We start from the raw sequence: 55,287 nt of genomic DNA on the forward strand, positions 1-55,287 counted from the left end.
GCCGCCTTTGATCCCGTCACCAATTTGCACGTCGGCGCGTTGGTCTTGCGCGAAGCCATCGACCGCAATGGCTCCCTAGAAGCTGGACTTCGCCAATATGTGGGCGCAGCCTTGAGCGGTGAAGATGGTGGTTATGTCACCAAAGTGTTGGTAGAGCAACAAAAGTTGCTGGACGTTGCCAGTGGTCAAAAGGTGCTGACTTTCGAACCTCCACCTCAACCCTGATTTTTTTAATTTTTGGAGCCATGCATGTATTCACGTCAACATCTGATCGCGCAGACCGACCCCGAACTCTGGGCAGCGATTCAGGCAGAAAACCTTCGCCAAGAGCACCATATTGAGCTGATCGCCAGTGAAAACTACGCCTCCCCTGCTGTGATGCAAGCACAAGGCACACAACTCACCAACAAATACGCCGAAGGCTATCCCGGCAAACGCTATTACGGCGGATGTGAAAACGTCGATGTGGCCGAGCAACTCGCCATCGACCGCGCCAAACAAATTTTTGGCGCGGATGCCGCCAATGTGCAACCGCATTGCGGTGCCTCTGCCAACCAAGCCGTTTTCTTGGCTTTTTTGAAACCCGGCGACACCATCATGGGCATGAGCTTGGCCGAGGGCGGCCACCTGACCCACGGCATGCCCCTCAACCTGAGCGGCAAGTGGTTCAAGGTGGAAAGCTATGGCCTGAATGCCAAAGAAGAAATCGATTACGACGCCATGGAAGCCAAGGCCCGTGCCACCAAACCCAAACTCATCATTGCCGGTGCATCAGCCTACAGCCTGCACATCGACTTCGCCCGCTTCGCCAAAGTGGCCAAAGAGATTGGTGCCATCTTCTTGGTGGACATGGCGCATTACGCTGGTTTGATTGCCGCTGGCGTTTATCCCAACCCAGTGCCTCACGCGGATGTGGTCACCTCCACCACCCACAAAAGCTTGCGCGGCCCACGCGGCGGCATCATCCTGATGAAGGCCGAACACGAAAAAGCCATCAACAGCGCGGTGTTTCCGGGCTTGCAAGGTGGCCCCCTCATGCATGTGATCGCTGCCAAGGCCGTGGCCTTCAAAGAAGCCCTGGACCCCAGCTTCAAGGCTTACCAAACGCAGGTGCTGAAAAACGCGGACATCGTGGCGAAAACACTCACCGAGCGTGGTTTGCGCATTGTCAGTGGCGGCACCCAAAGCCACGTCATGCTGGTCGATTTGCGTTCCAAAAACATCACCGGCAAAGCCGCTGAAGCCGCTTTGGGCGCGGCCCACATGACGATCAACAAAAACGCCATCCCCAACGACCCCGAAAAACCCATGGTCACCAGCGGTGTTCGCATTGGCACCCCCGCCATGACCACTCGCGGTTTCAAGGATGAAGAAGCCCGCGCCACCGCCCACCTGATTGCCGATGTGTTGGACAACCCGCATGACGAAGCGCACATCACAGCGGTTCGTGCCAAAGTGCATGCCCTGACCAGTCGTTTCCCGGTTTACAGCTGAGCCCTCTATGAAATGTCCTTTTTGCAACCATGCGGACACCCAGGTGATGGAGACCCGCATGTCCGAAGAAGGCGACTCGGTGCGCCGCCGTCGCCAGTGCGGCCATTGCGAAAAGCGTTTCACCACCTACGAGCGCCCCGATGTCAGCTACCCCACGGTGGTGAAGAAAGACGGACGCCGCATCGAGTACGAGCGCAGCAAATTGCAAGCATCGCTGAGCTTGGCGCTGCGCAAACGCCCGGTCAGCACCGAACAAGTCGACTCTGCGATTGAGCGCATCGAAGACAAATTGCTCACCCTGGGTCAGCGCGAGGTGTCGTCCACCCGCATTGGTGAGCTGGTCATGCGCGAGTTGAAAAAACTCGACAAAGTGGCTTATGTGCGCTTCGCCAGTGTTTACCGCAGCTTTGAGGATGTGGATGAATTCAAAACCTTGGTGGATGAATTCAGGCGCTAAGCCCGGACGGTGAACAGATCACCCGCAAAACGGAATCAGCGCACACCCACTGTGCCTCTTTTGATTTGAAGATGGCGACCATGCACAGGTCGCTTTTTTCATTCCCCCAACCTCGCCATCTGCCCAAGGGTTTCAGCCTGACAGAGCTGTCGGTGGTCTTGGCTTTGTTGGCCATCGCCGCCAGCATGGCTGCGCCACAGTTATCGCATTGGTTGTGGCGTTGGCGGGTCGAAACCGTGGTGCAGGCCTGGGCAGGTGACCTGCAATCCGCCCAATTGCAAGCTTTGCGGCGTGGGCAAAAAATGCAACTGCAACGCTTGGGGGGCTGCGAATCCACCCCGCTGGCCGATGGGGATTGGCGCTGCGGTTGGCAGTTGGGCTTGAGTTCTGACAGCACCATCGCCATGCAAACCCAAGGACTGGATGGGTCGTTGCGCATCCAGCTTTACCCCAGCGCCAACCTGTTAACCATCAATGGCCAAGGCGAGTTGGTGGCAGGGGGCTTGCGACTCACAGTGCAAGCCAAAAGCCTGTCCGCTGTGGTGCGCAGCATCTGCATCAACACCACTGGGCGCGTGCGGGTCGTTTCTGCCGAGACTTGCACATGACCAGCCCCACAAGAAGCGCTGCCAAAAAATGCAGAGAAACCGGCTTTTCGTCGTTGGAAGCCTTGGCCGCACTGATGGTGTTGAACCTGTTGTTGATCGGTTTGTTCAGCCGACAACTGCAGGCTTGGCAAGCACAACGTGAAGCCTTGGCGCTGCAAAACACGGTCGAGATGGCGCAAGACTTGTGGCACCGCATGCAAGTCAACACCGAGGGCTTGGCGGCTTACCAACTCGTTTTGGGTGACAAACCCAGCGCCACAGATTGCCAAAGCAAATCTTGCAGTCCATCCGATTGGGCACAAGCAGATCTGGCCGATTGGTACAAGGCACTGCAGTTGCGCATGCCTGGTGCGCAGGCCCGGGTGCAAACCCAAACCAGCGCCCCACCCTTGGTGCGCTTGCTGTTGGCCTGGCCGCAAAGCAACGTGGATGCCCTGCCTGACAGTTCTGCTGTGGCCGACTGCCCCAAGTTGCACCGTTGTTGGCAAACCAGTTGGCCACCATGAAACCAAGCAAGCGCAATCAACGCGGTCACAGCCTGGTCCAAAGCCTGCTGGGTCTGATGCTGTCCATGCTGGTGCTGATGGCCGCCTTCGCAGCCTTTGCTTGGGTGCAAAGCAGTCACCGCCAACTGCAAACCCAAGTCGAGGTGCAACAGCGGCTGCGCACTGCCATGCAACTGCTCCGACTGCGGGTGCAACGGGCAGGCGCCCCTGGTTTGGCTTTGGATGGCACGGGCAAATTCAAATACGACAGCTTGTCCAAACCCCTCTTGGGCACCGCCAACAGCGTGTCGCTGGTGCATTGGACCAAGCTGACGCCAGCCGACTGCCAAGGACACGAATCGTCGTACCTGTCCACCATCGAGGACTCATTTTCATTCAGCAAGCAAGCGTTGGTTTGCAAAGACACCGCACCAGAAGACAGCGTGACGCAAGAGTTGGTCGAAGGCCTCGATGGCCTGAGCTTGTTGTACGCCCAAGCGCTGCCTGGTCCATCCCTGCAATGGCGAACCGCCGACAAGGTGACGCTTTGGAGTGCCGTGCGCGGCGTGCAAATTTGCTTGCAAGCCAAAGCTGTTGGGATTCAAGTGCCCAGCTCAACATCCTGCATCAGCAGCCTGAACGCGCCCGGACTGTCTTGGCGCGGTGTCGCTGCTTTCAAACACGCTGTCCCATGAAAAAGGGCCAGCGCCAACAAGTCGGCATGGTGCTGCCCACCGTGTTGGCCTTGGCCATGTTGAGCAGTGTGTTGGTGATGGCCGAGTGGCGCAACCTGAATTTGGCTGAAGGATGGGGTCAAATCACGCAGCAGCGTTGGACCTTGCAACAGGCCAGCCATGCGGCTTTGTTGGCCGCTGTGAAAGACATTCAGGGGCCACTCACGGATGAACGGCACCAACCGGGCAAGCCAGGGTCTACCCATGCCTTTTTTCCACGCAACACCTCGGCCTGGAAAACATTGCAAGCCCGCTTGGGCGCCCAAGACTGCCTGAGCGGCATTTGCCAGCCCTTGGGCGAGGACGACAACAGCTACAACGCTTGGAAAGACCGCATCGCGAATGGCCAACGATTTGGCGAAGACGCTGGCCTGACCGTGCTCTATTGGGTGGAAGTGTTGCCCTTGATCAGCCGCTTGGGCACCCTGAGTTCACCCTTTGTTTACCGCATCACCGTTTGGGCGCAAAACAGCAGCAACGCCATCGTGGTCAGCCAAGCACTGTGGCATCCCACGCCCAGGCACCCCGCGTCAACCGCCATTCCCATGACCCTGTCGGGCTTCAAACGCCTGCTGCAGCTTTCACCATGAAGTGCGTTCCATGTTGGCGACAACTTTGTCATTGACTATGGAGAGGCTTTGATCATGTCATTGAAACTGATGCCAAAGAATGGCTTCACCCTGATGGAATTGCTGGTGGTGTTGGCCATCGTCGGTGTGCTCGCCAGCATGGCCATGCCTCTTTACCAGCAAGCGCAACAACGTGGTCAGCGCAGCCTGGCCAAACTGGCTTTGCTTCAAGCCGCCCATTGGATGGAACGTGCAGCCAGTGCCCAAGGCCAATACCCAGCACCCACCGAGGTGCCGGTCAATTTGCTGTCACCCGCAGACCTGAAGTACCAACTCACTGTGAGCAGCAGCGCCCAAAGTTTTCTCATCACCGCCCAGCCCAGCGCCGCGCAAGCCACAGACGCCTGCGGCAGTCTGACGCTTGCAAACACGGGTGTGCGCGACGTGAAAGACGCCAGCATGACGGCGGCGCAATGTTGGAGTCGCTGAACGGATAATCCCCGACATGCCCTTCACGTCCTCCGACACCGCGCACATGACCCAAGCCTTGGCCCTGGCCGAGCAGGCGCTGTTCATCACCTCGCCCAACCCGCGTGTCGGCTGCGTCATTGTGGGCAAAGATGGCACGGTGCTGGGGCAAGGCCACACCCAAGCCGCGGGCCAGGCCCATGCCGAAGTGATGGCGCTGCGCGACGCACAAAGCCGTGGCCACAGCACCCAAGGTGCCACGGCCTATGTGACGCTGGAACCCTGTAGCCACCAAGGCCGCACCGGGCCTTGTTGTGATGCGCTGATTGCTGCGGGTCTGGCACGTGTGGTGGCCAGTGTGGAGGACCCCAACCCGCTGGTGGCCGGACAAGGCCTGGCGCGATTGCAAGCTGCTGGTGTGCAAGTTGATGTGGGTTTGCTATCCACCCAAAGCATCGAGCTCAACATCGGTTTTTTCAAACGCATGCAACACGGTACGCCTTGGATGCGCATGAAGTCAGCGCAATCTTTGGACGGTCAAACCGCTTTGCACAATGGCCAAAGCCAGTGGATCACCGGTGAGGCAGCCCGCTTGGATGGCCATCGGTTTCGGGCTCAAGCCTGCGCGGTGCTCACCGGCATTGGCACGGTGTTGGAAGACAACCCGCTGCTCAATGTGCGCCAGATGGCCACGCCACGCCAACCCGATTTGCTGCTGGTCGACTCCAAGCTGCAAACCCCTTTGAACGCCCGGTTGTGGGGTGAAAAACGCCAGGTCATCATCTTTCATGCCGAACGACACCCAGCCAAAGAAGCCGCCTTGAAAGCACAAGGTGCGCAGTTGGTGTACCTGCCAAGCGAGGGGCTCAAGGTGGACTTGACTGCGATGGTGCGTCATCTGGGCCAACTGCCCTGCAACGAAGTGCACATCGAGGCTGGCCACAAACTGAACGGTTCGCTCTTAAAGGCGGGCTTGGTGGACGAGTTGTTGGTGTATGTGGCCCCCAAGTTGTTGGGCCCAGGCCAAGCCATGGCGGCCTTGCCCGAATTGCAATCCTTGCCCGCAACAGCTGCGTGGCAATTCACCGACCACACGACTTTAGGGCCTGATTTGCGGCTGCGGCTCAAAGCGGTCCGCTGATCTGCGAAAATACGCGAATGTTCACCGGAATCATCACCGGCGTGGGGCGCATCGCCGCCGTTCACGACCTGGGTCGCTCTTTGGATCATGGCAAACGCCTTGAGATCAGCACACCTGCGCACTATTTGGACGATGTCGGTCTGGGTGACAGCATCGCCTTGAACGGTGCTTGCATGACGGTCATTGCTTTTGATGCCGCTCAAAACCACTTTTCCATCGACATTTCTGCCGAATCTCTGGATAAAACAGCCGAACTGAACAAGATCGGCACCACCCTCAACCTTGAAAAAGCCTTGCGCCCGAACGATCGTTTGGGCGGCCACATCGTCTCCGGCCATGTGGACGGCATCGGCTCGGTCAGTCAATTTGCACAAATTGGTGAAAGCTGGCTGCTGCAAGTGCTGGCCCCACCGACCTTGGCCAAGTACCTGGCCTACAAGGGTTCCATCACCGTCAACGGTGTGAGCCTCACGGTCAATCAAATCGAAGACAAGCCTGATGGCTGCGTTGTCTCCATCAACCTGATTCCGCACACCGTGGAGAACACGGCGCTGGGCAGTTTGAAAGCTGGCAGTGCAGTGAATTTGGAAATCGACACGGTGGCGCGTTACGTTGAACGCATGCTCAGCCTGCAACCCACAGCCCCTCTGAAAGCCCCTGCATGACCAGCGCACTGCAACCCGTGCCTATTTCGCCCGTGGAAGAAATCGTCGCCGAGATGAAAGCGGGCCGCATCGTCATCTTGGTGGATGAAGAAGACCGCGAGAACGAAGGCGATCTGGTGCTGGCCTCGGACCATGTCACGCCGGAAGCCATCAATTTCATGGCGCGTTTTGGCCGTGGCCTGATTTGCCTCACGCTCACCCGCGAGCGTTGCGAATTTTTGAAACTCCCGCCCATGGCGGCCCGCAATGGCACGGTCTACAGCACCGCTTTCACCGTGTCGATTGAAGCCGCTGAAGGCGTGACCACCGGCATTTCTGCCGCCGACCGCGCCAAAACCATTCAGGTGGCAGTGGCCAAAGCGACACAGCCGAGCGATTTGGTGCAACCCGGTCACGTGTTCCCCTTGCAAGCCGTGGACGGCGGCGTGCTGATGCGGGCCGGGCACACCGAAGCCGGTTGCGATCTGGCCGCCATGGCCGGTTGCTCAGCTTCGTCTGTGATTTGCGAAATCATGAAAGACGACGGCACCATGGCCCGTCTGCCCGATTTGCAGCTGTTTGCGGCCGAGCACGGTTTGAAAATCGGCACCATCGCCGACCTGATAGCGCACCGCAGCCGCACCGAATCCTTGGTCCACAAAGTGGGTTCACGCCCTTTGCAAACCGCCCATGGCGAATTCACCGCCAACGCCTACAAAGACATCACCAACGGTGCCGTGCACATGGCGCTGGTCAAAGGCCAATGGCAACCCGAGGCTGAAGTGCTGGCCCGGGTGCACGAACCCCTCTCGGTTCTGGATGCTTTGGAGCCTCATCGGGTCATGCATTCTTGGGGCCTGGATTCCAGCCTGCAACGCATCACCCAAGAAGGCGCTGGCGTGGTGGTCTTGCTCAATTGCGGCGAAAGTGCCGAGCAACTGCTGGCCCAGTTTGACGGCACGGCTCGCTCAGCGCATGGCCCCGAACGCGGCCGCATGGACTTGCGCAGCTACGGTGTGGGTGCACAAATTTTGCGCGACTGCGGCGTGCACAAAATGCGACTTCTGGGCACCCCACGCCGCATGCCCAGCATGACCGGCTACGGGCTTGAAATCACCGGCTACCTCACCAAAGAATAAAAACAATGTTCATCTCCAACCTCGCCAGCACCACGACACTTGACGGCAGCGCCCTCAAGATCGGCATCGTCCAAGCACGTTTCAACGACGACATCACCAACGCCTTGGCCAGCGCTTGCATCGCCGAACTCAAGACCATGGGCGTGCTGGAAGACAACATCAGCCTGGTGCATGTGCCGGGGGCTTTGGAAGTGCCCATGGCCTTGCAAGCGCTGGCGCAAATCGAAGACCCCGAACCATTCAGTGCGCTCATTGCACTGGGTTGCATCATCCGTGGCGAGACCTACCACTTTGAGTTGGTCGCTAATGAATCTGGCGCAGGTGTCACCAAGGTGAGCCTCGATTACCACGTGCCGATTGCCAACGCCATCTTGACCGTTGAAGACCTTCCCCAAGCCGTGGCCCGTCAAACCGACAAGGGCCGGGACGCGGCCCGCGTGGCGGTGGAAATGGCCTTGTTGTTGCAAAGCCTGGCATGAACGACACCACCGCCCCCCGCAGCAAACCCGCAGGTGACATGCGCCGCGCCAGCGCCCGTGCTGCCCGCAGCCGCTCACGCAGTTTCGCCGTGCAAGCCCTCTACCAAATTTTGGTGGGGCGCAATGAAGCCGAAGATGTGGACGCCTTCACCCGTGAACTCAGCGGCTTCAACAAAGCCGACACGGTGCATTTCGATGCCTTGTTGCATGGTTGTGCAGCACAAGCTGCCGAGCTGGATGCGCTCATCCTGCCCCTGCTGGACCGCAAGATGACCGAGATTTCCCCCATTGAGCACGCGGTGCTGTGGATTGGTTGCTACGAGATGAAGCATTGCCTGGACATCCCTTGGCGCGTGGTCATCAATGAATGCATTGAACTGGCCAAAGAATTTGGCGGCACCGATGGCCACAAGTATGTGAACGCGGTGCTCAATGGCGTGGCCCCGCAACTGCGGGCGCTTGAAGTGCAAGCCGACAACGCGGCCAAAGCAAGCAAAGCCGCACCGGCAGCCCAGGCCGACTGAGCCATGCGTGTGAGCCAACGCGCCGAGCGCATCGATCCGTTTTATGTCATGGAAATGGCCAAGGCCGCGCAAGCCATCGCCGCCAGTGCGCGGCACACCGACCGCCCCATGGTGTTTTTGAACATTGGCGAACCCGATTTCACCGCCCCACCCTTGGTGCAAGCCGCTGCTGACAAAGCCATCCGCGATGGTCGCACCCAATACACCAATGCCCTGGGTTTGGACAGCCTGCGCGAGCGCATCAGTGCTTGGTATGGCAGCCGCTTTGGGGTTGCCGTGCCAGCGCGGCGCATCGTCGTCACGGCCGGTGCTTCGGCGGCCTTGCAATTGGCCTGCTTGGCCTTGGTGGAAGCAGGGGACGAAGTGCTCATGCCCGACCCGAGCTACCCCTGCAACCGCCACTTTGTCAGTGCCGCTGATGGCCGCGCCGTGCTGCTGCCCGCTGGCCCTGAACAACGCTTTCAACTCACCGCCGATCAGGTACAGGCCCATTGGCAGCCCCAGACCCGTGGCGTGTTGCTGGCCTCGCCGTCCAACCCCACGGGCACCTCGGTGGCCGCCGCTGAATTGGCCCGCATCCACAACATCGTCAACAACCACGGTGGCATCAGCTTGGTGGATGAAATTTATCTGGGGCTGAGCTTTGAAGCCGCCTTTGGTCAAACTGCGTTGGCCATCGACGACCAGATCATCAGCATCAACAGTTTTTCCAAATACTTCAACATGACGGGTTGGCGCTTGGGTTGGATGGTGGTGCCCGACGACCTGGTGCCGGTGATGGAACGCTTGGCGCAAAACCTGTTCATCTGCCCCAGCAGCATCGCGCAACACGCCGCCTTGGCCTGTTTCGAACCCGACAGCTTGGCCATTTACGAAGAACGCAGAGAAGCTTTCAAGCAGCGGCGCGATCAGTTCATCCCGCAACTCAACGCCATGGGTTTGACCGTGCCGGTGATGCCCGACGGGGCTTTCTACGCTTGGGCAGATTGCCGCCAAGCCTGCGCCAAATTGGGACTGGCTGACAGCTGGGCGTTTGCCGAGCATGTGATGCGCGAGGCCCATGTCGCCATCACGCCGGGCAAAGATTTTGGCGTTCATGCACCAGCCGACTTTGTGCGTTTTTCCACCGCCAGTTCCTTGAACGATTTGGACACCGCCGCGCAACGTTTGCGCCAAATGTTGGAGGCTGCATGAGTTTTGAGTTTCCAGTGCGGGTGTATTGGGAAGACACGGATGCTGGTGGCATCGTGTTTTATGCCAACTACCTCAAGTTTTTCGAACGCGCCCGCACCGAGTGGCTTCGGCACTTGGGCCTAGAACAACAACAACTCAAAAACGACACGGGCGGTATGTTCGTGGTGAGCGAAACCCAATTGAAATACCATCGCCCTGCGCAACTCGACGACTTGTTGCAGGTGAGCGCCCAACTGCAAGACAAGGGCCGCGCCAGCTTGGTGATTGCCCAGCAGGCTTGGCGTCTTGAACCCGATCAAAGCCGCACCCTGTTGTGCGAAGGCACGATCCGCATTGGCTGGGTGCAAGCCCAAGTCTTGAAACCCGAACGCATTCCCTCATCGATTTTGGAGCTCCTGTCATGAACGACTTTTCCATAGTGCATTTGATGCTCAACGCCAGTTGGGTGGTGCAAGCCGTCGTGCTCATTTTGTTGCTGGTCTCGGTGTTCAGCTGGGCCGCCATTTTTCGCAAAATCTTGTCGCTGTCGCGCGTGAAAAACCTCAACGATGAGTTCGAACGCGAATTTTGGTCGGGCAAAAGTTTGAACGAGTTGTTTGCGGCGGCCACGCAAAACGCCAAATTGGCTGGCCCCATGGAACGCATTTTTGCCAGTGGCATGCGCGAATACCAAAAACTGCGCGAGCGCCGCATCAGCGACAGCGGCTTGTTGATGGACGGTGCACGCCGCGCCATGCGCGCAAGTTTGCAGCGCGAAATGGACGAAATTGAATCCAACTTGTCCATGCTGGCCTCGGTCGGTTCAGTGTCACCCTACATTGGCTTGTTTGGCACAGTCTGGGGCATCATGCATGCCTTCACCGGCTTGGCGGCCTTGCAACAAGTCACGCTGGCCAAAGTGGCCCCGGGCATTGCCGAAGCCTTGGTGGCCACCGCCATTGGTTTGTTCGCCGCCATTCCGGCGGTTTTGGCCTTCAATCGTTTCTCGCGCGATATCGACCGCGTGGCCAACAAGTTGGAAACCTTCATCGAAGAGTTCTCCAACATCTTGCAGCGCAATGTGGGCACGCAAGTGGCCGCTGGTCGCTGAAGGCGGCTCACCATGGCCACCGTCTCCACCCGCAACCGCCGAGGCCGCCGCACCATCAGCGAAATCAACATGGTGCCGTTCATCGACGTCATGTTGGTGCTGCTGATCATCTTCATGGTGACCGCGCCTTTGCTCGCGCCAAGCTTGATTGAGGTGCCCAGTGTCGGCAAAGCCAGTACCGCACCCGATCAGGTGATCACCATCGAGATCAACAAAGAGCTGCGCATCGTCGTCAAATCACGCAAGCCCGGACAAGGCAACGGCACCAGCGTGAAACAAGATGCCACCATGGACACCGTGGCCAAAGTGGCGCTGCAAATGCAGGGGGGCAATGCCAGCACGCCGGTGGTGATCAGTGCCGACAAAAAAATTGCTTATGAAAACGTGGTCAAGCTGATGGACCAATTGCAACGTGCCGGTGTGCAACGTGTGGGCTTGTCCGTGACGGTCATCGATTGAGTCCCAGCCCCATGCGCAACCCCAACCTGGAATTTGCACCTCCACCCGCGCCCGGCGGTGGTCGTGCCATGTTCTTGGCCTTGCTGGTGCACGGACTGTTGGTATTGGCATTGACTTGGGGTGTGAATTGGCAAAGCCAAGACCAAGACATGAGTGTCGAGGCGGAGTTGTGGTCCAGCGTGCCGCAACCCGTGGCGGCCAAAGGCAACACGCCGGAACCGGTGGAAGAAGTCATCGAACCTGAGCCCCAACCTGAACCACCTCCGCCGCCACCGCCGCCACCGGTGAAAGAGGTCACACCCGCCAAGCCGGTGGTGGATCCGCAAATCGCCATTGACAAGCAAAAGAAAAAAGAAGCCCAGGACAAAGCCCGCGAAGAAGAGAAAGCCAAGCTGAAAGAGGCCAGCGATAAAAAAGCCGAGAAGGCCAAAGCGCTGGAAAAACGCAAAGCAGAAGAGGCACAACGGGCCGAAGAACGCTACCTTGAAGAAGTCAAACGCCTGCGTGGTTTGGCTGACGCCACCGGTGCAAGCACGGACACGGGTAAAGCGGCAAAGGCAGCAGGCCCATCGGCGAGTTATTTGGGTCGACTGCGTGCGCGAATCAAACCCAACATCACGTTTTCAGATGCCCAATTGCAAACCGTGCTGGGCAACCCCGCAGCCGAAGTGGTGGTGATTTGCAGCCCGTCTGGGCAAATCATTGGCAAAAAGCTGAAGGTGTCCAGTGGCAACGACGCTTGGGACCAAGCCGTGTTGAATGCTGTTGAGAAAACCGGCACCTTGCCACGGGATGAAAACGGCAACATGCCCAGCGAAATCACGTTTTCGCTCAGGCCGCGCGACTGATCAGACGCCTTCAAACAGGACCAAAGACCGCCGTGACGCTTCTCGACTGAGCGGCAACAAGGCTTGGTACTCCGGCGCGTTGTAAAAAGCCTCAGCCTGCGCCATAGAAGGAAATTTCAACAAGACCAATCGATGGGGTGTCCATCGCTGGTTTTCCTTCACTGCCAGCGCACCGCCACGTGCCAAGTACTCACCGCCAAATTTTTCCACCAAGGGTTTGGCTTGCGCCTTGTAAATGTCCATTTTTTCTGAGTCGGTGACTTCGCCATCGACGATGATGTAGGCTGCCATGGTGTGCTCCTCGTGTTTTTCAGATTCGGTGGATGTTATCTGAGGCCAACAGGAAAACGCCAAAGCCAATCACGGTGCCCCGCCCTTCCACACTGTGCAAGCGTGTGGGCATCTGGTGTTGCAAGGCCAATTGCTTGACGCTGAACAAGCCCAGCCCCAAGTGGTGCACTCCTTCTTCATCAGGTGCCAGACGGGTGAAGGCATTGAAACAGTCTTGCGCTGCTTGCGAGTTCATGCCACTGCCGTTGTCCATGCACAGAATCCACAACAACTGACCTTGCCTCTTGCAACCCAGCAACACCCGACCACCCGCGGGCGTGTATTGCAAGGCGTTGGACAGCAGATTGCGCAGCATGCGTTGCGCGGCTTGCAGATTCACACGCACCCGGGCACGGCAAGGCGGATGGCGCAACACCACGTGCCGCATGCTGGCCAATGGTTGAAATTCATCGACCAAAGGTCGCAGCAAATCTGCCACCCACAGGTCTTGTGTGCGGTGATTGACCGGGTGGACTGGTGGCTCTTCATCGGCCCAGTAACGCAAATGCTGCATGAAATCATCGACGGCCTGCGAGGCCAGTTGCATGGCAGCCACCAAGGAAGAGCGCTTCTGTGGACTGGCTTTCAACAAAGCTTTGGCGAACAACTGCAGGCTTTGCAAGGGTTGCCACAAATCATGTTGAGCGGCGGCATACCAACGGTGCCGGGCTTGACTGACACTGACACTGCGTTGCAACGCCATGCGCTGTTGAATCACTTGCAAGCAGGCCGACCAGCCCATCAAACTGGCCATGACTGCACCTTGCACAAACTGCACGCCCAAGGTGGTGAACAAGGGCCATTCGAAGACGCGGTACAACCAATAGACCACCACTGACGTGACATACACCAGCCACATGCTGGCAAACAAGGCCCTTTGCGTGCTCGGGCTCAAGCGCCAACTGCGCCAAGCCAAACCCAGCATGCACGTGGCATGCACGCTGCCACCCACCAGCAGCAAGGTGCGCAACCAACTCGGCTGCAGCCAGGCACACAAGGGCACCAACAAGTACCAGAGCCAAGCGCCAAGCTTCAAGCATTGATGCGCCATGGGATGCCGCTGCGCTGTGCTTAGAAACAATTGTGCATGGTGGATGCTGGCAACAAACAGGACCCAGTAGCTGAAGCTGCCCACCACCGCAGCCTGGGCCCGGCTCAAGTCTGGCCACAGCAAGCAAAGCAAACCACTGATCCAACTGGCGCACACGATTTCGCACAGCGCCATCAACACAAACAACCACAATGCAGGGCTGCTGAGGTGGGGCATCAGACTGAGGGCATACAGCACCAACAACAAAGGCACGGCCAACACAGCGCCCATCAAGAGCATCAAGCGCCAATGCTGTTGCACAAAGTTTGCGGGGGCTTGCAAGTCCACTGGGAATTGGATGCGGTTGACACCTTCCAGACGAATCAACACATCAATGTTGTGATGCGATGGTGCGGGCAGGATCCAAACTGGAAACAAGTAACTGCCCAGTCCCCGTTGTTGCATATCAGGCCAGGCTTGCCAAGCTTGTTCCCCCTCCCGAACCCAAACCTGACTGTGGTCTTGTGTGGGCGACTTCAGGCTCAACCACAGCGCCTGCGCCGCGTCTGGATTGGGGGGCAACCGAAAGCCAGCCCAGTGCGGTGGTGCATTGGGTGCAGCCAGCACTTGGTTGGCCTGCTGCAAAGTGATGGCGTCGTTCGCCTGGGTGCTTGTCCATGCTTGTTCTGGTGTGAATTGAGCCGATTGATCGACCACGATGCGCAGCTGCGTCCAAAGCACGGATGCATTCTGAAAGGCGTTGGCGCAAGCCAGAGCACTGCAAAACAGCGCCAGCCCCAACAAGCAGCGCTTAAGCATCAAACAAGCCATGCTGCTGAGACCAGCGCAAATAAATCGAACTGGCTTGCGTGCGGTTTTTCACACCCAGTCGTTTGTAGATTTGCGTCATGTGGCTGCGCACCGTGGCCTCGGTGACTTTGAGCGCTTGGGCGATCGCCATGCTGCTTTGACCTTGAGACAGATGGGCCAGCACCAGACGCTGCATTTTGGACAAGCTGGTCATGGGATGCGCTGCGGCTTGCTGCGCCTGCAGACTGGCGTCCAGGCTGATGGACGCCAGCAGGGTGTGGGTCAACAGCTTTAACAAATCCGCCATCAGCTGTGAGGTTTGCACCGACTTGAGCAGGTACACCACGTTGTTGTCCAAACAGGTTTGCGCTACTTGCGCATCATCCAAGGCCGAAATCACGGCCATGGGCCACTGCACAGGCGCATTGCAAAAAGCGTTCAAGGTGTCCAAACCCTCGGAGTCGGGCAGGTTCAAATCGACCAATACCAAGGCATAGCTGTGGGTTGCCATGCAAGCCAAACCATCGGACAAATTACCGGCTTGAACGCACTGCACTTGAGGTGCCAAGCTTTCCAAATGGGCTCGCAATGCATCGGCCATCAAGGGATGGTCTTCGATGATCAGAACGCGTGGTGGGGCCATGGCACACCTCCCTGCCCCGAGGTGTACCTGCTTTCAACAAGAGCGACAAGCGCCCACACTTGAAAATGAAGCTTTATGCGGCAACGGGTTTGTGCGTATGGTTTTGTGCAGCGCTTCGCAACATCAGCGCACACAGCAGGCCCAACAAAGCCACAGGGATGGCCACCCAAAACACCGTTTGCAGCCCCAAGCGGGTGCTCAGCGCCGCGCCGCCCAAAGCCCCCAACACACCGGTGAAGCCATAGCCAATCACCGCATACAGCGCTTGGCCGCGGCCACGCAAGCGGCCCGGGAAATGCTGTGACAACCAGGCAATGCAGACCGTGTGTTGAATCGCAAAGGTGAACACATGCAGGCACTGCGCCAGCAACAACACCCACAAGAGTTGGCCAAACCACGCGGTCAGGCCCATGCGCAGCGCCATGACACCGGTGCAAACACACAACCACGCAGGCAGACTGAGCCAATGCAACCAGCGGCTTTGCGTGAAGAAGCCGATGATTTCCACCACCACCGACACCGCCCACAAGACACCAATCATGTCTTTGCCATAACCCAGTTCATCCAGGTACAAACTGAAAAACGTGTAGATGGCCACATGCGACAGCACATGGAAAAACAAGGTGGCAAAAAACCAAAGCGTTTGCGGCTGGCGTAGCACCTCGCCAAAGCCTGCTTGGCCTTTGTCGTGGTGCGCTTCTTCTCGCACATTCGGCAAGTTCCACACACTCAGGTTGATGGCCACCAAAGTGAGGATGGTCCACATCGGGAAACCGCTCATGCCGTGCGCCTCGAACCACGCGCCCGAGACAAACACGGTGACCAAAAAACCCAGCGAACCCCACAAGCGGATGCGGCCATAGCGGCGCACATCGAGTGCCCCTTGGTGGCTGACCAAATGCGCCATGGCGGCTTCGCTCATCGGCATCATGGCGCTGGTGTGGGTGAACATCAGCAGCAACACCACGGCCAACCACCAAGGCGATGGGTTGAACAACAAACCAATGGAACACAACAAGGCCATGCCAGCACACCACCGCATGAGCGGCACACGCTCGCCGCTGCGGTCACTCAGCCATCCCCACAAGTAGGGCGCAAACACGCGGGTCACGGCTTGCATCGAGGTGAGCAAACCAATCATCCACAGGCTCAAACCCAAACTTTTCAGCCACAAAGGCAGGTAAGGATTGAAGAAACCGATGTGGGCGAAATAACTGGCCGAGAGTGCGGCAAACGGCACCAGTTGACGCCGCGAAACAAGCGGCGCGGGTGTGGGTGTCATCGGGTCAACTCGGACGCTGCGCGGCGATAGGTGCCACAGGCGGCACCACGTCGGCGCACTGGGCACGGTGCCGCAGCGCATGGTCCATCACCACCAAGGCCAACAAAGCTTCAGCGATGGGAGTGGCGCGGATGCCGACACAAGGATCATGGCGACCCTTGGTTTGCACTTGCACCGCAGCGCCTGCGCTGTCGATGCTGTCACGTGGTGTCAGGATGGAACTGGTGGGCTTGATGGCGATGCTCACCTCCAGGTCTTGGCCGGTGCTGATGCCGCCCAAGATGCCGCCTGCGTTGTTGTTGGCAAACCCTTCAGGGGTGAGGCTGTCACCGTGCACCGAGCCGCGTTGCGCCACGCTGGCAAAGCCTGCGCCAATCTCGATGCCCTTCACCGCATTCAGGCCCATCATGGCGTAGGCAATATCGGCATCGAGCCGGTCATAGATGGGTTGACCCAAGCCCACCGGCATGCCTTGCGCCACCACACGGATACGCGCACCGCACGAGTCACCGGCTTTGCGCAAGCTGTCCATGTAGCTTTCCAGGTGCGCCACATCAGCGATGGGGGCGTAAAAGGGGTTGTGCGGCACATGCGCCCAGTCTTCAAACCCAATGGGGTGTTCACCCAGTTGTGTCATGCAACCGATGAAGCTGGTGCCAAATTTTTCTTTCAACCATTTCTTCGCCACAGCCCCTGCTGCCACCGTGGGCGCAGTGAGCCGTGCAGATGACCGACCACCGCCGCGCGGATCGCGCACACCGTACTTTTGCAAATAGCTGTAGTCGGCGTGGCCGGGGCGAAAGGTTTGCAAGATGTCGCCGTAATCTTGGCTGCGCTGATCCGTGTTTTGAATCAACAAGGCGATGGGCGTGCCGGTGGTTTTGCCTTGGTAAACGCCGCTCAAGATTTGCACTTGATCGGGTTCTTGGCGTTGCGTCACATGGCGGCTGGTGCCGGGGCGGCGGCGATCGAGGTCGTGCTGGATGTCGGCCTCGCTCAAGGCCATGCCCGGAGGGCAGCCGTCAATCACGCAGCCAATGGCCGGGCCGTGGGATTCACCAAAGTTGGTGACGGTGAAAAGTGTGCCGAAGGTGTTGCCGCTCATGCGGGGGATTATCCCTGCAACTGCTGGACCCAGTTCTCCACCATCAAACCAGGAATTCTTGAAAACTCGGATGTGTTGTTCGTTACCACCACCAAGCCCTCGCTTCGGGCATGGGCTGCAATGTGCAAATCGTTCACACCAATTGGCTGTCCCGCTTTTTCCAAATGGCTGCGAATAGCGCCGTAGTGTTGTGATGCCTTGGTGCTGTAAGCCAACACCTGCACCAGACTCGCAAACTCTTCAACGACTTCCAAGTTTTGCGCCACTTTGGCACTTTTTTCTGCGCCATGATAAAGCTCCGACAAAGTGATGGCAGACAGGGCCATGCGTCCTGCGTTGTCATTGAATTGGCTGAGCACTTCGATGGGGCGACGCTTCATGACATAAATCACCATGTTGGTGTCGAGCAAATACTTGAGCATCAAAGTGCTTCTCTGTCTGCCTGGTCTTGGGATGCACGCTCGGTCAAAAAGTCGTCTGAAACCTTGGGGCCATTGAGAAAAAATTGATCCCAAGTTTGACCCACTGGCGAAATGATGCGGTCTGCGCCCTTGGCCCGAACCTCGACTTTTTTGACACCCTCGGGCAAGCGCACATCAGCGGGTAAACGCACGGCTTGGGAACGGTTGTTGGTGAACACGGTGGTGATGGTCAAGGGCTTCTCCTTGGGATATGGCAAAAGTATATGCCTAAAAAAGCCCTGCCAATAGGGGGGTGGTTAAAGCGCCACCCCAGTGAGCACGCGGTGTCGTGCGGTTTACGAACCCGCTTTCGCACCCTCTTCCGCTGGCCAGTCCCGTATGTAGGCTTTCAGCATTTGGTTCTCGAAGTTTTGGCTGTCCACCACGGCCTTGGCCACGTCGTAAAAACTCACCACACCCATCAATTGGCGCTCGCTCAGGACCGGCAAATAGCGAGCATGGCGCTCGAGCATCATGCGGCGCACTTCGTCGAGTTCGGTGTCGGGAGCACAGGTGAGCGGGTGGTCGTCCATGGCCGAACGCACCGTGACTTGTCCCAAGCTGCCGCCGTGGTTATTCAGCGCCAAGATCACTTCGCGGAAGGTGAGGATGCCGACCAAGTCACCTTGTTCCATCACCAAGATGGAACCCAAGTCGTGCTCGGCCATCATTTTCACGGCCTCGGCCAAAGAGGCCAAGGGCGTGGTGGTGTAAAGCGTGGTGCCTTTGAGGCGCAGGATGTCGCTGACTTTCATGGTGTTTTCCTCTTGGCCTTCATGGATGACCATGCATTCAATATAGCCCACAATCCATGATCACAACACCGTGAGAACGAGGATGTCATGACCGGTTACGCCGATCCCCATTTCGACACGCTGACACTGCACGCAGGCAGCCAGCCCGACCCCGCCACCGGCGCCCGCGCCGTGCCCATCCACCTCACCACCTCGTATGTGTTCGAGTCGTCGGACCAAGCGGCGGCGCTGTTCAATTTGGAAAGCGCCGGGCATGTCTACAGCCGTATCAGCAACCCCACCACCGCGGTGTTCGAGCAGCGCATTGCGGCCTTGGAAGGCGGTATTGGTGCGATTGCCACGGCCAGCGGCCAAGCCGCGCTGCACCTGAGTGTGGCCACGCTGATGGGCGCGGGTTCGCACATCGTGGCCAGCTCGGCGCTGTATGGCGGTTCGCACAATTTGCTGCACTACACCCTGCGCCGATTTGGCATTGAGACCACTTTTGTCAAGCCTGGTGATATTGACTCATGGCGTGCGGCCATCCGGCCCAACACCAAACTGTTGTTTGGCGAAACCGTGGGCAACCCGGGGCTGGACGTGCTCGACATTCCCACGGTGTCGGCCTTGGCCCATGCGCACGGCGTGCCGCTGTTGGTGGACGCCACGCTCAGCACGCCCTACTTGCAGCAACCTTTGTCTTTGGGCGCGGATTTGGTTTACCACTCGGCCACCAAATTTTTAAGCGGCCACGGCACCGTGATTGGCGGCGTGGTGGTCGATGGCGGTTCGTTTGATTGGGAGGCCAGCGGTAAATTTCCCGAGCTGTCCGAGCCCTATGCGGGCTTTCACAACATGGTGTTCACCGAGGAAAGCACGGTGGGCGCGTTCTTGTTGCGGGCGCGGCGCGAGGGCTTGCGCGACTTCGGCGCCTGCCTGAGCCCACATTCGGCCTGGTTGATTTTGCAGGGCATGGAAACCTTGCCTCTGCGCATGGAACGGCATTTGGCCAACACTGAAAAAGTGGTGGCGTTTTTGGCCGCGCACCCGATGGTGTCGCGGGTGGGGCATCCGCTCATGCCCGACCACCCCAGCCATGCTTTGGCGCAAAAGCTGTTGCGCGGTGGGGCTCGCGGCGCGGGTTCGGTGTTCAGCTTTGACATCAACGGTTCACGCGCCCAAGGCCGCGCTTTCATTGAAGCGCTGAACATCTTCAGCCACTTGGCGAATGTGGGCGACAGCAAATCGCTGGTCATCCACCCGGCCAGCACCACGCATTTCCGCATGAGCGACGAGGCCTTGGCGCAGGCCGGTATTGGCGCGGGCACCATCCGCTTGTCGGTGGGCTTGGAAGACCCGGATGATTTGATCGACGACTTGAAACGGGCGTTGAAAGCGGCGGAGAAAGCGGGGGCTTCTTCAGGGGCTGCTTCAGGGGCTGCTTCAGGGGCTGCTTCGGGCGGTGCTGGTGCTTCGGCTGGTTCTGCGTCATAAGGATTTCGCCATGCACATCAACGTCAACGGCCACGCCACCTACGCCTACACCGGTGGCAAAGATTTCAACCCCGCCCAGCCCACCGTGGTGCTGATTCACGGCGTCTTGTGCGACCACAGCGTGTGGGCGCTGCAAAGCCGCTACTTGGCCCACCACGGCTGGAACGTGTTGGCCATCGACCTGCCCGGCCATTGCAAAAGCGCGGGTGCGCCGCCCGCCTCGGTGCAAGACGCCGCGGCCTTCATCCAAGCCCTGCTGGATGCCCAAGGCGTGCAATGCGCCGCTTTGGTGGGCCACAGTTTTGGCTCCCTCATTGCCTTGCAAACCGCGGCCCATCTGGGCGACCGCATCAGCCATTTGGTGATGGTCGGCACTGCCTACCCGATGAAAGTCTCGCCCGCCCTGCTGGACGCGTCCTTGAACCAGCCCGAGAAAGCGCTGCACATGACGAACGTGTTTTCCCGCGCCACGCTGGCACCCCCCTCCGGCGCGGGATCGTGGGTGTTTGGCGCGAGCTTGGCGCTGGGTCGGCGCGTTTTGGCCAGCAACAAAACCGTGAATCTGTTTCACACCGGTTTCAACGCCTGCAACAACTACGACCAGGGTTTGCAGGCGATGGCCGCCGTCACCTGCCCGGTGCTGATGGTGTTGGGCGAGAACGACCAGATGACCACGCCGAAAAACGCGCAAGCTTTGGTGCAGCAGGCCCGTGACACGGGCAAGCAGTTGCAGGTGGTCATGATCCCGAATGGGCATCACCAGATGAGCGAGTCGCCGAACGAGACCTTGGCGGCGCTGAAGGCCTTCTTGGTTTGACTCAGTAATTGGGGTCAGATTCCAATTGTTTGGCCGAGTGATACAAGAAAACGGCAAAATTTTGAATTTCTGTATCATAAAAACGGCGGCAAGCCCTGTACCTGCTGATCACCCTCTCAAAACAAGGCTTTTTGAGCACCTCAAAAACAACCTCGAGCCGCACGGCCTGGGGACCATTTTTTGAGCGAAAGACCAGAAAAATGAGTCCCATGGCGGGCGGCTCAAGCGTGGCTTCTGACCAGCTGAGCAAAACAATTGGAATCTGACCCAATTAGCAGAGTAAAACAATTGGAATCTGACCCCCATTACCAAACAATTGGAATCTGACCCCAATTAGCCCGCATGAGTCCATCAGGATTACCCTTGAAAGTGTCAATCTAGCTTGACATTTCGAGTCGTTTCCAAGAGCATCCCAGCAGTTTGGCATTTGGAACGTCTATGGCGAAAACCTTCCCCTTTGCGGCCATCGTGGGTCAAGATGAAATGTGCATGGCGCTGCAAGTGGTCGCCGTCGACCCCACGGTCGGTGGCGTGCTGGTGCTGGGTGACCGGGGCACCGGCAAATCCACCGCTGTGCGGGCGCTGGCCGACCTGCTGCCGCCCATCGAGGTCGTGCTGGGTTGCCCTTACGGCTGCTCTCCCAAAGACAAGCACAGCGGCTGCGAACACTGCGCCGCTCTGAAAACCGACAAGCCCAAAACCGCCAAGCGCCCGGTGCCGGTCATCGACCTGCCGCTGGGTGCCACCGAAGACCGCGTGGTCGGCGCACTTGACCTGGAAAAAGCCTTGTCGCAAGGCGTCAAGCAATTCGCCCCCGGCCTCTTGGCCCAGGCCAACCGCGGCTTTTTGTACATCGACGAAGTGAATTTGCTGGAAGACCATTTGGTCGATCTGCTGATTGACGTCGCCGCCTCCGGCGAAAACCTGGTCGAGCGAGAGGGCCTGAGCGTGCGGCATCCGGCCAAGTTCGTGCTGATCGGCAGCGGCAACCCGGAAGAAGGCGAACTGCGACCGCAGCTGCTGGACCGTTTTGGCCTGAGCGTGGAAGTGCGCACCCCGCAAGACCTCGATTTACGGGTGCAGGTGATCAAGCGCCGCGATGCCTTCGACCGCGACACCGAGGGCTTCAAAGCCGACTGGGAAGCCGACAACACCAAACTGCGCCAGCGCATTTTGAAAGCGCAAAAAGCCGTGGGCCAACTCGAGATCCCCGACGAGCTCTTGCGCTTGTGCGCCAAGCTCTGCCAGGCCTTGGGCACCGATGGTTTGCGGGCCGAACTCACCCTCATGCGGGCCACACGCGCCTATGCCGCCTTACACGGCGCGAAGAAAGTCACGGCGGCGCATTTGCGGGCCATTGCGCCACTGGCATTGCGCCATCGTTTGCGCCGCAATCCGTTGGACGACACCGGTTCGGGCGAGCGGGTGCAACGCAGCTTGGACGAGGTGCTGGCCTGATGCTGGACGCCTGGGACCAGGCGCAACGAGCGCTCTTGTGTTTGCAGGTCGATCCCGTGGGTTTGGGCGGCGTGTGGCTGAAGGCGGGTTTTGGGCCGGTGCGGCAAACCTGGCTCACGCAGTTGCAACACCTCGGCATCAACCTGCAACGCATGCCGCACCACATCGACCATGAACGCATGTTGGGCGGCATCGATTTGTCCGTCACCTTGGCGCAGGGCCGTGTCGTGGAACAACGCGGTTTGTTGGCGCAGGCCGATGGCGGATTGGTGTTGTTGCCGATGGCCGAAAAACTCAGCCCATCCACCTTGGCCATGCTGTTGCAAGCCCAAGACCAAGGCCAAGTGCAGGGGTTGTCCTTGAATAGCCTGCACCCCAGCCGTTTTGGGGTGGTGGCCCTCGATGAATCTTTGGACGACGAACCCGGTGTGCCCCTGAAATTGAAAGAGCGCTTGGCGCTGTGGCTGGATGTGCAAGCCGTGGATTGGCGCGAAAGCGAAGCGCAACTCGCGCCCTTGCCAGCGCACGAATGCCAACACGTGCGCAGCTTGTTGCGCCAAGTGCAAGCCACCACGGTGCAGCAACAAGCCTTGTGCGAAGTGGCGATGGCGCTGGGCGTGGACAACCTGCGGGCATGTTTGTTGGCGCAACGATTGGCCTGTGTGAATGCGGCTTTGCACGAACGCAGCCAGTTGGACGACGAGGACTTGCAGTTCGCGGTGCAAATGGTGTTGTCGCCCCGCGCGACACGCATGCCTGCCAATGCGAACGCAGAACAGCCGCCCGAGCCGCCAGCGCCCGAACCCGACACACCCGACAACGACACCCAGAACGAACCAGATCAATCACCCAGCAGCGAACCCGAAGCTTTGGAAGACCTGTTGTTGGCTGCGGCCATCGCCAGCTTGCCACCGAAGTTGCTCGATCAACTTTTGCTGGGCGGCGCAAAAACCAAACCCCAGAGCAGCAGCGGCAGCAGCGGCCAAGCGCAGCTCTCAAAACAACGTGGCAGGCCTTTGTCGCCGCGCCCGGGCAAACCTGGTGCAGGCGCACGTTTGCATTTGCTGGCCACCTTGCGGGCTGCAGCACCCAAACAAAAACTGCGCAGCCAACACGCTGGTCAACGCATCGCCATCCGAACCGAAGACTTTCATGTGCAACGTTTTGCGCACAAGGCTGCGTCTTGCATCATCGTGGCGATGGACGCCTCGGGCTCGGCGGCCTTGGCCCGTTTGGCCGAGGCCAAAGGCGCGGTGGATATTTTGTTGCAACAGTCTTATGCGCGGCGCGACAGTGTGTGTGTGATCGCGTTTCGCGGTTCACAAGTGCAAACCTTGTTGCCCGCCACGCGCTCCTTGGTGCGGGCGAAAAAAGCCTTGGCTGGTTTGCCCGGCGGTGGCGGCACACCCATTGCCCTCGCGTTGAAACATGCCAGCGAACAAGCGCTGGCTTTGCAACGTGCAGGCATGACGCCCTTGTTGGTGATGCTGAGCGATGGCAAAGCGAACGTCACCCTTGAAGGATTGGGCGGACGCACCCAAGCGCAAGAAGACGCGATGAAATGGGCGCAACAGTGGGCGCGATTGGGTTTTGCATCGCTGTGGATTGACACCGCCGTGCAACCCACGGGCCATGCACAAGAGCTGTCGCAAGCCATGCAAGCGCGTTACCTGCCCATGCCCTATGTGGCCTCGCAACGCGTCGCTGACGCGATTGCTTTCATCCGCTAAGGCCTATGTTCGAGTCGTTCTACCCAGCCCTGTCCTGGGAACAACACCAGGCGCATTGGCCTTTGTCAGAACACAGCCAGTTTGTGAATGCGGCGGGCTTGCGCTGGCATGTGCAAACTTTGGGCGATGGGCCCTTGTTGTTGATGCTGCACGGCTTGGGTGCATCCACCCACAGTTGGCGCGGGATGGCGCCCTTGTTGGCCGCGCATTACCGCGTCATGCTGATCGACTTGCCCGGCCATGCGTTCAGCAGCACGCCTTCTGCACAGGCCGCAGGTTTGCCCGACATGGCGCAGGCCCTGCAGGGATTGATGACGCAACTGCAAACCTGGCCGCAAGTGGTGGTAGGTCATTCAGCAGGTGCCACCTTGGCAGCGCGTTGGTTGTTGAACCACCCGGATCGACCCGCCCCAGATCTGGTGGCCTTCAACCCCGCGTGGTTGCCGCTCTCGGGCGCGGCGCATTGGTTGTTTCCTTTGTCGGCCAAACTGATTTCACTCAACCCCTTGTCGGCCTGGCTGTTTGCCAAAGCCATGCAACAAGAAATGTTTGTAGGCAAAATTTTGAGCAGCACCGGCTCGCACTTGGCAGCCGAGGATGCGGCTTGCTACAAGCTGTTGATGCAATCCCCCTCGCATGTGCAAGGCGTGTTGCAAATGATGTTGCACCACGACTTGGGGTCCCTGCCCCAGCAACTGGCCGAGTTGAAAAGCCGGGTGTTGATCTTGGCTGCTGAAAACGATCAAGCCGTGCCGCACGACCATGCGGTCACCGCGCATCAACGCATCCCAGGCGCAGCGCTCATATCACTTCAAGACTTGGGGCATTTGGCGCACGAGGAAAACCCGCAACTTTGTGCACAGATGGTGTTGCAGTGGTTGCAGGATCTAGCGTGAAAGATATGATGGACGCCATTGAGAAGTTGGAAAACGATGATGAAGCCTTCACAGTCGCTGCAAACCCACCGAGCCGCTATCCGATCTGTGGTTGAGCGTCATCGCGCTTGCAACGCTCGCGTGTTTGGCTCTGTACTTCATGGCAACGACCATGAAGGCAGTGATTTGGACATCCTGATCGACCCGACGCCAGAAACCACTTTGTTTGATATAGGCGCTATTCGACACGAGCTGCTGCAACTGTTGGGCGTTCAGGTTGACGTTGTCACGCCCAATGCGCTGCCGGATTCTTTCCGAGCCAAGGTGATTGCTGAAGCCCGTCCGGTATGAGCCAAGAACAACGTTTAGCCGATTATTTAGCTCATATCCTTGAAGCCATTGAGCGTATTGATACGTATGTCTCTGATTTGGATGAGCTTGCTTTTTTAAAAAGCCATCTCGTTCAAGATGCTGTGATTCGTAATTTCGAAATCATTGGCGAAGCATGTAACAACATTGAGAAGCGTTATTCCAACTTTGCCGCTGAGCATCCGGAATTGCCTCTTTCTTCAGCCAATCAAATGCGCAATGCCTTGGCACATGGGTATTTCAAGGTTGATTTTGAAGTGCTTTGGAAAACCATCCACAACGACCTGCCCCTGCTCTACGATCAGATCAAAGCTGCCCTTCCCAAAGGCTGAAGCTTCAAGGCCCAAAAGGACCGTTGAGTTGAATCGTGCTGTGGTTCAAAAAGCCTGCTGTTGTGACCCACACCAAATAGGGCAGGATCATGAGGCTTGAGAGCTTGGAGATGCGCCACAAACCTAGGATGAGCAGCAACACCGAGGCCCACAGCACATAGAGTTCACTCAGCGCCCAGTCGGGGCGCTTCAGGGTGAAATACAGCCAACTCCACAGCACATTCAACGCGCCATTGACCCCGAACATGAGTCCAATGGCGAGTTTTTGTCTGGCGCTGGTGGCCAGCTGCCACGCACCCCAACCACTGAGGGCACACAGCGTGAAGATGGTGGTCCAGATCGGGCCAAACGCAATGTCTGGCGGCTTCCAGGCTGGCTGCTTCAAAGCGTAGTACCACGGCCCCAAATCGGTGAGCGAACCACCTATGCCTGCCACCAAAAAACTGCAGGCAAAGGCGATACCCAAGCCACCCCAACGCTTGACAGCGCTCATGTGCGAACCATGCCAAACAAGTGCGCCAAATCTTTGAAAAAGATACGCACATGGGCCATGGGTTTTTTGCGCACCAAGACCTTGTTCATGTAGGACTCGAAGGTGAGTTGTTGCACGTCTTTGTCTTCGCAAATCTTCACAAATTTTTCGCGGCGGCGGTCGTTCTGATACCAGAAATACTGCATGATGCCAAGCACCCAAAACACCTTGCCGTGGTCTTTCATGAAGACTTTGCGGGCTTGTTTCAAGTGCACCGGGTTGTTGGTTTCCAGCGCCAGTTGCACCGCGTCAGCAGCCATGCGGCCACAAGCCATGGCGTAGTAAATGCCTTCACCCGAAGCAGGGGCCACCACACCCGCCGCGTCACCGGCCAACACAATGTCGCGGCCGTTGTCCCATTTGGGCAGCGGTTTCAAGGGAATCGGCGCACCTTCACGGCGCAAGGTTTCCACGTCGCTCAAGCCCGCAGTTTCACGCAAACGCGCCACCGCACTGCGCAATGAAAAGCCTTTGTCGGCACTGCCGGTGCCAATGCTCATGGTGTCGCCGTGGGGGAACACCCAGCCGTAAAAGTCGGGGGACAAACTGCCTCGGTAATAGACGTCACAGCGGTCCGGGTCGTAGTCGGGCTGGCCATTGGCCGCACGCACGATCTCGTGATAGGCAAACACGTACTTGGTGCGCTCTGCGCCCTCAATGGTTTGACGCGCCACCTCGGACTTGGCCCCATCCGCGCCCACAATGAAACGCGCTCGCAGGCTTTGCTCTGGGGTTTTGTTGTCCACGCTGCCAATGTGCACCCGCGCCACACCATCGGTGTCGCGTGTGATTTTGGAGAAGGTACCTCGCAAGCGTGTTGCGCCATGCGAACGGGCGCGTTCACGCAACCATTCGTCAAAGCTGTCGCGGTTGACCATGCCGACAAAACCGTTTTCAATCGGGATGTCCACCTTGTTGTCGCTGGGCGAAATCATGCGGGCGCAACGTGCTTTGGCCACCAACAAATGGTCGGGGATTTCAAAGTCTTTGATGCAGCGCGGTGGAATGGCGCCGCCACAAGGTTTGGTGCGGCCTTGGCGGTCCAGCAACAACACCTTCCAACCGCGCAACGCCAGGTCGTCAGCCGCCGTGGCACCTGAGGGTCCACCGCCAATCACGATCACGTCATAGGTATCAGTATTCATGGCCCAACTCCTTGGAATGATGGCTGGCCGGCACAGACAAAGAAGGTGTGCGCGGTGCGTCGTAACGCCCCACCCACACCGCACACGCAGCTGACATGGCAAACATCAGCGCTTCGAAACCAAATACCCACGCATAAGCAGTGCCTTGTGCGTGGACAAACCAATGCGACAAATCGCTGGCACCGGTGCCCAGCAAACCGCCGACACCAAAGGCGATGGCTTGCGCCGCGCCCCACAATCCCATGCGGGTACCGGCGCGGTCTTCACCACCTTGGGTGGCCAAGCGCATCATGGTGGCGATGGCAGCGATGGAAAAACTGCCGTTGGCCACACCCAGCAAAAACACATTGGCCTTCAGCGGCCAAGGTGGCCCAGAAAGACCCGCCATGCACAAACCGACCATGGCCACGCCCGAGACAACACAACCACCGACCATCCAAGATTGCACCGAGCCCATGCGCCCCGCCATCCAGGAACTGCCAGCGAGGGCCACGATCAACATGCCGCACAACACCGCCGAGTGGTGCAGGCCCGACAACTGGGTGGTTTCACCGGGGGTCAAGCCAAACGTCGCACCTGCGAACGGCTCCAAGATCAGGTCTTGGGCGCTGTAAGCCAGCATGGACAAGAACACAAACACGGTGAAGGCTTTGGCCTGCGGTTCGTTCCACACGCTGGCCAAGGCTTGTTTGAAATCTTGTTGATGCACAGGTTTGTTGTCCGTGGACACCAAGCTGCTGGCTTGGCCTTCCAAGCCCCACAAAGCCAAGCCCGTGATGATCACCACCAAGACACTCAGGCTGGCACTGATGTCGAGCAAGCGCTCGGGTGAATAAGGTTGCAACAACTTGCCCACCGTGATGGCGGTGACTGCGAAGCCCACGATCATCATCATCCACACGGCGGTTGCCGCAGGGGCGCGGCGTGTTTCAGCCACCCGCTTGGACATCAAGACCAACAAGGAGGTGCCACAGGCACTGACGCCAAAACCAATCAAGCTGAAGGCCAGCACCGACAAAGCGATGCCTGCTGATAAGTGATCAGCCATCTGCACCGTGGCGACGCTGGCCAAATAGCCACCAGTGGCCAACACCGTCATGCCACCCATCATCCAAGGCGTGCAACGCCGTCCTTGGTCCGCGCCAAAGCCCATGCGCGGTCGCACCATTTGCACCAGGTAGTGAAAGCCCACCAACAAACCGGGCAAGAGCGCAGGCAGCGCCAACTCGACCACCATGATGCGGTTCAAGGTGGAGGTGGTGACCACCACCACCGCGCCCATACAAGCTTGGATCAAACCCAGACGGGCGATTTGCAGCCAAGTGAACCCTGTTGCACTCATGACACCACCTCCTGCAAACCACGCAGCGACCAAGCGCTGACCATCATGCCGCTGACGAACAGCGGCACGCCAAAAGCACTCACGCTCAAGGCTTTTTCCACCGGTTGTTGAATGAAGCGCACCATGAGCGGGAGTTGCGCCACAGTCAGCAACACCACAGCCAAGGCGGCGTTGGGTGAGCCCCAATGCAACAACATGGCCGCCACCGCCCACTGCGCCACCAGCATGAAGCCGCAAGCGGTCCAGGCTGCTTTGGTCACGCCCATTTGCACCGGCAAAGAACGCACGCCCATGAGCGCATCGCCTTGCACGGCTTTGAAATCGTTCAGGGTCATGATGCCGTGCGCTCCCAAGCTGAACAGCAAGGCCAACACGATAGTGTCTTGCGAGGGCATGGCACCGCCCAACATGACGGCCGCACCCGTGACCCAAGCGAGTCCTTCATAGCTGAGTGCACAGGCCGAGTTGCCCCACCAACCATTGGCTTTCAAGCGCACCGGTGGTGCGCTATAAGCCCAGGCCAAGACCAGCCCCAAGCCACTGGCGGCAAAGCCCCAAGGCCCGAGTTGCCAAGCCCACAACAAGGACAACAGCGTCCAAATGACGGCGATGTACAGGCCCCAGCGCCCGGGCATGCGGCCTGAAGGAATGGGACGATCAGGTTCGTTGATGGCGTCGACATGGCGGTCAAACCAGTCGTTCACCGCCTGGCTGGTAGCGCAAACCAAGGGCCCGGCCAGCAAGATGCCACCGATGATGAGCAACCAGTTGTCGCTCAGGGATTGACCGGTGGAGACCATGCCGCAGGCGAAGGCCCACATGGGCGGAAACCAGGTGATGGGTTTGAGCAGCTCGGCGACGGTGGCGAGGTCGGGACGGTTCATGCTGACATTGTGACCATACAAGCCACAATGTCAACTGGGGTTTACACTTTCACACCGCTTCGTTGTCGTCAATGATGCCAAATCGCCGCAATTTGACATACAGGCTTTGCCGGGACAGGCCCAGCATCTCGGCGGCCGAGGCGCGGTTGTTGTGGGTCAGCTCCAGCGCCGACTGGATGCACATGCGCTCGATCATTTCCGTGGTTTCGTTGACGATGTCTTTCATCGGCATGCGCCCCACAAGGTGCGAGAGTTCGGCCACGGAACCGGCCATGCCGCCGGAGGCCGGGGTTTCTTGCTGGCGGCGGCGGCTGGTGTCACGGATGAAAAACGCGAACATTTGGCTTTTGTCGGAGATGGCCACGGCGGAAATATCCACCGCCAAATTCAGGCCAGACATGCTGCGAATGTCGGTGGCAAAGCCGCGCACATTGGCTTGTTGGCGCAAATGGGTGTTGAGCACGCCCCAATCGACGCTGCCGCGCACCAGCCATTGGTCCAAGGTTTGGCCTTGCAACTGCGACTGGGCGGTGGCACCCACCATGGCCATGAACTCGGAATTGACCGAGCGAATTTGGCCGTTTTTATCGGTCAGCACAAAGCCCTCGGGGGCGCGTTGCATGGCTTCTGCGTACAGGGTTTGGTCCGAATCCATCGGGCTGGTGGAGACCGGATCGGCTTGCAGAAAGCGCACCAAAAACTGCGCCCCACCCTCTTGGCGGAACACGGTCACGGTCAGGGTGATGACGTTTTCTGAGCCCAGCAACTTGACCCGACAGACCTCGATGCGCCCGGTGGCATGGGCCATGCGCAGCAAAGACTGCACCTCGTCATGGCTTTGCGGGTCAAAGCATTCGAGCAGGTCGCGCCCCACCAGTCGTTTGGACTGGTCCTTCATCAGCCCCATGGCGGCCACATTGGCCTCGGACACTTTTTGGCTGAGTGCTTCAACCACCATGACGGGATCATTGGAGGTGTCAAACAGAATGCGGTAACGCGCTTCGATGTGGCGCAAGCGCAAATAGTCGCGTTCCATCGATTGCTGGGTTTCCACCAAACGCCGTTGCAGCACAGCAATGGCCCCCAGGTCCCGGCCCAACAGCAAGGTGCGTTGTTCTTTCTCGAAATGCAGGGCCACATACTGGATGGGCAGATCCTCGCCTTGCAGAGAAGGATGGTTGATGTGCCGCCAGCGCATATCGGCATTGTTGCTGGGTACAGCCAGCATTTCCTTGACCTTGGGCACGCTTTCAGGGGTGACCGTGCTCAGCCAGGTCTTGCCGACCCAGGTTTGACAGGACATGGCGGCCAACTCGTTTTTGCGCACAGAAACATCAACCACCACGCCATTTTGGTCCACCAGCAGCGCAATATCGGATGCCACCCCGATCAATTGGGCCAATTTGTCTGCGGTGAAACTGGGAATTTTCATAAAGTAGTAGTTGTTTCTCGGGGCTTCCTAGGTACAAGAGTGTACAGACAGATAGACATGTCAAGCCGTCTGTGCTGATTTCATCTGACATTGACCAATGTCAGTTCAGTTTGACTTCGGCAGCGCACCGCCATGACCAACTCCAGCGCCTTGTCTTGGGCTGCGCGGGCATCTTGGGTGACCAACTCCACCCCCAAGTTCTCGAGCAATTCAGGGCAGGCGGCAACCAAGGGGCCACCCGCCAGTATTTGCAATCGCGGGTTGGCTGAGGACCGCCTGATCTGCTTGACCAGTTGACGAATAGACGGAAGTTGTTGCTCTGAACTGAGGGAAATGGCGAGCAAGTCATACCAATCCGAGACCATTTTTTTCAACAATTCATCAGCCGAATCGCACTCCAGCAGATTGACTTGCCAACCTGTGCGCCGGAAAAACTCTGACAGCATGAAACTGCCCATGGTGTGCTGGGTCTGAAAAGCCCCGACGATGCAGCAACTCAACCCGGCCGCTTGGCTGCTGGCGTTTTTCAAAAACGCCGGGCTTAATTCAAACAACAGGTGCCGCAAACGGGCATAGGCCAAGCTGCCCGTGGCAAAGTCCATCAAATCATCACACCACCATTGACCCACCAAGCGCGCCGCTGGGGTGATGCCATCCAAATAGACATCCTCAATATCAACACCGGCTGCCAGCCATTGGTGGACCAATTCGGAGGTTTGTTGACTGCCAAGCAAGCTGGCCTGACACAAGGCCTGCACATGCTGCATCTGAAGTTGGCCGTGCTGAACAGGCCCTGACTGCAAGGGCTCATTCAAGGTGTGCAGCAACACGCGGCCCACCCCAAAGGGTGAAGCCGACGGCGACAGATGGAAGGGGTGCAGACTGCTTTGCATGGCAAAAACTGGTGTGAAGCTTCTCAATTCACAGACGGCGTAGTTTTATCTGTAATTTTGATCCGCCTCCTATGGAAAACCCTAGTTTTGTAAACAAATAAATACGTCAACTTGGGTTGACAGATTGGCAAGTGCCCCCTAAAGTCAAAGCACACCAAAAGCCATCAACCCGACATGACCCCAACCCGCCCACCCAACCACCTGCTGTACACACCGGAACAAAAAATCCGGCGGGACGCATCCGTGTGGACGCTGGTGCAAGGCATCTTGGCCCCGGTTCAATTCCTGATTTTTTTAATAAGCCTGTGGCTGGTGGTGCGCTGTTTGATGACCGGCGAAGGCGAAAACCTGGCCTTGTACTCGGTGGTGGTGAAAACCATCGCCCTCTACACCATCATGGTCACCGGCTGCATTTGGGAAAAAGTGGTGTTCGACCAATACCTGTTTGCCCACGCCTTCTTCTGGGAAGACGTTTTCAGCATGTTGGTGCTGGCGCTGCACACCGCGTACTTGTGGGCCTGGTTCACCGGCAGCTTGTCGGCGCAGCAGCAACTCTGGCTGGCCTTGGCCGCCTACGCCGCCTACCTGATCAATGCCGCGCAGTTTGTTTGGAAACTGCGTGCAGCGCGTTTGCAGGCTGAAGCCATGACGCTCAGCCCCTCACTGACTGAAGGAGCCTCCGCATGAGCCCGGTCATCCCGATCCGCAGCGCCACCAGCGAAGCTTGCGCCCCAGACATCACCACCGAACGCGGCCAGCGCGAGGTGTTTTGCGGCCTGACCGGCATCATTTGGTTGCACCGCAAAATTCAAGACGCGTTTTTCTTGGTGGTGGGTTCCCGCACCTGTGCCCACCTTATTCAGTCTGCCGCAGGCGTGATGATTTTTGCCGAACCTCGTTTTGGCACCGCCATCATCGACGAGCGCGACTTGGCGGGTTTGGCCGATTGCAACGAAGAGCTCGACAAAATCGTCGCTGATTTGTTGGAACGCCGCCCCGACATCAAGCTGCTCTTTCTGGTGGGCTCTTGTCCTTCCGAAGTCATCAAACTCGATTTGTCCCGTGCCGCCTACCGCCTGAGCACCCAATACGGTCAAAACGGCGGCGTCAAGGTGCTGAACTACTCGGGCAGCGGCATCGAAACCACCTTCACCCAAGGCGAAGACGCCTGCTTGGCAGCCTTGGCCCCCACCTTGACAACCACAGCAACCGAGCAGAAAAAACTGTTGGTGGTGGGCACTTTGGCCGATGTGGTGGAAGACCAGTTCCGCAGCTTGTTTGGCAAGATGGGCCTGCCCGACGTGGACTTCTTCCCGCCGCGTCGCAGCACGCAATTGCCCAGCGTGGGCCCCGGCACCGTGTTCTTGTTGGCCCAACCGTTTTTGGCCGACACCGCCCGCGCTTTGGAAAACCTGGGTGCCCAACACCTGCCCGCGCCCTTCCCTTTGGGTGCCCAAGGCACCACCGCTTGGTTGGCAGAGGCTGCTCGGGCTTTTGGTGTGACCAACGAGGTATTTGAAGCCGCCATCGACGCACCCCGCAAACGCGCGGTCCAAGCCATCAGCAAACACCGTCCCGAATTGCAAGACAAAAAAATCTTTTTCTTCCCCGATTCGCAGTTGGAAATCCCGTTGGCGCGTTTTCTGCACCACGAGTTGGGCATGCATCTGGCCGAAGTCGGCACACCTTATGTGCACCGCAAACACCTGGACGCCGATCTGAACCAACTGCCCGCCAACACCCGCGTGGTGGAAGGCCAAGACGTGGAATTGCAACTCGACCGTTGCCGCGCTGCCAACCCCGATTTGGTGGTCTGCGGTTTGGGTTTGGCAAACCCCTTGGAGGCCGAAGGCTTCACCACCAAATGGGCCATTGAATTGGTGTTCACACCGATCCAAGGCTACGAGCAAGCAGGTGACTTGACAGGCTTGTTCAGCCGTCCCCTGATTCGTCGACTCAAACTGGTCGCCTGAGGCACAACATGCAACTCACGCTCTGGACATACGAAGGCCCACCCCACATTGGTGCGATGCGCATCGCCACGGCCATGCAAGACGTGCACTACGTGTTGCATGCACCGCAGGGCGACACCTACGCCGACTTGTTGTTCACCATGATCGAGCGCCGCCACAAACGCCCACCGGTCACTTACACCACCTTCCAAGCGCGTGACTTGGGCAGCGACACCGCACAGCTGTTCAAAGACGCCGTGGCCCATGCCAACGCACGTTTCAAACCCAACGCCATGTTGGTGGGCGCCTCCTGCACCGCCGAGTTGATTCAAGACGACCCCGGTGGTTTGGCGCAAGCGCTGCAACTGCCCATCCCTGTTGTTGCGCTTGAATTGCCCGCCTACCAACGCAAAGAAAACTGGGGCGCAGCCGAAACCTTTTACCAACTGCTGCGCCATGTGGCCGTGTCACCACCCGAGGGCTTTGACCGCCAAGCGCAAGCGCCCAGTTGCAACATCTTGGGCCCCACGGCTTTGGGCTTTCGCCACCGGGATGACGTGAAAGAAATCACCAAGTTGCTGGAAGACATGGGCATCCAAGTGAATGTGGTGGCCCCCTTGAACGCCTGTGTGGCCGACTTGCAAAACATCCCCTTGGCCTCCTTCAATGTGGTGCTCTACCCCGAAGTGGCCAACACCGCTGCTTTGTGGCTCGAGCGTCAATTCAACCAGCCCTTCACCAAAACCATCCCGATTGGCGTGGGTGCCACTCGCGACTTTGTGAAAGAAGTGGCGACCTTGGCAGGCGTGGAAGTGCCCGCCGATTTGGAAGACGACGGCCATTCGGTGTGGTATTCGCGCTCGGTCGATTCCACCTACCTGACGGGCAAGCGTGTGTTCATTTTTGGTGATGCTTCCCATGTGGTGGCTGCTGCCCGCTTCGCGTCGGAAGAAATGGGTTTCGAGGTGGTGGGCTTGGGCACTTACAGCCGCGAATTCGCCCGCGAAGTGCGCGATGCCGCCAAACGCTACGGCGTGGAAGCGCTGATCACCGACGACTACATGGCGGTGGAAAAACAAGTCGCCGCCTTGCACCCCGAGCTGATTTTGGGCACGCAAATGGAACGCCACATCGCCAAGCGCCAAGGCATTCCATGCGCGGTCATCTCCGCACCCGTGCATGTGCAAGATTTCCCAGCACGCTACGCGCCGCAAATGGGCTTTGAAGGTGCCAATGTCTTGTTTGACACCTGGGTGCATCCGCTGATGATGGGCCTGGAAGAGCATTTGCTGGGCATGTTCCGTGACGACTTTGAATTCAACGACAGCGCCGCGCCTTCGCACTTGGGTTCCACGCGTCGTCAACCCGAAGCACCCAAGGCGGAGCCTGAATTGATTGTGTTGCCCGCTGACGCTGTCGCCGCCACCCAGTGGTCCCCTGAAGCTACCAAAGAGCTGGGCAAGATCCCGTTTTTTGTCCGCGGCAAAGCCAAACGCAACACCGAGCGTTTTGCCACCGAGCAAGGTGTGTCAACCATCACCGTGGAGACGCTCTACGATGCCAAAGCCCACTTCAGCCGCTGATCGTTTGGCCGCCGCCAACACCGTGGTGCTGGTCACCATGGACAACCATTTGTCGGGCGCTTTTGAGAAAGTGGCTCTGCAACTGAGCGAACTGGGCTTGCGCCTGAAAGTGCATGCTGCCAGCGACTGGCGCAACAACCAAGACCAACTGCAACACTGCCGCGACGACTTGGCCCAAGCCAAGATGGTCATCGTTTCGATGTTGTTCATGGAAGACCATTTCCTGCCCATCCTCGATGTCTTGGAGCAACGCCGCTTTGAGGTGGACGCCATGGTCTGCATCATGTCGGCACCCCAGGTCATGCAACTCGGCCGCATGGGCAAGTACGTGGCCAACACCCAAAGCGGTGGCCTCATCGGCTTGCTGAAAAAACTGCGCCCCTCCGCCAAAGACGAGAACGGCAAAGACAAACCCGCGTCTGCCGGGGCCAAGCAAATGGCCATGCTGCGCCGCCTGCCCAAGTTGCTGCGCTTCATTCCCGGTACGGCGCAAGACGTGCGTGTCTTTTTCTTGGTGATGCAGTATTGGTTGGCCGGTTCCGAGCACAACATCATGCACATGGTGTTGATGCTGGTGCAACGCTACATGAAGTTGTCGACCAAACAACTGTCCTCTTTGCCTGCACTGGAGGCACCCCAAGAATACCCCGATGTTGGCGTCTACCACCCGCGCATGAAGGGTTTGTTCTCCGAACAGTCCAGCGACCTGCCCAACATCAAACGCCAAGACCAACCCGCTGTCGGCTTGCTGGTGTTGCGCTCTTATTTGCTGGCTGGCAACACCGCCCATTACGACGCGGTGATCGATGCTTTGGAGGCCAAGGGCTTGCGTGTCATTCCCGCCTATTCCAGTGGCTTGGATGCCCGTTGCGCCATCGATGCGTATTTCAAAAAGGGCGACACCCCTGTCATTGAAGCCTTGGTTTCTCTCACTGGCTTTTCATTGGTGGGTGGACCTGCTTACAACGATGCCAAGGCTGCCCAAGAGGCTTTGAAGCAGCTCGATGTGCCCTACATCGCAGCGCACCCCGTCGAGTTTCAATCGCTGGACCAATGGGGCAGCTCCGAGCGCGGTTTGTTGCCGGTGGAAAGCACCATCATGGTCGCCATTCCCGAGCTTGATGGCTCTACCGTGCCCATGGTGTATGGCGGTCGACCCGGTGCCGAGGGCACCAGTTGCACCGGTTGCGAGCGCTTGTGCACCTTCACCAAAGCGCATCAAACCCAGCACATGTTCACTTGCGCTGAGCGCACCGAGATGCTGGCTGCACGGGTGCAAAAACTGGTGCATTTGCGCCAAAGCAAACGGGCAGAACGCAAGGTCGCGATTGTGATTTTCAACTTCCCACCGAATGCCGGTGCGGTTGGCACTGCCGCTTATTTGTCGGTGTTTGAATCCTTGTTCAACACCCTGCACAACCTGGCTTCACAAGGCTATCAGGTTGAATTGCCCGAAAGCGCTGATGCCTTGCGAGAGGCCTTGTTGAAGGGCAATGCCGCGCAATACGGCACCCAAGCGAATGTCGTTCACCAAATTCCCTTGTCTCACCACATTCAAAACGAGCAGTGGCTCAGTGAAATTGAGGCTCAGTGGGGGGCTGCGCCCGGCAAGCACCTGACCGATGGCCGCAGCTTGTTTGTGCTTGGTCTGCAACTGGGCAACGTGCTGTTGGCGGTGCAACCCGCGTTTGGGTATGAAGGCGACCCGATGCGGTTGTTGTTTGAAAAGGGCTTCGCCCCCACCCACGCCTTCAGTGCCTTCTACCGCTATTTGCGCAAAGATTACCGTGCTGATGCCGTGCTGCACTTTGGCACCCATGGCGCACTGGAATTCATGCCGGGCAAACAAACCGGCTTGTCGGGCAAATGCTGGCCCGAGCGATTGATCCATGACCTGCCCAATATTTACCTTTACGCTGCCAACAACCCCTCTGAAGGCGCGCTGGCCAAACGCCGCGCTGCCGCCACGCTCATCAGCTACTTGACCCCCAGCATCACCGAAGCCGGTTTGTACAAAGGCTTGATTGAACTCAAACAAACGCTGGAACGCTGGCGCGGTGAAGCCCAAACAGACGCATCCGAGCGTCAATCGCTGATGCAGATGCTGCACGAACAAGCACTGGCCATGGACTTGCAAGTCCCCGCCCAGTTGGATGACGACACCACGTGGATCGATGGCCTGCAAGCCCAGTTGTTGGAGCTTGAATACGCCCTGATTCCTGACGGCTTGCATGTGATTGGCCGGGTGCCGACCCGCGACGCCCGCTTGTCCACCTTGAAGGCCATGGCCAAAGCCATGAACATCGAAGCACCCGCCTTGCTCAACCAGTTGGTAGATGAAAACGACTTGCCCGCCAACACCTTGAGTGACTTTTCAAGCTCTCAAGTGCAGCAAATTCAACAACTTGTCGACACCAATCGCATGCTGGGCCAACAGCATGAATTACAGGGTTTGATGCGGGCTTTGGATGGCCGCTACATCGAGCCTGCCCCTGGTGGCGATTTGCTGCGCATGCCCGAGGTCTTGCCCACCGGTCGCAACTTGCATGGCCTGGACCCCTTCCGCATGCCCAGTGCTTTTGCGGTGAAAGACGCCAAGCACCAAGCCGACAAATTGTTGGCGCGGTATGCCGCCGACGGCCAAGGCTTTCCTGAGAGCGTGGCCATGGTGTTGTGGGGCTCGGACAATTTGAAATCCGAAGGCGGGCCCTTGGCCCAGGCTTTGGCGCTGATGGGCGCAGCACCGCGCTTTGACAGCTATGGCCGCTTGGCCGGTGCGGCCTTGATTCCCTTGAGTGAATTAGGACGCCCCCGCATTGACGTGGTCATCACTTTGTCGGGCATCTTCCGCGACCTGATGCCCATGCAAATCAAGTTGTTGGCCGAGGCCAGTTTCTTGGCCGCCAGCGCCGATGAAGCCGACGAAGACAACTTCATCCGCAAACACAGCTTGGCTTTCATGCAAGCCAATGGCTGCGACATGGAAACCGCATCGCTGCGTGTGTTTGGCAATGCCGAAGGCGCGTATGGCGCGAATGTCAACCACTTGATTGACAGCAGTTGCTGGGAAGAAGAAAACGAATTGGGCAATGCCTTCACCAACCGCAAAGGCTTTGCCTACGGTCGCGAAGGCCAGCCGGTGCGCAACAACGCGCTGCTTCAAAGTGCGTTGGCCAATGTGAGCCTCACCTATCAAAACGTCGACTCGGTCGAGTTGGGCGTGACCAGCATTGACACCTATTTCGACACCTTGGGTGGCATCAGCCGTGCGGTGTTGCAAGCCAAACACCAACGCGATGGCAACCAAGCCAGTGCGCCGCCGGTCTATATCGGCGACCAAACCCAAGGCGATGGCGTGGTGCGCAGCCTGACCGAACAAGTGGCATTGGAAACCCGCACCCGCATGCTCAACCCCAAGTGGCATGAAAGCATGTTGCAACACGGCTATGAAGGTGTGCGTCAAATTGAAGCCCACCTGACCAACACCATGGGCTGGTCGGCCACCACCGGCCAAGTGCAACCCTGGGTCTATCAACAACTGGCGCAAACCTTCATCCTCGACCACGAGATGCGTGAACGTTTGGCCAAACTCAATCCAACGGCTTCAGCCAAAGTGGCTGGTCGTTTGTTGGAAGCGTCTCGACGTCAGTACTGGAAACCTGACGCCGAAACAATGAAGGTACTGCAACAGGCAGGCGATGAGTTAGAGGACCGCTTAGAAGGCGTCCAAGAAGGAGTACTTGCATGATGGAAACAGCCACAGTCCCGGTATCCTCAATCAAGCGTGGAGGGCGACCCGATGGTGAAGGCAGTGTCCAAGTTCAGATGGATCCGAACTTGAAAATTGGCACAGCCAAAGTCTTTGCGGTTTACGGCAAAGGCGGCATTGGCAAAAGCACCACCTCTTCAAACTTGTCGGTGGCCTTTAGCAAAATGGGCAAGCGTGTCTTGCAAATCGGTTGCGACCCGAAACACGACTCCACCTTCACACTCACCAAAAAGCTCATGCCCACGGTGATTGACGCGTTGGAAGCGGTTGACTTTCACGCCGAAGAACTGCGCTTGGACGACTTTGTGTTCAAGGGCTACAACGGCGTCATGTGCGTCGAGGCTGGTGGCCCACCAGCGGGCACGGGTTGTGGCGGCTATGTGGTCGGTCAAACCGTCAAGCTCTTGAAAGAGCACCATTTGTTGGAAGACACCGACGTGGTGATTTTTGACGTGCTGGGCGATGTGGTGTGTGGTGGCTTTGCAGCCCCGCTGCAACACGCTGACCGCGCCCTGATTGTGACGGCCAATGATTTCGATTCCATCTTCGCCATGAACCGCATCGTGCAAGCGATTGGTGCCAAAGCCAAGAACTACAACGTGCGCTTGGGCGGTGTGATTGCCAACCGCAGTGATGCCACCGACCAGATTGACAAGTACAACGCGGTCACCGGCTTGAAAACCATGGCGCACTTCCCCATGCTCGACGAAATCCGCCGCAGTCGTTTGTCCAAGTCCACCTTGTTTGAACTCGAAGCCACACCGGCTGTGAAAGCGGTGCAAGACGAGTACATGCGTTTGGCCGCGGCCTTGTGGTTGGGTGGCGACCCGCTGCCTGCCGTGCCCATGAAAGACCGCGATATTTTTGACCTGCTGGGATTCGATTGATGGACCACACCAGCTATTTGCAACGACGCGAACAGATCGAGCACTATTTCGATCGGACCGCGGCCAAGGCTTGGGAGGTGCTCACTTCAAATGCACCGGTGGGCCGCATTCGCCGCACTGTGCGCGAAGGCCGCGACCAGATGCGCAGCACGCTCATGTCTTGGTTGCCCCAAGACATGCGCGGCATGCGTTTGCTGGACGCCGGTTGCGGGACAGGTGCTTTGGCGGCACTGGCCATGCAACGCGGTGCCGAGGTGGTGGCCATCGATCTCTCGCCCACATTGGTGCAATTGGCGCGTGAACGCTATGCGCAGGATGTGGAGCAAGGACCAGGCAGCATCCAGTTTTTGGCGGGCGACATGCTGAGCCCCGCCACCGGCGAATTCGATTACGTGGTCGGCATGGATTCCTTGATTCACTACGACACCCAAGACATCGTCAAAGCCGTGCATGGTTTGTCGCAGCGCACCCGCCGCGCTATTTTGTTCACCTTTGCACCGCGCACCCCTTTGCTGGCCATGATGCACAGCGTGGGCCGCCTTTTTCCTCGCTCAGACCGCTCGCCCGCCCTCGAGCCCGTGTCAGCAGTGGACTTGAACCTGGGCCTCGAAGCCGTGTTGCAAGGCACAGCTTGGCAAGCAGGTCGCAGCCAACGCATCAGCAGTGGTTTTTACACCTCGCAAGCCTGGGAGTGGCGTCAGGCATGAAGTCCAAGTTCATCAACTTGCTCAAGGCACAAAGCATGAAGTACGTGCCGTTTGCGGATGCGGCCTCGACCGAGTTGCCCATCGGCAAGTTGTTGCGCTTGTCTTTGTTTCAAGCTGTGATTGGCATGGTGACCTCGCTCTTGGTTGGCACCTTGAACCGGGTGATGATTGTGGAACTGGGCATGGCGGCCTGGTTGGTCGCCATGGCTGTGGCCATCCCCGTGGTGTTCGCCCCGTTGCGCGCATTGGTGGGCTACCGCAGCGACACCCATCCCTCTGCGCTGGGCTTGAAGCGCATTCCCTACATGTGGATGGGCACCTTGTTGATGTTTGCTGGTTTGGCCATCATGCCGTTTGCCTTGCTGCTCCTGTCGGATCCACCACCCCACACCGAATGGCTGGGCCTCACTGGCGTCACCCTGTCCTTCGTCTTGTTGGGCTTTGGCATGCAAGTCACGCAAACGGCTGGCATGGCCTTGGCTAGTGACTTGTCCACCGAAGAAAAACGCCCACGCGTGGTGGCCCTGCTCTACAGCATGCTGTTGCTGGGCATGATTGGCAGCAGTATTTTGTTCGGGGTGTTTTTGAGTGACTTCACACCGACCCATTTGATCCAGGTGATTCAAGGCTGTGCCGTGGTGGTGGTGGTGTTCAATTTGATTTCCTTGTGGAAGCAAGAAGCACGTGCAGAAAAGCGCGGACCGCGAGAAGACAACGGTTTTCATAAAAATTGGCAACGCATGTTGAATCAACCTGGCATGCGCCGCTTTTTATGGACAGTCGCGCTGGGCACGGCCGCCTTCAGCATGCAAGACATCATCTTGGAACCCTATGGCGCTGAAGTGCTGGGCCTGGATGTGAGTATGACCAGTTCACTCACAGCCTTGAGTGCAGGTGGGGCTTTGTTGGCCTTTTACTTGTCGTCAGTGCTGCTCAACCGAGGCTTGGACGCCTGTCGCCTGGCCAGTGCTGGGGTGGTGCTGGGGTTGCCCGCTTTTGCTTTTGTGATTTTTTCTGCCCCGCTGTCCTCGGCCTTGTTGTTTCGAAGCGGCACCGCCTTGATCGGTTTTTCGAGCGGTTTATTTTCGGTGGGCATGTTGGTCATGGCCATGTCATTCAGCGAAGAGAAGTTGGCCGGCCTGGTGCTCGGTGCATGGGGTGCGGTGCAAGCCACAGCCTCAGGCATCGCCATGGCGGTGGGTGGTTTTTTACGCGATCTGATTGGCAGTTTGGCCAGCAGCGGTGCACTGGGCAGCAGCTTGGACACCCCGGCCACCGCCTACAGCTTTGTGTACCACATTGAAATTTATCTGTTGTTCGTGGTGTTGATCGCCCTGGGTCCCTTGGTGCGCAACATCCGACAAACGCAAGCACGCTCCAACCGATCTCATTTCGGTTTGGCCGAGTTACCGAGTTAACGACCACTTGATTTTTTAAACGGAGACATGACCATGGAAACTGGTGCAATTACCCAATACGTCGATGTAGCCCAGATCGTTTTGTACATCTTCTGGGCGTTTTTCGCGGGCCTCATTTATTACCTCTTGCGCGAAAACCACCGCGAGGGTTATCCCATGGACAACGGACGCGAGAACGGTCCGAAGATGGAAGGCTGGCCTTCAGTGCCCGAGCCCAAGGTCTACAAATTGGCCAATGGCCATGAAGCCTTGAGCCCCGACCACAACCGACCCGACGGCGTCTACAAAGGTCAACCCATGCACCCTTGGCTGGGTGCGCCGCTGGAACCCGTGGGCGACCCGCTGTTGGCAGGCTTGGGTCCTGGCGCTTGGGCGAACCGCGCCGATGTGCCCGAAATGACGCATGAAAATGAAGTCAAGATCGTGCCCCTGCGCGTGGCCAAAGACCACGGTGTGGCTCCACAAGACACAGACTCACGGGGTCAGAATGTCTATGGCGCTGATGATCAAATTGCGGGCGTGGTGCGCGACTTCTGGGTGGACCGTTCCGAAATGATCTTTCGCTACATCGAGATGACGGTCAAGGGCACAGACAAGCATGTGTTGATCCCGATCAACTTCGCCCGCATCCATGAAGACGCGATCGATGTGCATGCCCTGATGTCGCACCAGTTTGCCAATGTGCCTGCCACCAAGTCCCCCGACCAAGTGACCATGCTGGAAGAAGAAAAAATCATGGGCTACTATGGTGCAGGCTTGTTGTATGCCGAACCCAACCGCCAGGAACCCCTGGTATGAAAGCGCACCACGAGCATGAGTTTGAAGCGGCCTTGGGCTTGCCAGAAGACTTGCCGCGCAACGAATACATCGTTTGGCAAGGTCGCCCTGATTGGCGTCAACTCGCCATAGAAGCTTTCCATGTGCGCAAGTTGGCCATTTACTTTGCGATCATGGTTTGTTTGCAAGGCGTGCACCTCCTGGACGGCGATGCCACTGGCATCGTCATGCTGAAACAACTGGGCACCAGCATTGGATTGGCCACATTGGCCTTGGGCTTGCTCACCTGGAGTGCTTACTGGTCGGCCCAGGCCACCATGTATACCCTGACCAACAAACGCATCATCATGCGCATTGGGATCGTGCTCTCGCTCACCTTCAACCTGCCACTCAAAAAAATCACCTCGTGTGACTTGCAACTGGCGAAGAAACAGACTGGCAATATTGCACTTGGCATTGCCAGCGAAAGTCCGATTGGTTGGCTGAACTTGTGGCCGCATGTGCGCCCATGGCGAGTGTCTTCACCGCAACCGACCTTGCGTTGTGTGCCACACGCAGCGGATTTGGCACAACGGATTTGGCAAACTTGGCGACAAGTCAATCCGACCGAGCAATTGCTGTCGGCCCAGACCGAAGCAACGCATGGCAACAGCCAGGCTTGGGGGCAAGCATGAGTCTGGCCCCCACCACCGTCGCGGCTTCACCTGCCGTACCCATGGTGGTGCGCTGGGTGTTGTTGTGCCTGGTGTTGCTGCTACTGGCTGTGTTTGCGGTTCGACAATCGGGACCATCGGCTCAGCCGGTTGATGTGCCTGTGGTTTGGAAGAAAAACCTGCGCTTTGAAGACGGTGCAAAGGGTGAAATTGTGGTGCGTGATGCAGCCACTGAGCAACAGGTGGCCGTGTTTGAAGGCGAACAAGGCTTTATGCGTGGCACTTTGCGTGCCTTGGCACGTGAGCGCAAGAAAAGATCCATTGGCCCGGAAGCGGCATTCGAATTAAGTGGTCTATCAGATGGCCAAATGGTGTTGCACGATCCTGCCACGGGCGTGAGCATTCACTTGGCATCGTTTGGGCCGACCAATGCACAGATCTACCGTCAATTGCAATAAAAAATCGAGGACAACACCATGGCCCCAGTGACTGCAACCATTGAAACCGCACGCGACGCGAATGAAAAAGCCATTCAAAGCACGCTCTTGAACCCGCGCTTTTACACCACCGACTTTGCCGCCATGGACCGCATCGATGTGAACCCTGTGCGCAAAGAATGGGACCTGATGATGCAAGAGTACGAGGGTGACAACAACCATGATCACTTTCAGCGCGATGCTGCTTTTTCCGATGAAGTGGCCCTGCTCATGCCGCAACTCTCGCCCGAGATGCGGCAAGAGTTTTTAGACTTTTTAGTCAGCTCCCTCACCTCGGAATTTTCGGGTTGTATTTTGTACAACGAGATCCGCAAGCATGTCACCAACCCAGACATCAAACAACTGATGACCTACATGGCCCGCGACGAATCTCGCCATGCAGGCTTCATCAACCAGTCTTTGCGCGACTTTGGCTTAGGCATCGATTTGGGCGATTTGAAGCGCACCAAGGCCTACACCTACTTCAAACCCAAATACATTTTTTACGCCACCTACTTGTCGGAAAAAATTGGTTACGCCCGCTACATCACCATCTTCAGGCATTTGGAAAAAAACCCCGACAAACGCTTTCACCCGATCTTTCGTTGGTTTGAGCGCTGGTGCAACGACGAGTTCCGCCACGGCGAATCTTTCGCCCTGATCATGCGAGCCAATCCGCATTTGCTGCGCGGTGGCAACCGCTTGTGGATCAAGTTCTTTTTGCTGGCGGTCTACGCCACCATGTACGTGCGGGACCACACCCGTCCCATGCTGCACGAAGCCATGGGCTTGGAAACCGATGAGTACGACTACACCGTGTTTCGCATCACCACCGAAATATCCAAACAAGTGTTTCCCTTGTCCTTGGACACTGAAAACCCAGCGTTCCGTGCAGGTTTGGCGCGTTTGTTTGAAATTTCCAAGGCCAATGACGCGGCCATTGAAAAAGGTGGCGTGTTCAGCTATGTCACCCGCGCCGTCTGCGGTGTACAAGCCCTGTGGACCTTTGGTCGCTTGTTCATGATGGACACCCTTGAACATGAACTGCCTGTCAACACCCGCATGGCCCCGTCATGGTGAGTGAAGTTGCTTTTGCCGCGCTGTTTGCAGTTGTCTGCTGGTGGTTCGGCACGGGCGTCATTCTGTGGTTGGACCGTCTGCCACAAGCCAGTTTTCGATGGAGCATGTTAGCCTGGACTTTTTTGTTGGGCTTGAGCTTTTGGGGTGTCGCGACAAGCATGAAGAGTGTGAGTGATGCCAACGCGTACTTGGGGTTTGGCAGCGTGATCGTCATGTGGGGTTGGCACGAACTCGCCTTTCTAACAGGCACCCTCACCGGCCCTCGAAAGATTGCATTGGACGAAGGCGCTACCGGCTTCAAGCGCTTCGAACAAGCCTTCATGGTGATGCTGCACCATGAACTGGCCTTGTTGCTGAACTTTGCAGTGCTGTGTGCCATGCAAATGGATCAGCCTAACCACATTGCCCTGTGCACCTTCGCGCTGTTGTGGTGCATGCGGGTCAGCGCCAAACTGAATTTGTTTTTTGGCGTCTCTGAAAACGGCGCAGCCTACCTGCCCGCACATTTGCACTATTTGGCCAGTTATTTCAGACACCGTCGCATGACTTGGTGGTTTGCCATCTCTGTCAGCCTGTCTGTCTTGACGTTGGTTTGGTTGATTTGGCAAACCATCGTGGGTCAGGTAGAGATGACCACCGGTTGGGTCATGTTGGCCAGTTTGCTGAGTTTGGCCATTGTGGAGCACGCCTTGATGATTTTCCCCTTGCCCCTGCAACGCATTTGGGGCTGGGCCATGTCCCGCACCAGCGCCAGTTCCGCCTGAAAGACGCCATGAACGCCACCAGCCACCATGACATGCTCGCTTTGCAACAAGCCTTGGAACTCGGTCGTCGCCGTCCTGTGGCCGTGGTGATTGGCAGCGGCTTTGGCGGTTTGGCTGCCGCCATTCGCTTGAGTGTGAAGGGCTATGACGTGAAGGTGGTGGAAAAGCTGGATGGCCCCGGTGGTCGTGCCTCGGTGTTCAAGCAAGATGGCTTCACCTTCGATGCAGGACCGACCATCATCACGGCGCCTTTTTTATTGGAAGAGTTGTGGACATTGTGTGGCCGCTCCTTCAAAGACGATATCGATTTGCGTGCCATGGACCCGTTTTACCGTATACGTTTCAGCGATGGCACTTGGTTTGATTACAGCGGTGACGAAGCCGCCATGCGTGCCGAAATTGCGCGTTTTTCGACCGACGATTTGGTCGGTTATGAAAACTTTTTGGCCGATGCCGAGTTGTGCAAAACCTTGGGCTTTGAAGGTTTGGGGGCGATTGCCTTCGACACGATTGGCGACTTGATCAATGCCATTCCCTCTTTTGCCCGCATGGGCGCATGGCGCAGCATTTACAGCTTGGTGGCCAAACACATCCGCAACGACAAACTGCGCATCGTGCTGAGCTTTCACCCCTTGCTGATCGGCGGCAATCCCTTTTCAGTCACCTGTGCCTATGCCCTGATCAATTCGCTGGAGCGCACCTGGGGTGTGCATTCGGCCATGGGCGGCACCGGCGCCATCGTGCAAGGCTTGGTGCGTTTGCTGGAAAGCCGCGGTATTCCCATTCATTACAACGCGCCCGTCACGACGATCCGCATTGAGAACAACAAAGCCGTGGGCGTGGAGTTGCAAGACGGTCGCTTCATGCCCGCCGACATTGTGGTGAGCAATGCCGACACCGCATGGACCTACAAACATTTGGTCGCACCCCAACATCGCCGCCATTGGACCGATCGCAAGATTGACAACGGCCGCTATTCCATGGGCTTGTTTGTCTGGTACTTTGGCACCGATCGCCAATACGCCGATGTACCGCACCACATGATGGTGCTGGGGCCACGCTACAAAGAACTGTTGACGGATATTTTCAAGCACCACCACTTGGCCGACGACTTCAGCTTGTATTTGCACCGCCCCACCGCCACCGATCCGTCCTTGGCACCCGCTGGTTGCGACACGTTTTACGTCTTGTCGCCGGTGCCGCATTTGGACAGCGGCACCGACTGGGTCAACCACTCTGAAACCTACCGCTTGAAAATCCAACAAGCCTTGGAAGCCTCGGTGTTGCCCGAACTGTCCAAACACATCGTCTCTTCCAAAATGATGACACCGCAAGATTTCAAAGACCGTTTGTGGTCCTTCAAAGGTGCAGGCTTTGGCTTGGAACCTTTGCTGTTGCAAAGCGCCTGGTTCAGACCGCACAACCGCAGCGAAGATGTGCAAGGCTTGTTTGTGGTTGGGGCAGGCACCCATCCGGGTGCAGGTGTGCCCGGCGTGTTGATGTCGGCCAAAGCTTTAGAAACCGTGGTGCCCCATGCTCATGCGCTCAACTGATTTGAAACACCAGGATTTGCAAGCTTGCATCGACATGATGCGAGGTGGCTCTAAAAGTTTTTTTGCCGCCTCCAAATTGTTGCCTGAACGGGTGCGCAACGCCGCAGTGGCGCTGTATGCGTTTTGTCGTGTGGCTGATGATTTGGTGGATGAAGGCGAGTCCAGCGAAGATGCTTTGCTGGAGCTGAGGCAAAGACTTGATGGCATCTACAGCGGCCAGCCGCAGCCCTTTTTGGAAGACAACGCTTTGGCCCATGTGGCCCAGCAATATGCATTGCCGCGCAACATGTTGGAAGCCTTGATTGAAGGCTTTGAATGGGATGCACAAGGCAAAACTTACGAGACCATCGAAGACGTGCACCAGTACGCGGCCCGGGTGGCCGGTAGTGTGGGCGCCATGATGTGCTGGATCATGGGGCCTCGCCATGCCGGGGCACTGGCCCGCGCTTGCGAGCTGGGTGTGGCCATGCAACTGACCAACATTGCCCGTGATGTCGGTCAAGATGCCCGCATTGGCCGACTCTATTTGCCACAGGCATGGCTGCGTGAAGCTGGTTTGGATCCCTCAGTTTGGATGCAACACCCTGTCCACAGTCCAGCCCTGCAATCGGTTGTCCAGCGTTTGTTGGATGAGGCTGACCGGCTCTATGCCCAAGCCCATCAAGGTATTGCCGAACTGCCCCGCGACTGCCGTTCAGCCATCTTGGCTGCCAGACTCATCTATGCCGAAATTGGCCACCAACTGCGTCGCGAAGGCTGCAACTCGGTGAACCACCGCACCGTGGTGAGCGGTACACGCAAGATGGCCTTGTTAGCCCAATCCAAATGGCAGTCGCATTGGGTGACTGCTGAGAAACAAACTGCCCCACCCTTGGCAGCTATTCGCTACCTGATCGAAGGCTGCAACAGTTCAGAGCCAGTGCTGCCACCCAGTGTGAAATTAGCATCTCAACGCAGCATGTCTGAAAAAATAGAGTGGCTACTGAGCCTGTCAGAGCGTTTGGAGTTTGAACGGCGTGGACTCACGCCGCCGGCACAGCACTGATCTGTCCGCAGTGTCAGAGGTGGTAAAACCTCGCTCCTTGGGTGTAGCGCCGCCCTTGGTCACTGAGCGCCACCTGAAAGAAGGATCCCACATGAAACTTGCACGCATTCACCACGTGGCCTACCGCTGCAAAGACGCCAAAGAAACGGTGGAGTGGTATGTCAAGCACTTGAACATGGACTTTGTGCTGGCGATTGCCGAAGACCAGGTGCCCAGCACCAAAGCCCCCGACCCTTATATGCATGTTTTTCTCGATGCTGGTCAAGGCAACGTATTGGCCTTTTTCGAGTTACCGAACTCGCCAGAGATGGGTCGTGACCTGAACACGCCCACTTGGGTGCAGCACTTGGCCTTCAAAGTGGACAGCCTGGAAGAACTGTTGGCCTTCAAAGAACACTTGGTGGCCAATGGCATCGAGGTGATTGGCGTGACCGACCATACCATCTTCAAATCCATTTATTTCTTTGACCCCAATGGCCATCGCTTGGAAGTGGCCTGTGACACCGGCACACCCGAGATGCACCAACAACTCGACGAGGTCAAATGGGCCATGCTGGAAGAGTGGAGTCGAACCAAACGCGCCCCCAAACACGCGGCCTGGATGCATGCGCCCAACTGATGCAGTTGAAGATCCATGCTGGCATACCCCATAAGCGCTCAGGCGCGTCTGGGCATGCGCCAAGGCAACATGGCCTGTACCACCGGTGAGATCAAGCGGTCCGTGTGCAAAGTTTCGTGAAAACTTTCAACAGTCTCACCCAACAAGCTGCTCTGCAGCACCGCACGTTGGTAAAAGGGTGTGTCCTCTAATTGCTGCTTGACGCGCACTGCCGCTTGCGTTCGCATTCTGCGTGCCAACCACCATTTGGTGCGGCTCATCGCCACCGGTTCAGGTGGCTCAAACAGGCTCACCTCGCCTTGCCGATCAAACCGATAGGCCAACACCGGGTTCTCGCCGCTTCTCAAGAGCAAGTCATACATCACCGCCGTGTCGCCATTGGCCATGCGACTTCGAGACCAGTCCCATTCTTTGAAGGGCCGGTCGATCGGCTCGTCACCTTCATTGCTGTCTAAATAAGCATGGCCTTGCCATGATTGACTGGGATGTTGCAACTGCACGTCCACCCGCGCACAGGGTGCAATTGGACCCCAAGTGTGCTTGCAACCGGGTTCAAGATGGACACCAAAATTGAACAACTGCTCGGGGTAAATGCGCACGCTGCCCTTGATGCGTCTGGGAAAGGGTACACAGACTTCGTCGATGTCAATGCGCAAAGCTTGACCGTCCCAATGCAATTGACTCGGCCCGATGTTGAAAGTGTGTGCACTGCGATCGCAATGCGATGCTCCCCGCTCAGTCATGGCCCAGCGGTTGGCTTGCCGGCTGTAGAGCGCGACATTCAAACTGCAATGATTTTCGGGATCCGTGTCAGAGCGGCTGCGACGAGCCCATGCATAGTAAGGTGAAAACACACTGCCAACAAAAGCAATGATGGTCAAACCATATTGGCCGCAATCACTCAGTGCGTCAACATACCACCAGAGATAACCCCCCGAGGGGACGTGCTGATCGAAGCAAGGTGAGCCATCACTGCGGCGGCCGCCAGTCGACCCGACATAGCGGCCATGGGTACGCCAGGACCCGGGTGAACGCTGCCCCCCGCCAATATCAATCCGGGCAGGCTGGTCGTGGCGTTCGAACGACTGAAGGCCGACATCCAACCGTGGGTCGCTTGGCCGTAAAGCGCCCCGCCCGTTGCTGGAAAGAGTTTGTGAAAGTCCTGAGGACTGGTGCGTTGGGTGTTCTGAGCCGTGGGTTGAATCTCCAGGCCGCACTGACGCAGAAGTTGAAAGCTCTGGTGTTGGCATCGTTCGATCGCTTCATCGGTCAAAAGTGGTTGGTCTCCAACCGCAGGTGCATTCACCAAACACAGCAAACGTTCGCTGCCTTGGGGCTCTGTGCCTGCACCCCGGTCTTGCGCACAGACATAGACGGTTGGACTGTTGGGCAATTCTTGTTTTTCAAAAATCGATTTGAACTCCGCTTCGTAGTGGTTTTGAAAGAACACATTGTGCCGATCCAAGGCAAAACCTGCGGTCTTGGCGTTGACCGACCAAGTGAGCGCCGATAAAGAACGTTGACGATGTCCGCGCGGGGTCGATTGGGCAGCCGCTGGGCCCAACAAACCCGCATGCAAGGCTGATACATCGCCATTGAACACCACAGCATCCGCTTCCAATGTTTCGCCATTCAACAAGGTGACACCGCAGACCTTGTTTTGGGCAGTGTGGATGCGTTGCACCGTTTGGCCATATTGAAACTTGGCCCCGCGGGCCAAGGCCAGGCTTTCCAGACAACGAGGCAAGGCATGCATGCCACCTTCGATGGCCCAGACGCCGTCCATTTCTACTTGCGCAATCAGCATCAAAGTAGCTGGTGCTTGCCAAGGTGAAGAGCCGCAATACGTGGCGTAGCGTGCAAACAACTGGCGCAATTTTTCATGCTGGAAATACCGCCCCAAACTTTCCCACAAGCTGGACATCACACCCAAAGATGCCAAGGTGGCCAGGCCGCGCGGACCCAACACCTTGGTGAATTGCATCACCGAGGGCAAGGTGGTTTGGATATAGGGGGCTTGCAATGTGTCATAAACCTCGCGCGTTTTCAAGCAAAACCGTTCGAAGTTGCGGGCCTCGGCCAACCCCGCAAAGCGACCAATCGCATCGGTGGAAGCTTGGACATCAGCGAACAAATCCAAGCTACTGCCATCGGACCATGCGTGCCGAGCCAACACATCCAAGCTTTGCAATTTCAACATGCGGTCAAGTGAGGCATTGACCGAGGCAAAAATTTCATCAAACACCCAGCGCATGGTGAACACAGTGGGCCCACTGTCGATGGCCGCGCCATCCACTTGCAATTGCCGAATCTTGCCGCCAGGTTGCAAGCCGCGCTCAATGACTGTCACGCGCACGCCTTGGTGCGCCAACAACAATGCGCTAACCAGACCACCCATACCGGCTCCCACGACGACAACATGGCGTTCAGGCATGCACCACCTCCTCGGCCAGAGACGGGTTCTTGGCGGTGAAGTCTTGTCCTTGCCAAGCACCCGCCATGGACAAAACCCGCATGCGCACAAACATGGACTCTGTGAAAAAACCATGTTTGTAAGCGGCCTGAATGGCAGCATGGTGGGCCCCGCTTTGGGCATAGGCCACCATGGATGCCGTGTTTTTCCAAATACTGAAGGTGCACTGTCTGAGCAATGGCGCTTCGCCCAATCCCATCGCCAAGAGGCATCCAGGGGCTGATTGCAGATCGGCTTGGGTGGCAGGTGCATGGCGCCAAAAAGCCATGGCTGTGGCGGACCGAATGCTCGCACGTGTGATGGTGGCTATCGGCATTTTGTCGAGATCCTGGTTGGAGCTGCCAAGCGCGCTTGATGTGGTCGCTTGCCAAGCGATTTGATTCCAGCTGCCGCGACTGCTGTCAACCCGCATGGTGGCGCTGAACCACTCACGTGCATTTTTTTTGTATTGCTGACAGAGGTCGCTATTTAAGAAATCATCTGCTTGAGACTGTCTTTCAAACACCAACACCAGGCCTTGGTGGCTGGGGCTGGGACGCAACACAAACCCACCCTCATGTCCACTGCCCATGACTTTGGCAAACACCAAACCTGCGATTTGCTTCAATGCAGCGCTGCCTTGGGCCAAGCGCAACCAACCCCAAGATCGCTTGGCTTTGAGCAAGTCCACCAGCAAGATAAGGACCACGCCGCTGATCGAGGAGTGAATAGCGGTGTCTGTGGCCATGACCATGCTGCCCTCAGACGAACTCAGCCGGCGAACACTTGGACACCAACACTTGAAAGGGTTCGCGCATGGTTGTTGCTCTTTATTTTTTGGCCAGCTTGGCACCTGCAGATTCAGCATCCGTGGTGGCCAATTCAGGAAAATCCTTCAGCATCGATTGACCATTCAATGGCTTGTAAGCACCTTGGTGGCAGGTCGCACAATTGGCCTTGGCAACATCACCTGTCGGACCCAAACGCTGCTCGGGGAAGGTGCTGGTGAGCGGTTCCATGTAGGCCTTGTTCAAGTCACGAGCCATGCGTATGCCGTGCCATGCCACGGCTCTTTGTGGAGGATTGCCCTTCCACTCTGAGAATGACTGGGTGTTGTGACAGTAAGTGCAATTCACACCCAAAGAGGTTGACATGTGGGTCATCAACCCATAGGTCCACTCGGCCTGTTTGATGGAGTGGCGGTTGCCTGATGGCAAGGCCGTGGGGCCGTTGACTCGGATGTCAAGTTCACCCAACAAGAAGGGTGTGAACGGATCGCTGGGCAATGAACTCAGACCCACCGATTTGGCAGCCAAGTTTTGACCTGCACGATCGCCAATGAAGTCGGCCCCCTTGTCTTGTTCGGCTTCTGTGAACCAGACATTGCTGGGCACAGGATTGCCTCGGTGACAGGTGTAGCAAGTGACGCCAGTTTCAGCCACGTGGTTTTTCCAATCGGTGTTGATGTAACGGGTCATTTCAATCATGCGCCGCGCCACCACCTTGGTGTATTTGGAATCCTCTGCAAAATTGGCTGGGTTGTGACAATAAGCACAACCTTCTGTGGGAGACACCCATGCCGTCATTGACAACATCAATCGTGTGAACTCGTTGTTGTTGAGATTGCCCAACACCTTGACATTTTTATAAAGGGTGGACGCCTTTGGACTGTCACCGGGGGCCAAGGGCAGCGCCACCGGCAGCACATTGGCCTCGGTTGTCAAATCCAAGGTGCGCGGGTTGTAGACCTGCACCATGCCGGTGCCGCGATAACCGTGCTGAACCGAATCGACGGGTGGGCGTTCGCAACCCGAGAGCAAGAAGACCGCGGCCAAGCCAGCGAAGGTCAGTAAGTGGCGCATGTTCATGGCTTCACTCCTGTCAAGGTTGCAGGGTCCACCACTTCAGGGAACACGGTGGGATAAGGGGGTGCCACGCCATGCTTGACAGCCCAGAGGTACCAGTTGTCGACCACAGTCCCGGTCAACAAGATGCCGATGCCACCCGCCAAAGGGCACAACACGGCAAACCACCAAGCCCAACGGTGGATGGATTCCATCGTGGCATTGAAGCCCATGGTCCAACGCCAGAACAAACCGGCGCGTTCTGAGGCCGTACCGCGGTCGACGATTTGCTCAATTTCACGTTCGCCGCCGTAACGGCCCACCGCCAAAATGGTGGCGCCATGCATGGCAAACAACAAGGCCGAGCCATACAAAAACACAATCGACAAGGCATGGAACGGGTTGTAGAACAAGTTGCCATAGCGCAGTGAAAACGCTGCAGTCCAATCAAGGTGCGGGAAGATCCCAAACGGCACAGCCTCGCCCCAAGAGCCCATCAGAATGGGTCGGAAAAAGCCCAGCACCAAATAGAGCCAAATGGCAGCGGCAAACGCCCAGGGAATGTGGGAACCCAAGCCCAGTTCACGGGCGCGGCGGTACATGCGTGCCCACCACAGCAAGAGGGATGCGGTGAGGAAAAAACCAGCGAACAACCACCAACCGCCTTGGTTCAGGGGCGGCAACCCCAAGCCATACCCTGGCGCGGGCGGTTCCAGCGCCAACCAAAACAGTTGTCGCACAAATTGGATGGGATCCCAATACACCGATGCCAGCATGTTCAAGCCGATGGTGACAAAGGCAATCATGCCGCACATGATCGACGCGATACCCAAGCCACCCAAATAAATGGGGCCGAGTTGTGCGTTGCCGATGCGACCCAACCAGTAGGCGATGAAGGGTTCGCCGGTGCGCGGGCTGTTGCCATGGCCAAGCTCAACACCGTGGTGTGTGGGGCCTACCGCTTGCACGGTGGTGAAGATATTTTGATATTGCATGTTGTTTCTCCCGCCTTATTTCCAAATAGGCATGTTGAGCCACCAACCCCACCACTCTGGCCAACCACGGGTCCAGAACGGTCCACTGATGACGATGCACAAGGCGCTGAACAGCACAGCTGCCAGGGCCAAGAACAAGCCCAAACGATGAATGCCCAAGGTGCCAATGGAGTAGCCAATCGAATCACGGAAAAACGTGTCTTCGTGTTCAGGCGTTTTGACCACTTCACCGGCTGGTGGATTGGTGGCTGACAACACCAGACCGCCATGCAAAGACAGTGCAAACACCGTGGCAAAGAAGAAACTCACCGCGATCATGTGCGCCGGGTTGTAGTGAAAGTGCAGGTATTGGTAGCCCACGTTGGAGACCCAATCGAGGTGGCTGAAGATGCCGTAAGGAAAACCATGTCCCCAGGCACCCATCAACACGGGGCGAATCACCACCAAGGTGAAGTACGCGAAGATGGCCACGCCGAACGCGAATGGCACATGCAAACCCATGCCGAGTTTTCGGCATATTTCAATCTCTCGCATCATCCACGAGATGAAAGCGCCTAAAGCGCACACCGTGATGAGCTGCCAAAGCCCGCCTTCCATCAGCGGTGCCATGCGCAAGCCGTAGGACAAATCGGGCGGTGCAATGCTGATTTGCCAAAGATTCCAGGTCGGCCCTTGTGAGGCA

At 57.6% G+C, this 55,287-nt stretch carries 60 protein-coding genes (2 of these 60 only partly in view); 40 read left to right on the plus strand and 20 right to left on the minus strand.

Going from position 1 to position 55,287, the window contains the following annotated elements; genetic code table 11:
* The 18 genes from AC8GFP_RS11165 to tolA form a co-directional block, all read left to right on the plus strand.
* A protein-coding gene (locus AC8GFP_RS11165) for a lytic transglycosylase domain-containing protein (RefSeq protein WP_506613179.1) crosses the window boundary here: on the plus strand, positions 1 to 225 show its end. The gene continues 528 nt to the left of window position 1, outside the view; only the last 225 of its 753 coding nucleotides appear in the window; its start codon lies beyond the left edge, outside the window; it ends in the stop codon at positions 223 to 225.
* Positions 226 to 249: 24 nt separating this feature from the next.
* Entirely contained in the window at positions 250 to 1,494 is a 1,245-nt protein-coding gene (gene glyA / locus AC8GFP_RS11170; protein ID WP_506613181.1) for a serine hydroxymethyltransferase, read from the plus strand.
* A 7-nt stretch (positions 1,495 to 1,501) separates the two neighbouring features.
* Positions 1,502 to 1,951 carry a transcriptional regulator NrdR gene (nrdR, locus tag AC8GFP_RS11175; protein ID WP_506613183.1) on the plus strand — a complete coding sequence of 150 codons (450 nt, stop codon included), beginning with the start codon at positions 1,502 to 1,504 and terminating at the stop codon, positions 1,949 to 1,951.
* 80 nt (positions 1,952 to 2,031) lie between these two features.
* Entirely contained in the window at positions 2,032 to 2,559 is a 528-nt protein-coding gene (locus AC8GFP_RS11180) for a GspH/FimT family pseudopilin (RefSeq protein WP_506613185.1), read from the plus strand.
* Positions 2,556 to 3,065, plus strand: coding sequence for a hypothetical protein (locus tag AC8GFP_RS11185; RefSeq protein ID WP_506613187.1), 510 nt, complete (start codon positions 2,556 to 2,558; stop codon positions 3,063 to 3,065). The genes AC8GFP_RS11180 and AC8GFP_RS11185 overlap by 4 nt, the downstream gene beginning before the upstream one ends.
* A complete protein-coding gene (locus AC8GFP_RS11190; protein WP_506613188.1) occupies positions 3,062 to 3,739 on the plus strand; it encodes a hypothetical protein in 678 nt (225 codons plus the stop codon). The genes AC8GFP_RS11185 and AC8GFP_RS11190 overlap by 4 nt, the downstream gene beginning before the upstream one ends.
* The gene (locus AC8GFP_RS11195) at positions 3,736 to 4,368 is read left to right on the plus strand and encodes a hypothetical protein (RefSeq protein WP_506613190.1); all 633 of its coding nucleotides are present in this window, start codon (positions 3,736 to 3,738) and stop codon (positions 4,366 to 4,368) included. The genes AC8GFP_RS11190 and AC8GFP_RS11195 overlap by 4 nt, the downstream gene beginning before the upstream one ends.
* A gap of 54 nt (positions 4,369 to 4,422) precedes the next feature.
* Entirely contained in the window at positions 4,423 to 4,836 is a 414-nt protein-coding gene (locus tag AC8GFP_RS11200; RefSeq protein WP_506613192.1) for a type IV pilin protein, read from the plus strand.
* A 16-nt stretch (positions 4,837 to 4,852) separates the two neighbouring features.
* Positions 4,853 to 5,956, plus strand: a complete 1,104-nt coding sequence (gene ribD / locus AC8GFP_RS11205) for a bifunctional diaminohydroxyphosphoribosylaminopyrimidine deaminase/5-amino-6-(5-phosphoribosylamino)uracil reductase RibD (protein ID WP_506613194.1) — start codon at positions 4,853 to 4,855, stop codon at positions 5,954 to 5,956.
* Between the two features lie 17 nt (positions 5,957 to 5,973).
* Positions 5,974 to 6,621, plus strand: coding sequence for a riboflavin synthase (locus AC8GFP_RS11210; protein WP_506613196.1), 648 nt, complete (start codon positions 5,974 to 5,976; stop codon positions 6,619 to 6,621).
* A complete protein-coding gene (gene ribBA / locus AC8GFP_RS11215; protein ID WP_506613198.1) occupies positions 6,618 to 7,739 on the plus strand; it encodes a bifunctional 3,4-dihydroxy-2-butanone-4-phosphate synthase/GTP cyclohydrolase II in 1,122 nt (373 codons plus the stop codon). The genes AC8GFP_RS11210 and ribBA overlap by 4 nt, the downstream gene beginning before the upstream one ends.
* 5 nt (positions 7,740 to 7,744) lie before the next feature.
* The gene (gene ribH / locus AC8GFP_RS11220) at positions 7,745 to 8,218 is read left to right on the plus strand and encodes a 6,7-dimethyl-8-ribityllumazine synthase (protein ID WP_506613200.1); all 474 of its coding nucleotides are present in this window, start codon (positions 7,745 to 7,747) and stop codon (positions 8,216 to 8,218) included.
* Positions 8,215 to 8,742 (plus strand): transcription antitermination factor NusB, encoded by a 528-nt coding sequence (nusB, locus tag AC8GFP_RS11225; RefSeq protein WP_506613201.1) that lies wholly within the window; start codon positions 8,215 to 8,217, stop codon positions 8,740 to 8,742. Before ribH ends, nusB begins: the two co-directional genes overlap by 4 nt.
* Positions 8,743 to 8,745: 3 nt before the next feature.
* On the plus strand, positions 8,746 to 9,936 hold the full coding sequence (locus AC8GFP_RS11230) for a pyridoxal phosphate-dependent aminotransferase (protein ID WP_506613203.1): 1,191 nt from the start codon (positions 8,746 to 8,748) through the stop codon (positions 9,934 to 9,936).
* Entirely contained in the window at positions 9,933 to 10,340 is a 408-nt protein-coding gene (gene ybgC / locus AC8GFP_RS11235; protein ID WP_506613205.1) for a tol-pal system-associated acyl-CoA thioesterase, read from the plus strand. The genes AC8GFP_RS11230 and ybgC overlap by 4 nt, the downstream gene beginning before the upstream one ends.
* On the plus strand, positions 10,337 to 11,026 hold the full coding sequence (tolQ, locus tag AC8GFP_RS11240; protein ID WP_506613207.1) for a protein TolQ: 690 nt from the start codon (positions 10,337 to 10,339) through the stop codon (positions 11,024 to 11,026). Before ybgC ends, tolQ begins: the two co-directional genes overlap by 4 nt.
* A gap of 12 nt (positions 11,027 to 11,038) precedes the next feature.
* The gene (locus AC8GFP_RS11245; protein ID WP_506613209.1) at positions 11,039 to 11,485 is read left to right on the plus strand and encodes a biopolymer transporter ExbD; all 447 of its coding nucleotides are present in this window, start codon (positions 11,039 to 11,041) and stop codon (positions 11,483 to 11,485) included.
* Between the two features lie 11 nt (positions 11,486 to 11,496).
* Positions 11,497 to 12,333, plus strand: a complete 837-nt coding sequence (tolA, locus tag AC8GFP_RS11250; RefSeq protein WP_506613211.1) for a cell envelope integrity protein TolA — start codon at positions 11,497 to 11,499, stop codon at positions 12,331 to 12,333.
* On the opposite strand, the gene AC8GFP_RS11255 is transcribed toward tolA, so the two are convergent.
* The 8 genes from AC8GFP_RS11255 to AC8GFP_RS11290 all read right to left on the minus strand — a co-directional run bounded on the left by AC8GFP_RS11255 (position 12,334) and on the right by AC8GFP_RS11290 (position 18,749).
* Positions 12,334 to 12,624 carry a DUF1330 domain-containing protein gene (locus tag AC8GFP_RS11255; protein WP_506613213.1) on the minus strand — a complete coding sequence of 97 codons (291 nt, stop codon included), beginning with the start codon at positions 12,622 to 12,624 and terminating at the stop codon, positions 12,334 to 12,336.
* Between the two features lie 19 nt (positions 12,625 to 12,643).
* Entirely contained in the window at positions 12,644 to 14,524 is a 1,881-nt protein-coding gene (locus tag AC8GFP_RS11260) for an ATP-binding protein (RefSeq protein WP_506613215.1), read from the minus strand.
* Positions 14,505 to 15,146, minus strand: coding sequence for a response regulator transcription factor (locus tag AC8GFP_RS11265; RefSeq protein ID WP_506613217.1), 642 nt, complete (start codon positions 15,144 to 15,146; stop codon positions 14,505 to 14,507). Before AC8GFP_RS11265 ends, AC8GFP_RS11260 begins: the two co-directional genes overlap by 20 nt.
* 73 nt (positions 15,147 to 15,219) lie before the next feature.
* Positions 15,220 to 16,428: an MFS transporter gene (locus AC8GFP_RS11270; RefSeq protein ID WP_506613219.1), complete on the minus strand. Its 1,209-nt coding sequence runs from the start codon at positions 16,426 to 16,428 to the stop codon at positions 15,220 to 15,222.
* A gap of 4 nt (positions 16,429 to 16,432) precedes the next feature.
* Positions 16,433 to 17,533 (minus strand): chorismate synthase, encoded by a 1,101-nt coding sequence (gene aroC / locus AC8GFP_RS11275; protein ID WP_506613221.1) that lies wholly within the window; start codon positions 17,531 to 17,533, stop codon positions 16,433 to 16,435.
* A gap of 8 nt (positions 17,534 to 17,541) precedes the next feature.
* A complete protein-coding gene (gene vapC / locus AC8GFP_RS11280) occupies positions 17,542 to 17,955 on the minus strand; it encodes a type II toxin-antitoxin system tRNA(fMet)-specific endonuclease VapC (RefSeq protein WP_506613223.1) in 414 nt (137 codons plus the stop codon).
* Positions 17,955 to 18,188, minus strand: a complete 234-nt coding sequence (gene vapB / locus AC8GFP_RS11285) for a type II toxin-antitoxin system VapB family antitoxin (protein ID WP_506613225.1) — start codon at positions 18,186 to 18,188, stop codon at positions 17,955 to 17,957. Before vapB ends, vapC begins: the two co-directional genes overlap by 1 nt.
* A 102-nt stretch (positions 18,189 to 18,290) precedes the next feature.
* Positions 18,291 to 18,749, minus strand: a complete 459-nt coding sequence (locus tag AC8GFP_RS11290; RefSeq protein ID WP_506613227.1) for a CBS domain-containing protein — start codon at positions 18,747 to 18,749, stop codon at positions 18,291 to 18,293.
* Between the two features lie 87 nt (positions 18,750 to 18,836).
* Here AC8GFP_RS11290 and AC8GFP_RS11295 point away from each other — a divergent pair, with 87 nt between their 5' ends.
* The 7 genes from AC8GFP_RS11295 to AC8GFP_RS11325 all read left to right on the plus strand — a co-directional run bounded on the left by AC8GFP_RS11295 (position 18,837) and on the right by AC8GFP_RS11325 (position 25,803).
* Entirely contained in the window at positions 18,837 to 20,222 is a 1,386-nt protein-coding gene (locus AC8GFP_RS11295; RefSeq protein WP_506613228.1) for an O-acetylhomoserine aminocarboxypropyltransferase, read from the plus strand.
* Positions 20,223 to 20,232: 10 nt separating this feature from the next.
* On the plus strand, positions 20,233 to 21,039 hold the full coding sequence (locus AC8GFP_RS11300; protein ID WP_506613230.1) for an alpha/beta fold hydrolase: 807 nt from the start codon (positions 20,233 to 20,235) through the stop codon (positions 21,037 to 21,039).
* A 438-nt stretch (positions 21,040 to 21,477) separates the two neighbouring features.
* Positions 21,478 to 22,497, plus strand: coding sequence for a magnesium chelatase ATPase subunit I (gene bchI / locus AC8GFP_RS11305; RefSeq protein WP_506613232.1), 1,020 nt, complete (start codon positions 21,478 to 21,480; stop codon positions 22,495 to 22,497).
* Complete coding sequence (locus AC8GFP_RS11310) at positions 22,497 to 24,227, plus strand: magnesium chelatase subunit D (protein WP_506613234.1); 1,731 nt, start codon at positions 22,497 to 22,499, stop codon at positions 24,225 to 24,227. Before bchI ends, AC8GFP_RS11310 begins: the two co-directional genes overlap by 1 nt.
* Positions 24,228 to 24,232: 5 nt before the next feature.
* Complete coding sequence (gene bchO / locus AC8GFP_RS11315; RefSeq protein WP_506613236.1) at positions 24,233 to 25,123, plus strand: alpha/beta fold hydrolase BchO; 891 nt, start codon at positions 24,233 to 24,235, stop codon at positions 25,121 to 25,123.
* Positions 25,124 to 25,162: 39 nt separating this feature from the next.
* Positions 25,163 to 25,453, plus strand: a complete 291-nt coding sequence (locus AC8GFP_RS11320; RefSeq protein ID WP_506613238.1) for a nucleotidyltransferase family protein — start codon at positions 25,163 to 25,165, stop codon at positions 25,451 to 25,453.
* Positions 25,450 to 25,803, plus strand: coding sequence for a HepT-like ribonuclease domain-containing protein (locus AC8GFP_RS11325; RefSeq protein ID WP_506613240.1), 354 nt, complete (start codon positions 25,450 to 25,452; stop codon positions 25,801 to 25,803). The genes AC8GFP_RS11320 and AC8GFP_RS11325 overlap by 4 nt, the downstream gene beginning before the upstream one ends.
* A 4-nt stretch (positions 25,804 to 25,807) precedes the next feature.
* Here the strand turns inward: AC8GFP_RS11325 and AC8GFP_RS11330 are convergent, their stop codons facing one another.
* The 6 genes from AC8GFP_RS11330 to AC8GFP_RS11355 form a co-directional block, all read right to left on the minus strand.
* Positions 25,808 to 26,296 (minus strand): TspO/MBR family protein, encoded by a 489-nt coding sequence (locus tag AC8GFP_RS11330; protein WP_506613242.1) that lies wholly within the window; start codon positions 26,294 to 26,296, stop codon positions 25,808 to 25,810.
* Entirely contained in the window at positions 26,293 to 27,480 is a 1,188-nt protein-coding gene (locus tag AC8GFP_RS11335; protein WP_506613244.1) for a geranylgeranyl diphosphate reductase, read from the minus strand. Before AC8GFP_RS11335 ends, AC8GFP_RS11330 begins: the two co-directional genes overlap by 4 nt.
* Positions 27,470 to 28,822, minus strand: a complete 1,353-nt coding sequence (locus AC8GFP_RS11340) for a BCD family MFS transporter (protein WP_506613246.1) — start codon at positions 28,820 to 28,822, stop codon at positions 27,470 to 27,472. The genes AC8GFP_RS11335 and AC8GFP_RS11340 overlap by 11 nt, the downstream gene beginning before the upstream one ends.
* Positions 28,819 to 29,706, minus strand: a complete 888-nt coding sequence (gene chlG / locus AC8GFP_RS11345) for a chlorophyll synthase ChlG (protein WP_506613248.1) — start codon at positions 29,704 to 29,706, stop codon at positions 28,819 to 28,821. Before chlG ends, AC8GFP_RS11340 begins: the two co-directional genes overlap by 4 nt.
* Positions 29,707 to 29,755: 49 nt before the next feature.
* Positions 29,756 to 31,138 carry a transcriptional regulator PpsR gene (ppsR, locus tag AC8GFP_RS11350; RefSeq protein ID WP_506613250.1) on the minus strand — a complete coding sequence of 461 codons (1,383 nt, stop codon included), beginning with the start codon at positions 31,136 to 31,138 and terminating at the stop codon, positions 29,756 to 29,758.
* Between the two features lie 80 nt (positions 31,139 to 31,218).
* Positions 31,219 to 32,031 carry a cobalamin B12-binding domain-containing protein gene (locus tag AC8GFP_RS11355; RefSeq protein ID WP_506613252.1) on the minus strand — a complete coding sequence of 271 codons (813 nt, stop codon included), beginning with the start codon at positions 32,029 to 32,031 and terminating at the stop codon, positions 31,219 to 31,221.
* A 174-nt stretch (positions 32,032 to 32,205) separates the two neighbouring features.
* Between AC8GFP_RS11355 and bchF the strand changes: the two genes are divergently transcribed.
* The 15 genes from bchF to AC8GFP_RS11430 all read left to right on the plus strand — a co-directional run bounded on the left by bchF (position 32,206) and on the right by AC8GFP_RS11430 (position 49,314).
* Positions 32,206 to 32,718, plus strand: coding sequence for a 2-vinyl bacteriochlorophyllide hydratase (gene bchF, locus AC8GFP_RS11360; RefSeq protein WP_506613254.1), 513 nt, complete (start codon positions 32,206 to 32,208; stop codon positions 32,716 to 32,718).
* Positions 32,715 to 34,004 carry a ferredoxin:protochlorophyllide reductase (ATP-dependent) subunit N gene (locus tag AC8GFP_RS11365; protein WP_506613256.1) on the plus strand — a complete coding sequence of 430 codons (1,290 nt, stop codon included), beginning with the start codon at positions 32,715 to 32,717 and terminating at the stop codon, positions 34,002 to 34,004. Before bchF ends, AC8GFP_RS11365 begins: the two co-directional genes overlap by 4 nt.
* An 8-nt stretch (positions 34,005 to 34,012) precedes the next feature.
* Entirely contained in the window at positions 34,013 to 35,566 is a 1,554-nt protein-coding gene (bchB, locus tag AC8GFP_RS11370; RefSeq protein WP_506613258.1) for a ferredoxin:protochlorophyllide reductase (ATP-dependent) subunit B, read from the plus strand.
* Positions 35,541 to 39,314 (plus strand): magnesium chelatase subunit H, encoded by a 3,774-nt coding sequence (locus AC8GFP_RS11375; protein WP_506613260.1) that lies wholly within the window; start codon positions 35,541 to 35,543, stop codon positions 39,312 to 39,314. The genes bchB and AC8GFP_RS11375 overlap by 26 nt, the downstream gene beginning before the upstream one ends.
* The gene (gene bchL / locus AC8GFP_RS11380; protein WP_506613473.1) at positions 39,314 to 40,222 is read left to right on the plus strand and encodes a ferredoxin:protochlorophyllide reductase (ATP-dependent) iron-sulfur ATP-binding protein; all 909 of its coding nucleotides are present in this window, start codon (positions 39,314 to 39,316) and stop codon (positions 40,220 to 40,222) included. Before AC8GFP_RS11375 ends, bchL begins: the two co-directional genes overlap by 1 nt.
* On the plus strand, positions 40,222 to 40,929 hold the full coding sequence (bchM, locus tag AC8GFP_RS11385) for a magnesium protoporphyrin IX methyltransferase (protein WP_506613262.1): 708 nt from the start codon (positions 40,222 to 40,224) through the stop codon (positions 40,927 to 40,929). The genes bchL and bchM overlap by 1 nt, the downstream gene beginning before the upstream one ends.
* Positions 40,926 to 42,347 (plus strand): BCD family MFS transporter, encoded by a 1,422-nt coding sequence (locus AC8GFP_RS11390; RefSeq protein WP_506613264.1) that lies wholly within the window; start codon positions 40,926 to 40,928, stop codon positions 42,345 to 42,347. The genes bchM and AC8GFP_RS11390 overlap by 4 nt, the downstream gene beginning before the upstream one ends.
* 33 nt (positions 42,348 to 42,380) lie before the next feature.
* Entirely contained in the window at positions 42,381 to 43,145 is a 765-nt protein-coding gene (puhA, locus tag AC8GFP_RS11395; protein WP_506613266.1) for a photosynthetic reaction center subunit H, read from the plus strand.
* Positions 43,142 to 43,798 carry a photosynthetic complex putative assembly protein PuhB gene (gene puhB, locus AC8GFP_RS11400; protein ID WP_506613268.1) on the plus strand — a complete coding sequence of 219 codons (657 nt, stop codon included), beginning with the start codon at positions 43,142 to 43,144 and terminating at the stop codon, positions 43,796 to 43,798. Before puhA ends, puhB begins: the two co-directional genes overlap by 4 nt.
* Positions 43,795 to 44,235, plus strand: coding sequence for a photosynthetic complex assembly protein PuhC (gene puhC / locus AC8GFP_RS11405; protein ID WP_506613270.1), 441 nt, complete (start codon positions 43,795 to 43,797; stop codon positions 44,233 to 44,235). The genes puhB and puhC overlap by 4 nt, the downstream gene beginning before the upstream one ends.
* Positions 44,236 to 44,253: 18 nt before the next feature.
* Positions 44,254 to 45,333, plus strand: coding sequence for a magnesium-protoporphyrin IX monomethyl ester (oxidative) cyclase (gene acsF / locus AC8GFP_RS11410; protein ID WP_506613272.1), 1,080 nt, complete (start codon positions 44,254 to 44,256; stop codon positions 45,331 to 45,333).
* On the plus strand, positions 45,327 to 46,097 hold the full coding sequence (puhE, locus tag AC8GFP_RS11415; RefSeq protein WP_506613274.1) for a putative photosynthetic complex assembly protein PuhE: 771 nt from the start codon (positions 45,327 to 45,329) through the stop codon (positions 46,095 to 46,097). Before acsF ends, puhE begins: the two co-directional genes overlap by 7 nt.
* A gap of 8 nt (positions 46,098 to 46,105) precedes the next feature.
* Positions 46,106 to 47,650, plus strand: a complete 1,545-nt coding sequence (locus AC8GFP_RS11420; RefSeq protein ID WP_506613276.1) for a phytoene desaturase — start codon at positions 46,106 to 46,108, stop codon at positions 47,648 to 47,650.
* Positions 47,631 to 48,695: a phytoene/squalene synthase family protein gene (locus tag AC8GFP_RS11425; protein WP_506613277.1), complete on the plus strand. Its 1,065-nt coding sequence runs from the start codon at positions 47,631 to 47,633 to the stop codon at positions 48,693 to 48,695. Before AC8GFP_RS11420 ends, AC8GFP_RS11425 begins: the two co-directional genes overlap by 20 nt.
* A gap of 91 nt (positions 48,696 to 48,786) precedes the next feature.
* Positions 48,787 to 49,314, plus strand: coding sequence for a VOC family protein (locus AC8GFP_RS11430; protein WP_506613279.1), 528 nt, complete (start codon positions 48,787 to 48,789; stop codon positions 49,312 to 49,314).
* A gap of 38 nt (positions 49,315 to 49,352) precedes the next feature.
* Here the strand turns inward: AC8GFP_RS11430 and AC8GFP_RS11435 are convergent, their stop codons facing one another.
* The 6 genes from AC8GFP_RS11435 to pufL form a co-directional block, all read right to left on the minus strand.
* Complete coding sequence (locus AC8GFP_RS11435) at positions 49,353 to 50,195, minus strand: carotenoid 1,2-hydratase family protein (RefSeq protein WP_506613281.1); 843 nt, start codon at positions 50,193 to 50,195, stop codon at positions 49,353 to 49,355.
* Positions 50,196 to 50,215: 20 nt separating this feature from the next.
* Complete coding sequence (gene crtD / locus AC8GFP_RS11440; RefSeq protein ID WP_506613283.1) at positions 50,216 to 51,748, minus strand: 1-hydroxycarotenoid 3,4-desaturase CrtD; 1,533 nt, start codon at positions 51,746 to 51,748, stop codon at positions 50,216 to 50,218.
* Positions 51,741 to 52,514, minus strand: a complete 774-nt coding sequence (locus tag AC8GFP_RS11445; RefSeq protein WP_506613285.1) for a hypothetical protein — start codon at positions 52,512 to 52,514, stop codon at positions 51,741 to 51,743. The genes crtD and AC8GFP_RS11445 overlap by 8 nt, the downstream gene beginning before the upstream one ends.
* Before the next feature lie 82 nt (positions 52,515 to 52,596).
* Entirely contained in the window at positions 52,597 to 53,634 is a 1,038-nt protein-coding gene (pufC, locus tag AC8GFP_RS11450; RefSeq protein ID WP_506613287.1) for a photosynthetic reaction center cytochrome PufC, read from the minus strand.
* Complete coding sequence (pufM, locus tag AC8GFP_RS11455; RefSeq protein WP_506613289.1) at positions 53,631 to 54,605, minus strand: photosynthetic reaction center subunit M; 975 nt, start codon at positions 54,603 to 54,605, stop codon at positions 53,631 to 53,633. Before pufM ends, pufC begins: the two co-directional genes overlap by 4 nt.
* Positions 54,606 to 54,620: 15 nt before the next feature.
* A protein-coding gene (pufL, locus tag AC8GFP_RS11460; protein ID WP_506613291.1) for a photosynthetic reaction center subunit L crosses the window boundary here: on the minus strand, positions 54,621 to 55,287 show its 3' portion. 158 nt of this gene lie beyond the right edge of the window; the window shows 667 of its 825 coding nt (coding positions 159–825); the start codon falls outside the window, past its right edge; the stop codon is at positions 54,621 to 54,623.

Source organism: Limnohabitans simekii (SeqCode) (genome assembly GCF_965234735.1).
Lineage (GTDB): Bacteria > Pseudomonadota > Gammaproteobacteria > Burkholderiales > Burkholderiaceae_C > Limnohabitans > Limnohabitans simekii.

Coding starts and splice junctions, on each gene's coding strand:
- AC8GFP_RS11320 (WP_506613238.1), top strand. CDS start 25,163: ATGAAGCCTTCACAGTCGCTGCAAACCCACCGAGCCGCTATCCGATCT.
- AC8GFP_RS11200 (WP_506613192.1), top strand. CDS start 4,423: ATGTCATTGAAACTGATGCCAAAGAATGGCTTCACCCTGATGGAATTG.
- tolA (WP_506613211.1), top strand. CDS start 11,497: ATGCGCAACCCCAACCTGGAATTTGCACCTCCACCCGCGCCCGGCGGT.
- AC8GFP_RS11245 (WP_506613209.1), top strand. CDS start 11,039: ATGGCCACCGTCTCCACCCGCAACCGCCGAGGCCGCCGCACCATCAGC.
- nrdR (WP_506613183.1), top strand. CDS start 1,502: ATGAAATGTCCTTTTTGCAACCATGCGGACACCCAGGTGATGGAGACC.
- AC8GFP_RS11425 (WP_506613277.1), top strand. CDS start 47,631: ATGCTCATGCGCTCAACTGATTTGAAACACCAGGATTTGCAAGCTTGC.
- AC8GFP_RS11180 (WP_506613185.1), top strand. CDS start 2,032: ATGCACAGGTCGCTTTTTTCATTCCCCCAACCTCGCCATCTGCCCAAG.
- bchL (WP_506613473.1), top strand. CDS start 39,314: ATGGAAACAGCCACAGTCCCGGTATCCTCAATCAAGCGTGGAGGGCGA.
- AC8GFP_RS11265 (WP_506613217.1), bottom strand. CDS start 15,146: ATGGCCCCACCACGCGTTCTGATCATCGAAGACCATCCCTTGATGGCC.
- AC8GFP_RS11190 (WP_506613188.1), top strand. CDS start 3,062: ATGAAACCAAGCAAGCGCAATCAACGCGGTCACAGCCTGGTCCAAAGC.
- AC8GFP_RS11255 (WP_506613213.1), bottom strand. CDS start 12,624: ATGGCAGCCTACATCATCGTCGATGGCGAAGTCACCGACTCAGAAAAA.
- puhE (WP_506613274.1), top strand. CDS start 45,327: ATGGTGAGTGAAGTTGCTTTTGCCGCGCTGTTTGCAGTTGTCTGCTGG.
- bchM (WP_506613262.1), top strand. CDS start 40,222: ATGGACCACACCAGCTATTTGCAACGACGCGAACAGATCGAGCACTAT.
- tolQ (WP_506613207.1), top strand. CDS start 10,337: ATGAACGACTTTTCCATAGTGCATTTGATGCTCAACGCCAGTTGGGTG.
- ppsR (WP_506613250.1), bottom strand. CDS start 31,138: ATGAAAATTCCCAGTTTCACCGCAGACAAATTGGCCCAATTGATCGGG.
- AC8GFP_RS11420 (WP_506613276.1), top strand. CDS start 46,106: ATGAACGCCACCAGCCACCATGACATGCTCGCTTTGCAACAAGCCTTG.
- AC8GFP_RS11335 (WP_506613244.1), bottom strand. CDS start 27,480: ATGAATACTGATACCTATGACGTGATCGTGATTGGCGGTGGACCCTCA.
- AC8GFP_RS11330 (WP_506613242.1), bottom strand. CDS start 26,296: ATGAGCGCTGTCAAGCGTTGGGGTGGCTTGGGTATCGCCTTTGCCTGC.
- AC8GFP_RS11230 (WP_506613203.1), top strand. CDS start 8,746: ATGCGTGTGAGCCAACGCGCCGAGCGCATCGATCCGTTTTATGTCATG.
- crtD (WP_506613283.1), bottom strand. CDS start 51,748: ATGCCTGAACGCCATGTTGTCGTCGTGGGAGCCGGTATGGGTGGTCTG.
- AC8GFP_RS11185 (WP_506613187.1), top strand. CDS start 2,556: ATGACCAGCCCCACAAGAAGCGCTGCCAAAAAATGCAGAGAAACCGGC.
- nusB (WP_506613201.1), top strand. CDS start 8,215: ATGAACGACACCACCGCCCCCCGCAGCAAACCCGCAGGTGACATGCGC.
- glyA (WP_506613181.1), top strand. CDS start 250: ATGTATTCACGTCAACATCTGATCGCGCAGACCGACCCCGAACTCTGG.
- AC8GFP_RS11310 (WP_506613234.1), top strand. CDS start 22,497: ATGCTGGACGCCTGGGACCAGGCGCAACGAGCGCTCTTGTGTTTGCAG.
- ybgC (WP_506613205.1), top strand. CDS start 9,933: ATGAGTTTTGAGTTTCCAGTGCGGGTGTATTGGGAAGACACGGATGCT.
- bchF (WP_506613254.1), top strand. CDS start 32,206: ATGACCCCAACCCGCCCACCCAACCACCTGCTGTACACACCGGAACAA.
- puhC (WP_506613270.1), top strand. CDS start 43,795: ATGAGTCTGGCCCCCACCACCGTCGCGGCTTCACCTGCCGTACCCATG.
- bchO (WP_506613236.1), top strand. CDS start 24,233: ATGTTCGAGTCGTTCTACCCAGCCCTGTCCTGGGAACAACACCAGGCG.
- AC8GFP_RS11270 (WP_506613219.1), bottom strand. CDS start 16,428: ATGACACCCACACCCGCGCCGCTTGTTTCGCGGCGTCAACTGGTGCCG.
- AC8GFP_RS11430 (WP_506613279.1), top strand. CDS start 48,787: ATGAAACTTGCACGCATTCACCACGTGGCCTACCGCTGCAAAGACGCC.
- vapC (WP_506613223.1), bottom strand. CDS start 17,955: ATGCTCAAGTATTTGCTCGACACCAACATGGTGATTTATGTCATGAAG.
- AC8GFP_RS11210 (WP_506613196.1), top strand. CDS start 5,974: ATGTTCACCGGAATCATCACCGGCGTGGGGCGCATCGCCGCCGTTCAC.
- puhB (WP_506613268.1), top strand. CDS start 43,142: ATGAAAGCGCACCACGAGCATGAGTTTGAAGCGGCCTTGGGCTTGCCA.
- pufM (WP_506613289.1), bottom strand. CDS start 54,605: ATGCAATATCAAAATATCTTCACCACCGTGCAAGCGGTAGGCCCCACA.
- ribH (WP_506613200.1), top strand. CDS start 7,745: ATGTTCATCTCCAACCTCGCCAGCACCACGACACTTGACGGCAGCGCC.
- bchI (WP_506613232.1), top strand. CDS start 21,478: ATGGCGAAAACCTTCCCCTTTGCGGCCATCGTGGGTCAAGATGAAATG.
- AC8GFP_RS11295 (WP_506613228.1), top strand. CDS start 18,837: ATGACCGGTTACGCCGATCCCCATTTCGACACGCTGACACTGCACGCA.
- bchB (WP_506613258.1), top strand. CDS start 34,013: ATGCAACTCACGCTCTGGACATACGAAGGCCCACCCCACATTGGTGCG.
- AC8GFP_RS11300 (WP_506613230.1), top strand. CDS start 20,233: ATGCACATCAACGTCAACGGCCACGCCACCTACGCCTACACCGGTGGC.
- ribD (WP_506613194.1), top strand. CDS start 4,853: ATGCCCTTCACGTCCTCCGACACCGCGCACATGACCCAAGCCTTGGCC.
- AC8GFP_RS11325 (WP_506613240.1), top strand. CDS start 25,450: ATGAGCCAAGAACAACGTTTAGCCGATTATTTAGCTCATATCCTTGAA.
- puhA (WP_506613266.1), top strand. CDS start 42,381: ATGGAAACTGGTGCAATTACCCAATACGTCGATGTAGCCCAGATCGTT.
- AC8GFP_RS11375 (WP_506613260.1), top strand. CDS start 35,541: ATGCCAAAGCCCACTTCAGCCGCTGATCGTTTGGCCGCCGCCAACACC.
- AC8GFP_RS11340 (WP_506613246.1), bottom strand. CDS start 28,822: ATGAGTGCAACAGGGTTCACTTGGCTGCAAATCGCCCGTCTGGGTTTG.
- aroC (WP_506613221.1), bottom strand. CDS start 17,533: ATGAGCGGCAACACCTTCGGCACACTTTTCACCGTCACCAACTTTGGT.
- AC8GFP_RS11195 (WP_506613190.1), top strand. CDS start 3,736: ATGAAAAAGGGCCAGCGCCAACAAGTCGGCATGGTGCTGCCCACCGTG.
- ribBA (WP_506613198.1), top strand. CDS start 6,618: ATGACCAGCGCACTGCAACCCGTGCCTATTTCGCCCGTGGAAGAAATC.
- AC8GFP_RS11260 (WP_506613215.1), bottom strand. CDS start 14,524: ATGGCTTGTTTGATGCTTAAGCGCTGCTTGTTGGGGCTGGCGCTGTTT.
- AC8GFP_RS11290 (WP_506613227.1), bottom strand. CDS start 18,749: ATGAAAGTCAGCGACATCCTGCGCCTCAAAGGCACCACGCTTTACACC.
- chlG (WP_506613248.1), bottom strand. CDS start 29,706: ATGAACCGTCCCGACCTCGCCACCGTCGCCGAGCTGCTCAAACCCATC.
- pufC (WP_506613287.1), bottom strand. CDS start 53,634: ATGAACATGCGCCACTTACTGACCTTCGCTGGCTTGGCCGCGGTCTTC.
- acsF (WP_506613272.1), top strand. CDS start 44,254: ATGGCCCCAGTGACTGCAACCATTGAAACCGCACGCGACGCGAATGAA.
- AC8GFP_RS11390 (WP_506613264.1), top strand. CDS start 40,926: ATGAAGTCCAAGTTCATCAACTTGCTCAAGGCACAAAGCATGAAGTAC.
- AC8GFP_RS11355 (WP_506613252.1), bottom strand. CDS start 32,031: ATGCAAAGCAGTCTGCACCCCTTCCATCTGTCGCCGTCGGCTTCACCC.
- AC8GFP_RS11365 (WP_506613256.1), top strand. CDS start 32,715: ATGAGCCCGGTCATCCCGATCCGCAGCGCCACCAGCGAAGCTTGCGCC.
- AC8GFP_RS11445 (WP_506613285.1), bottom strand. CDS start 52,514: ATGGCCACAGACACCGCTATTCACTCCTCGATCAGCGGCGTGGTCCTT.